This window comes from Pseudomonas sp. ICBG1301 (assembly GCF_016918385.1).
Classification (GTDB): Bacteria; Pseudomonadota; Gammaproteobacteria; order Pseudomonadales; family Pseudomonadaceae; genus Aquipseudomonas; species Aquipseudomonas palleroniana.
Genome location: NZ_JAEKGB010000008.1, coordinates 1 through 57,671, shown reverse-complemented (window position 1 = coordinate 57,671; position 57,671 = coordinate 1). Strand labels below are relative to the sequence as shown.

Annotated in this window: 52 protein-coding genes and 2 tRNA genes (1 of these 54 running past the window's edge); 27 read left to right on the top strand and 27 right to left on the bottom strand. The window is 56.6% G+C overall.

The window, feature by feature from the left end; genetic code table 11:
• From tpiA to JBE38_RS19590, 12 genes are all read left to right on the top strand, one after another.
• Positions 1-459, top strand: the 3' portion of a protein-coding gene (tpiA, locus tag JBE38_RS19645; protein WP_060752263.1) for a triose-phosphate isomerase. It extends 297 nt beyond the left edge of the window; the window shows 459 of its 756 coding nt (coding positions 298-756); its start codon lies beyond the left edge, outside the window; the stop codon is at positions 457-459.
• Between the two features lie 4 nt (positions 460-463).
• The gene (secG, locus tag JBE38_RS19640; RefSeq protein ID WP_010206600.1) at positions 464-847 is read left to right on the top strand and encodes a preprotein translocase subunit SecG; all 384 of its coding nucleotides are present in this window, start codon (positions 464-466) and stop codon (positions 845-847) included.
• 22 nt (positions 848-869) lie between these two features.
• Positions 870-955: transfer RNA gene (locus JBE38_RS19635), tRNA-Leu, on the top strand.
• A gap of 96 nt (positions 956-1,051) precedes the next feature.
• Positions 1,052-1,128, top strand: a tRNA-Met gene (locus JBE38_RS19630).
• 140 nt (positions 1,129-1,268) lie between these two features.
• Entirely contained in the window at positions 1,269-1,727 is a 459-nt protein-coding gene (gene rimP, locus JBE38_RS19625; protein WP_060752349.1) for a ribosome maturation factor RimP, read from the top strand.
• Positions 1,728-1,774: 47 nt separating this feature from the next.
• A complete protein-coding gene (nusA, locus tag JBE38_RS19620) occupies positions 1,775-3,256 on the top strand; it encodes a transcription termination factor NusA (protein ID WP_056854968.1) in 1,482 nt (493 codons plus the stop codon).
• Between the two features lie 26 nt (positions 3,257-3,282).
• Positions 3,283-5,802: a translation initiation factor IF-2 gene (gene infB, locus JBE38_RS19615; RefSeq protein ID WP_090365789.1), complete on the top strand. Its 2,520-nt coding sequence runs from the start codon at positions 3,283-3,285 to the stop codon at positions 5,800-5,802.
• A gap of 159 nt (positions 5,803-5,961) precedes the next feature.
• Positions 5,962-6,357 carry a 30S ribosome-binding factor RbfA gene (gene rbfA / locus JBE38_RS19610; RefSeq protein ID WP_060752261.1) on the top strand — a complete coding sequence of 132 codons (396 nt, stop codon included), beginning with the start codon at positions 5,962-5,964 and terminating at the stop codon, positions 6,355-6,357.
• A 4-nt stretch (positions 6,358-6,361) separates the two neighbouring features.
• Positions 6,362-7,279, top strand: a complete 918-nt coding sequence (gene truB, locus JBE38_RS19605) for a tRNA pseudouridine(55) synthase TruB (RefSeq protein WP_060752260.1) — start codon at positions 6,362-6,364, stop codon at positions 7,277-7,279.
• Positions 7,280-7,394: 115 nt separating this feature from the next.
• Positions 7,395-7,664, top strand: coding sequence for a 30S ribosomal protein S15 (rpsO, locus tag JBE38_RS19600; protein ID WP_003177875.1), 270 nt, complete (start codon positions 7,395-7,397; stop codon positions 7,662-7,664).
• 195 nt (positions 7,665-7,859) lie between these two features.
• Positions 7,860-9,965 (top strand): polyribonucleotide nucleotidyltransferase, encoded by a 2,106-nt coding sequence (gene pnp / locus JBE38_RS19595; protein WP_060752259.1) that lies wholly within the window; start codon positions 7,860-7,862, stop codon positions 9,963-9,965.
• 298 nt (positions 9,966-10,263) lie between these two features.
• Positions 10,264-10,863, top strand: coding sequence for a BON domain-containing protein (locus JBE38_RS19590; RefSeq protein ID WP_060752258.1), 600 nt, complete (start codon positions 10,264-10,266; stop codon positions 10,861-10,863).
• A gap of 147 nt (positions 10,864-11,010) precedes the next feature.
• Here the strand turns inward: JBE38_RS19590 and JBE38_RS19585 are convergent, their stop codons facing one another.
• The 14 genes from JBE38_RS19585 to dksA form a co-directional block, all read right to left on the bottom strand.
• Positions 11,011-13,944, bottom strand: coding sequence for a DUF748 domain-containing protein (locus JBE38_RS19585; protein WP_205344938.1), 2,934 nt, complete (start codon positions 13,942-13,944; stop codon positions 11,011-11,013).
• 87 nt (positions 13,945-14,031) lie between these two features.
• Complete coding sequence (locus tag JBE38_RS19580) at positions 14,032-15,048, bottom strand: class I SAM-dependent rRNA methyltransferase (protein WP_205344937.1); 1,017 nt, start codon at positions 15,046-15,048, stop codon at positions 14,032-14,034.
• 71 nt (positions 15,049-15,119) lie between these two features.
• Positions 15,120-15,989: an oxygenase MpaB family protein gene (locus tag JBE38_RS19575; RefSeq protein WP_205344936.1), complete on the bottom strand. Its 870-nt coding sequence runs from the start codon at positions 15,987-15,989 to the stop codon at positions 15,120-15,122.
• A gap of 16 nt (positions 15,990-16,005) precedes the next feature.
• Entirely contained in the window at positions 16,006-17,943 is a 1,938-nt protein-coding gene (acs, locus tag JBE38_RS19570; protein WP_205344935.1) for an acetate--CoA ligase, read from the bottom strand.
• 104 nt (positions 17,944-18,047) lie between these two features.
• Positions 18,048-19,712 (bottom strand): glucose-6-phosphate isomerase, encoded by a 1,665-nt coding sequence (pgi, locus tag JBE38_RS19565; protein ID WP_060752253.1) that lies wholly within the window; start codon positions 19,710-19,712, stop codon positions 18,048-18,050.
• Between the two features lie 214 nt (positions 19,713-19,926).
• A complete protein-coding gene (gene panC, locus JBE38_RS19560) occupies positions 19,927-20,778 on the bottom strand; it encodes a pantoate--beta-alanine ligase (protein ID WP_205344934.1) in 852 nt (283 codons plus the stop codon).
• Entirely contained in the window at positions 20,775-21,575 is an 801-nt protein-coding gene (panB, locus tag JBE38_RS19555) for a 3-methyl-2-oxobutanoate hydroxymethyltransferase (protein ID WP_205344933.1), read from the bottom strand. The genes panC and panB overlap by 4 nt, the downstream gene beginning before the upstream one ends.
• Before the next feature lie 214 nt (positions 21,576-21,789).
• Positions 21,790-22,287: a 2-amino-4-hydroxy-6-hydroxymethyldihydropteridine diphosphokinase gene (gene folK, locus JBE38_RS19550; protein ID WP_205344932.1), complete on the bottom strand. Its 498-nt coding sequence runs from the start codon at positions 22,285-22,287 to the stop codon at positions 21,790-21,792.
• 2 nt (positions 22,288-22,289) lie between these two features.
• Positions 22,290-23,678, bottom strand: a complete 1,389-nt coding sequence (locus JBE38_RS19545) for a polynucleotide adenylyltransferase PcnB (protein ID WP_205344931.1) — start codon at positions 23,676-23,678, stop codon at positions 22,290-22,292.
• Between the two features lie 711 nt (positions 23,679-24,389).
• Complete coding sequence (locus JBE38_RS19540; RefSeq protein WP_161548369.1) at positions 24,390-25,829, bottom strand: sigma-54-dependent transcriptional regulator; 1,440 nt, start codon at positions 25,827-25,829, stop codon at positions 24,390-24,392.
• Between the two features lie 22 nt (positions 25,830-25,851).
• Positions 25,852-28,806, bottom strand: coding sequence for a sensor histidine kinase (locus tag JBE38_RS19535; RefSeq protein WP_161548368.1), 2,955 nt, complete (start codon positions 28,804-28,806; stop codon positions 25,852-25,854).
• Entirely contained in the window at positions 28,790-28,966 is a 177-nt protein-coding gene (locus JBE38_RS19530) for a hypothetical protein (RefSeq protein WP_003176118.1), read from the bottom strand. The genes JBE38_RS19535 and JBE38_RS19530 overlap by 17 nt, the downstream gene beginning before the upstream one ends.
• A gap of 62 nt (positions 28,967-29,028) precedes the next feature.
• Positions 29,029-29,916: a tRNA glutamyl-Q(34) synthetase GluQRS gene (gluQRS, locus tag JBE38_RS19525; RefSeq protein ID WP_205344930.1), complete on the bottom strand. Its 888-nt coding sequence runs from the start codon at positions 29,914-29,916 to the stop codon at positions 29,029-29,031.
• An 83-nt stretch (positions 29,917-29,999) separates the two neighbouring features.
• Positions 30,000-30,443: an RNA polymerase-binding protein DksA gene (gene dksA / locus JBE38_RS19520; protein ID WP_060752245.1), complete on the bottom strand. Its 444-nt coding sequence runs from the start codon at positions 30,441-30,443 to the stop codon at positions 30,000-30,002.
• Between the two features lie 318 nt (positions 30,444-30,761).
• Between dksA and JBE38_RS19515 the strand changes: the two genes are divergently transcribed.
• Both JBE38_RS19515 and sfsA read left to right on the top strand, forming a co-directional pair.
• Positions 30,762-31,934 carry a pyridoxal phosphate-dependent aminotransferase gene (locus JBE38_RS19515; protein WP_205344929.1) on the top strand — a complete coding sequence of 391 codons (1,173 nt, stop codon included), beginning with the start codon at positions 30,762-30,764 and terminating at the stop codon, positions 31,932-31,934.
• Positions 31,934-32,647: a DNA/RNA nuclease SfsA gene (gene sfsA, locus JBE38_RS19510; protein WP_205344928.1), complete on the top strand. Its 714-nt coding sequence runs from the start codon at positions 31,934-31,936 to the stop codon at positions 32,645-32,647. Before JBE38_RS19515 ends, sfsA begins: the two co-directional genes overlap by 1 nt.
• 83 nt (positions 32,648-32,730) lie before the next feature.
• Here the strand turns inward: sfsA and galE are convergent, their stop codons facing one another.
• The 9 genes from galE to JBE38_RS19465 all read right to left on the bottom strand — a co-directional run bounded on the left by galE (position 32,731) and on the right by JBE38_RS19465 (position 40,823).
• Positions 32,731-33,720 (bottom strand): UDP-glucose 4-epimerase GalE, encoded by a 990-nt coding sequence (gene galE, locus JBE38_RS19505; protein WP_161548365.1) that lies wholly within the window; start codon positions 33,718-33,720, stop codon positions 32,731-32,733.
• Entirely contained in the window at positions 33,717-34,829 is a 1,113-nt protein-coding gene (locus tag JBE38_RS19500; protein WP_090365809.1) for a MalY/PatB family protein, read from the bottom strand. Before JBE38_RS19500 ends, galE begins: the two co-directional genes overlap by 4 nt.
• A complete protein-coding gene (locus JBE38_RS19495; protein WP_205344927.1) occupies positions 34,826-35,647 on the bottom strand; it encodes an NAD(P)-binding domain-containing protein in 822 nt (273 codons plus the stop codon). The genes JBE38_RS19500 and JBE38_RS19495 overlap by 4 nt, the downstream gene beginning before the upstream one ends.
• Complete coding sequence (locus tag JBE38_RS19490) at positions 35,640-36,290, bottom strand: hypothetical protein (RefSeq protein WP_090365812.1); 651 nt, start codon at positions 36,288-36,290, stop codon at positions 35,640-35,642. The genes JBE38_RS19495 and JBE38_RS19490 overlap by 8 nt, the downstream gene beginning before the upstream one ends.
• Positions 36,291-36,338: 48 nt before the next feature.
• On the bottom strand, positions 36,339-37,490 hold the full coding sequence (locus JBE38_RS19485; protein ID WP_342592923.1) for an MFS transporter: 1,152 nt from the start codon (positions 37,488-37,490) through the stop codon (positions 36,339-36,341).
• Between the two features lie 94 nt (positions 37,491-37,584).
• Entirely contained in the window at positions 37,585-38,106 is a 522-nt protein-coding gene (locus JBE38_RS19480; RefSeq protein ID WP_143038177.1) for a hypothetical protein, read from the bottom strand.
• The gene (locus JBE38_RS19475; RefSeq protein WP_090365813.1) at positions 38,107-38,889 is read right to left on the bottom strand and encodes a hypothetical protein; all 783 of its coding nucleotides are present in this window, start codon (positions 38,887-38,889) and stop codon (positions 38,107-38,109) included.
• A 55-nt stretch (positions 38,890-38,944) separates the two neighbouring features.
• On the bottom strand, positions 38,945-40,243 hold the full coding sequence (locus JBE38_RS19470; RefSeq protein ID WP_090365815.1) for an FAD-dependent oxidoreductase: 1,299 nt from the start codon (positions 40,241-40,243) through the stop codon (positions 38,945-38,947).
• A gap of 142 nt (positions 40,244-40,385) precedes the next feature.
• A complete protein-coding gene (locus tag JBE38_RS19465; RefSeq protein ID WP_161548360.1) occupies positions 40,386-40,823 on the bottom strand; it encodes a hypothetical protein in 438 nt (145 codons plus the stop codon).
• A 492-nt stretch (positions 40,824-41,315) separates the two neighbouring features.
• Here JBE38_RS19465 and JBE38_RS19460 point away from each other — a divergent pair, with 492 nt between their 5' ends.
• A complete protein-coding gene (locus JBE38_RS19460; protein ID WP_143038179.1) occupies positions 41,316-41,621 on the top strand; it encodes a c-type cytochrome in 306 nt (101 codons plus the stop codon).
• Between the two features lie 45 nt (positions 41,622-41,666).
• On the opposite strand, the gene JBE38_RS19455 is transcribed toward JBE38_RS19460, so the two are convergent.
• The gene (locus tag JBE38_RS19455; RefSeq protein ID WP_090365820.1) at positions 41,667-41,984 is read right to left on the bottom strand and encodes a Rieske (2Fe-2S) protein; all 318 of its coding nucleotides are present in this window, start codon (positions 41,982-41,984) and stop codon (positions 41,667-41,669) included.
• A 195-nt stretch (positions 41,985-42,179) separates the two neighbouring features.
• Between JBE38_RS19455 and JBE38_RS19450 the strand changes: the two genes are divergently transcribed.
• From JBE38_RS19450 to JBE38_RS19440, 3 genes are read left to right on the top strand one after another with little or no spacing between them, the layout of a single operon-like run.
• Complete coding sequence (locus tag JBE38_RS19450) at positions 42,180-43,058, top strand: heme/hemin ABC transporter substrate-binding protein (RefSeq protein ID WP_205344925.1); 879 nt, start codon at positions 42,180-42,182, stop codon at positions 43,056-43,058.
• A complete protein-coding gene (locus JBE38_RS19445) occupies positions 43,055-44,092 on the top strand; it encodes a FecCD family ABC transporter permease (protein ID WP_205344924.1) in 1,038 nt (345 codons plus the stop codon). Before JBE38_RS19450 ends, JBE38_RS19445 begins: the two co-directional genes overlap by 4 nt.
• Positions 44,093-44,100: 8 nt before the next feature.
• On the top strand, positions 44,101-44,859 hold the full coding sequence (locus tag JBE38_RS19440; protein WP_446731250.1) for a heme ABC transporter ATP-binding protein: 759 nt from the start codon (positions 44,101-44,103) through the stop codon (positions 44,857-44,859).
• 256 nt (positions 44,860-45,115) lie between these two features.
• Here the strand turns inward: JBE38_RS19440 and JBE38_RS19435 are convergent, their stop codons facing one another.
• The 3 genes from JBE38_RS19435 to JBE38_RS19425 form a co-directional block, all read right to left on the bottom strand.
• The gene (locus tag JBE38_RS19435; RefSeq protein ID WP_010562703.1) at positions 45,116-45,388 is read right to left on the bottom strand and encodes a TfoX/Sxy family protein; all 273 of its coding nucleotides are present in this window, start codon (positions 45,386-45,388) and stop codon (positions 45,116-45,118) included.
• A gap of 206 nt (positions 45,389-45,594) precedes the next feature.
• Positions 45,595-45,939 carry a pentapeptide repeat-containing protein gene (locus JBE38_RS19430; protein ID WP_104995986.1) on the bottom strand — a complete coding sequence of 115 codons (345 nt, stop codon included), beginning with the start codon at positions 45,937-45,939 and terminating at the stop codon, positions 45,595-45,597.
• Positions 45,940-46,032: 93 nt separating this feature from the next.
• Entirely contained in the window at positions 46,033-47,589 is a 1,557-nt protein-coding gene (locus JBE38_RS19425) for an AAA family ATPase (RefSeq protein ID WP_205344922.1), read from the bottom strand.
• 118 nt (positions 47,590-47,707) lie between these two features.
• Here JBE38_RS19425 and mrcB point away from each other — a divergent pair, with 118 nt between their 5' ends.
• From mrcB to msrQ, 9 genes are all read left to right on the top strand, one after another.
• The gene (gene mrcB / locus JBE38_RS19420) at positions 47,708-50,032 is read left to right on the top strand and encodes a penicillin-binding protein 1B (protein ID WP_104995984.1); all 2,325 of its coding nucleotides are present in this window, start codon (positions 47,708-47,710) and stop codon (positions 50,030-50,032) included.
• Positions 50,033-50,048: 16 nt separating this feature from the next.
• Positions 50,049-50,780 carry a hypothetical protein gene (locus JBE38_RS19415; RefSeq protein WP_205344921.1) on the top strand — a complete coding sequence of 244 codons (732 nt, stop codon included), beginning with the start codon at positions 50,049-50,051 and terminating at the stop codon, positions 50,778-50,780.
• Entirely contained in the window at positions 50,780-51,109 is a 330-nt protein-coding gene (locus tag JBE38_RS19410) for a YqcC family protein (protein WP_060752234.1), read from the top strand. The genes JBE38_RS19415 and JBE38_RS19410 overlap by 1 nt, the downstream gene beginning before the upstream one ends.
• Positions 51,110-51,540: 431 nt before the next feature.
• Positions 51,541-53,265, top strand: a complete 1,725-nt coding sequence (locus tag JBE38_RS19405; protein ID WP_090365838.1) for an acetolactate synthase 3 large subunit — start codon at positions 51,541-51,543, stop codon at positions 53,263-53,265.
• 2 nt (positions 53,266-53,267) lie between these two features.
• On the top strand, positions 53,268-53,759 hold the full coding sequence (ilvN, locus tag JBE38_RS19400) for an acetolactate synthase small subunit (protein WP_003176102.1): 492 nt from the start codon (positions 53,268-53,270) through the stop codon (positions 53,757-53,759).
• Positions 53,760-53,805: 46 nt separating this feature from the next.
• Complete coding sequence (gene ilvC / locus JBE38_RS19395; RefSeq protein ID WP_060752233.1) at positions 53,806-54,822, top strand: ketol-acid reductoisomerase; 1,017 nt, start codon at positions 53,806-53,808, stop codon at positions 54,820-54,822.
• Positions 54,823-54,968: 146 nt separating this feature from the next.
• Positions 54,969-55,826, top strand: a complete 858-nt coding sequence (gene pssA, locus JBE38_RS19390; protein ID WP_060752232.1) for a CDP-diacylglycerol--serine O-phosphatidyltransferase — start codon at positions 54,969-54,971, stop codon at positions 55,824-55,826.
• Between the two features lie 63 nt (positions 55,827-55,889).
• Complete coding sequence (gene msrP / locus JBE38_RS19385) at positions 55,890-56,903, top strand: protein-methionine-sulfoxide reductase catalytic subunit MsrP (protein WP_205344920.1); 1,014 nt, start codon at positions 55,890-55,892, stop codon at positions 56,901-56,903.
• Positions 56,903-57,523: a protein-methionine-sulfoxide reductase heme-binding subunit MsrQ gene (gene msrQ / locus JBE38_RS19380; protein WP_090365833.1), complete on the top strand. Its 621-nt coding sequence runs from the start codon at positions 56,903-56,905 to the stop codon at positions 57,521-57,523. Before msrP ends, msrQ begins: the two co-directional genes overlap by 1 nt.
• Positions 57,524-57,671: the final 148 nt, after the last annotated feature.

Sequence of the window (57,671 nt, the reverse complement as noted above, 5' to 3'; positions counted from 1 at the left end):
CAGATGATGGGCGAGCGTGATGGGACACTCAATCGCAAGTTCGCTGCCGCACAGGCTTGTGGCTTGGTTCCGGTGTTGTGCATAGGGGAGACCCTTGAGCAGCGTGAATCGGGCAAGACTCTTGAAGTTGTCTCGCGTCAGCTGGGCAGCATCATCGAGGAGCTGGGTGTTGGTGCATTTGCAAAGGCGGTAATTGCTTACGAGCCGGTCTGGGCCATTGGCACCGGGCTGACTGCTACGCCGCAACAAGCGCAGGATGTGCACGCAGCCATTCGCGCACAGTTGGCGGCAGAGAATTCTGAAGTTGCACAAGGTGTGCGTCTTCTATACGGCGGCAGCGTGAAGGCGGCCAATGCGGTCGAACTGTTCGGCATGCCGGATATCGATGGGGGGCTCATTGGTGGAGCTTCCCTGAATGCAGATGAGTTCGGTGCGATTTGTCGCGCCGCGGGAAACTGAAAAAATGCTGGAAACAGTCGTAGTCGTTTTTCATCTGTTGGCTGCCCTGGGCGTAGTTGCCCTGGTTTTGTTGCAACAGGGTAAAGGTGCGGATGCTGGTGCGTCTTTCGGTGCAGGTGCTTCAAATACTGTGTTCGGAAGCCAAGGTTCCTCTACCTTTCTTAGTAAGTTTACTGCTATACTTGCCGCAGGTTTCTTCATAACCAGCTTAGGGTTAGGTTACTTTGCTAAAGAGAAAGCTCATGTGCTGACTCAAGTAGGTCTCCCAAATCCGGCAGTGTTGGAAGTACCAAAAGCAAAACCGGCTTCTGATGATGTCCCGGTGCTTCAAGAGCAAAAGTCGGCTACTCCAGCGACTGACGTACCTCCAGCTCAAGAGCAGAAGTAAGAAGGGTTGTAAACGCTGTATTGCCGAGGTGGTGGAATTGGTAGACACGCAACCTTGAGGTGGTTGTGCCCATAGGGTGTAGGGGTTCGAGTCCCCTTCTCGGTACCAATTATCAGGAGAGCCCGCTGTTGCGGGCTTTCTTGTAGGTGGAAGGTTACATTGACCCTGTAAGGGATCGGTCGTATACTTCCGCCCCAGCTTTGTCGCGGGGTGGAGCAGTCTGGTAGCTCGTCGGGCTCATAACCCGAAGGTCGTCGGTTCAAATCCGGCCCCCGCAACCAGTTTTAGCGGAGCCCCTTTTAAGGGGCTTTTTGTTAGCTGGACACTTTCAACGCCGCTGTTCGACGGCGTTTCAAGGATGGGCGTTTCGCCCATTTTTTTATTTTGCACAGCATGCACATACATGCACGAGGGGGTTCAGGTGTCGAGCAAGCTAGAAGAGTTGCAGGCCTTGTTGGCCCCGGTGGTCGTGGCCCTAGGCTATGAATGCTGGGGTATTGAGTTTTCGGCTCAAGGTCGCCACTCAATGTTGCGCGTTTATATCGATAAAGAGGGCGGCGTGCTGGTGGACGATTGTGCCATTGTCAGCCGTCAGCTCAGCGGTGTGCTGGATGTTGAAGATCCGATCTCCGTTGAATACACCCTCGAAGTTTCCTCGCCAGGCATGGAACGCCCACTGTTCACTATTGAGCAGTTTGCAAAATTTGCCGGTGAACAAGTGAAGATCAGGCTGCGATCTCCCTTTGAAGGGCGACGCAACTTTCAGGGCCTTCTGCGCGGTGTAGAAGAGCAGGATGTCGTGGTGCAGGTAGAAGACCATGAGTTCCTGTTGCCGATCGATATGATCGACAAGGCCAACATTATTCCCAGTTTTGACTGAGACGCGGATCCCGCGGATCCAATGGCTTGCGAAAGGCGAGGCGTACGATGAGCAAAGAAGTACTGCTGGTTGTTGAGTCGGTATCCAATGAAAAGGGCGTACCGGCAAACGTGATTTTTGAAGCGCTGGAGCTGGCCCTGGCCACTGCGACCAAAAAGCGTTTTGAAGACGAAGTTGATCTGCGTGTGGAAATCAACCGCCACACCGGTGCCTATGAGACTTTCCGTCGCTGGACGGTCGTCGAAGAGGCCGATCTTGATGATCCGGCCATCGAAACCTGGCCAAGCAAGGTTGCTGAAACGCATCCTGGTGCCAAGGTCGGTGATGTCGTCGAAGAAAAGATCGAATCGATCGAATTCGGCCGTATTGCTGCACAGACCGCCAAGCAGGTCATCGTGCAGAAGGTTCGCGAAGCCGAGCGCGCTCAAGTCGTTGACGCTTATCGCGAGCGCCTGGGTGAAATCATCTCCGGCACCGTGAAAAAAGTGACTCGTGACAACGTGATCGTTGACCTGGGCAACAACGCCGAAGCGTTGCTGGCTCGCGAAGACATCATCTCTCGCGAAACCTTCCGTGTCGGCGTGCGTCTGCGTGCGCTGCTCAAGGAAATCCGCACCGAGAACCGCGGCCCTCAGTTGATCCTGTCGCGTACCGCGCCAGAAATGCTGATCGAGCTGTTCCGTATCGAAGTGCCGGAAATTGCCGAAGGCCTGATCGAAGTCATGGCTGCGTCCCGAGACCCGGGTTCGCGCGCCAAGATCGCGGTCCGTTCCAAGGACAAACGCATCGATCCGCAAGGCGCTTGCATTGGTATGCGCGGTTCGCGTGTCCAGGCAGTGTCGGGCGAATTGGGCGGTGAGCGTGTGGATATCGTTCTGTGGGACGATAACCCGGCGCAGTTCGTGATCAATGCCATGTCGCCGGCTGAAGTGGCGGCAATTATCGTTGACGAAGATGCCCATGCAATGGACATCGCTGTTGGCGCAGACAATCTGGCTCAGGCCATTGGTCGTGGTGGTCAGAACGTGCGTCTGGCGAGCCAACTGACCGGTTGGACCCTGAACGTGATGACCGAATCGGACATCCAGGCTAAGCAGCAAGCTGAAACCGGTGACATCCTGCGCAACTTCATCGAAGAGCTTGAAGTCGATGAAGAACTGGCTCAGGTGCTGGTAGATGAAGGTTTCACCAGCCTGGAAGAGATTGCCTACGTACCGTTGGAAGAAATGCTCAACATCGACGGCTTTGACGAGGACATCGTCAACGAGCTTCGCGCTCGGGCCAAGGATCGTTTGTTGACTAAAGCCATCGCTACTGAGGAAAAGCTGGCAGACGCCCATCCGGCCGAAGACCTGCTCTCGCTTGAGGGTATGGACAAGGATTTGGCGATGGAACTGGCGGTGCGCGGCGTAATTACCCGCGAAGACCTGGCCGAGCAGTCTATTGACGATCTGCTCGACATCGACGGCATTGACGATGATCGTGCCGGCAAGTTGATCATGGCCGCCCGAGCCCATTGGTTCGAGTAATAGGCGCGGCCTGAGGAGAGAAGTGCATGACGCAAGTCACGGTGAAACAACTGGCCGATGAGGTCAAAACACCGGTAGAGCGCCTGTTGCAGCAGATGCGTGAGGCAGGTCTGCCGCACACCGCCGCCGATGAAGGTGTGAGCGACAGTGAGAAGCAGTCTTTGCTGACTCACTTGAAGAGCAGCCACAAGGCGAAAGTGGAAGAACCGCGCAAGATTACATTGCAGCGCAAAACCACCAGCACCTTGCGTGTTGCTGGTAGCAAAAGCATCAGCGTTGAAGTACGCAAGAAGAAAGTCTTCGTACAGCGCAGCCCGGAAGAAATCGAAGCCGAGCGCAAACGCGAGCTGGAAGAACGTCGCGCAGTAGAAAATGCTGCTCGCCAGAAGGCTGAAGAAGAAGCCAAGCGTCGCGCCGAAGAAGAAGCGCGTCGCCAGCCTGCGGCTGTGCAACCTGCTGCCGAAGCGGTTGCCGCACCTAGCGCGCCTGTTGAGGCTGTACGTGAGACCGCTCCGGTTGCCGCTGCACCTGCGCCTGCAGCAGAGCGCAAGCGTGACGAACCTCGTCGTCCGGACAAGCCACGTGCCGACGATAACAATCGTCGCGGTGGCGGCGGCGATGGTGAGCGTAAAAATGCTCCACATCGCGCTTCGGTCAAAGAGAAAGCACCTGCTCCACGCGTTGCCCCGCGCACCACTGACGAAGAAAGCGATGGCTTCCGTCGTGGTGGCCGCGGCAAGGCCAAGCTGAAGAAACGCAACGCCCACGGTTTCCAGAGCCCAACCGGTCCTGTCGTGCGTGAAGTGAAGATCGGCGAGACCATCACTGTGGGCGATCTCGCCCAGCAGATGTCGGTCAAGGCTGCTGAAATCATCAAGTTCATGTTCAAGCTGGGTACTCCGGCCACCATCAACCAGGTACTGGATCAGGAAACTGCCCAGCTGGTTGCTGAAGAGCTGGGCCACAAAGTGACCCTGGTCAGCGACACTGCCCTGGAAGATTCCCTGGCCGAGTCCCTGAAGTTTGAAGGTGAGGCGGTTTCCCGTGCGCCGGTTGTGACCGTAATGGGCCACGTTGACCACGGTAAGACTTCCCTGCTCGACTACATCCGTCGTGCCAAGGTGGCTGCTGGCGAAGCCGGCGGTATCACCCAGCACATCGGTGCGTACCACGTTGAAACCGACCGTGGCATGGTGACCTTCCTCGACACCCCTGGTCACGCCGCGTTTACCGCGATGCGTGCCCGTGGTGCCAAGGCGACCGACATCGTGATCCTGGTGGTTGCAGCCGATGACGGCGTGATGCCACAAACCATCGAGGCTGTTCAGCACGCTCAGGCGGCTGGCGTGCCACTGGTGGTTGCCGTGAACAAAATCGACAAGCCGGGCGCTGATCTCGATCGCATCCGTAGCGAACTGTCGGTTCACGGCGTGACGTCCGAAGAGTGGGGTGGCGACACTCCATTCGTACCAGTCTCCGCGAAGATGGGTACTGGCGTTGACGAACTGCTCGAGGCCGTTCTGTTGCAAGCCGAGGTTCTGGAACTGACCGCTACGCCTTCGGCCCCGGGCCGTGGTGTGGTGGTTGAATCGCGCCTCGACAAGGGCCGTGGCCCGGTTGCCACCGTTCTGGTTCAAGACGGTACCCTGCGCCAAGGCGACATGGTGCTGGTCGGTTCGAACTACGGCCGTGTACGTGCCATGCTCGACGAGAACGGCAAGCCAATCAAGGAAGCCGGCCCGGCTATCCCGGTCGAGATTCTCGGCTTGGACGGTACTCCGGACGCCGGCGACGAGATGAGCGTGGTTGCCGACGAGAAGAAAGCCCGTGAAGTGGCTCTGTTCCGTCAAGGCAAGTTCCGCGAAGTCAAACTGGCTCGCGCTCACGCCGGCAAGCTCGAAAACATCTTCGAGAACATGGGCCAGGAAGAGAAGAAGACGCTTAACATCGTCCTCAAGTCTGACGTACGTGGTTCCCTCGAAGCGTTGAACGGCGCCTTGAACGGCCTGGGTAACGACGAAGTGCAAGTGCGTGTCGTCGGTGGCGGTGTCGGTGGTATCACCGAGTCCGACGCCAACCTGGCACTGGCTTCCAACGCTGTACTGTTCGGCTTCAACGTGCGTGCCGATGCCGGCGCTCGCAAGATCGTCGAGCAGGAAGGCCTGGACATGCGTTACTACAACGTCATCTACGACATCATCGAAGACGTCAAGAAAGCCCTCACCGGCATGCTTGGCAGTGACGTCCGGGAGAACATCCTGGGTATCGCCGAAGTGCGTGATGTGTTCCGCTCGCCTAAATTCGGCGCGGTCGCTGGCTGCATGGTTGTCGAAGGCACCGTGTACCGTAACCGTCCGATCCGTGTACTGCGTGAAGACATCGTTATCTTCGAAGGCGAGCTGGAATCCCTCCGCCGCTTCAAGGATGACGCTTCCGAAGTACGTGCCGGCATGGAGTGCGGTATCGGCGTCAAGAGCTACAACGACGTCAAGGTTGGCGACAAGATCGAAGTCTTCGAGAAGGTTCAGGTTGCTCGCAGCCTCTAACTCGCGCACTTCAGGAGCCACGCAGCGTGTGGGCATGCAGATGCCCAACACCGCGTACGGACTCTAAACGCAACGCCCGGTCTGGCTTTTGTCAGGCCGGGCGTTTGCCGCTTTCAGACCCCACGGGTTTCACCGTGTGGCAGTAACAGGTAACAAGACATGGCAAAAGAATACAGCCGTACCCAGCGTATCGGCGATCAGATGCAGCGCGAGCTGGCCCAACTGATCCGTCGCGAAGTCAAAGACCCACGCGTTGGCCTGGTTACCATCACCGCAGTTGAAGTGAGCCGTGACGTCGGGCACGCCAAGATCTTCATCACCGTGATGGGCCAGGACAGCAGCGAAGAAATTGCGCAAAGCATCAAAGTGCTCAACTCCGCCGCAGGGTTCCTGCGCATGCAGTTGGCCCGTGAAATGAAGCTGCGCAGCGTTCCTCAGTTGCACTTCCACTACGACGAAAGCGTCGTGCGTGGTGCGCACCTGTCGGCCCTGATCGAGCGTGCCGTGGCTGAAGACAGCCAGCATTCGTCCACACCTGAAGACGCCAAGGAGTAAGCGGGTGGCTCAGGTCAAACGTATCCGTCGCAACGTCAGCGGCATCATTCTGCTCGACAAGCCCATTGGCTTTACTTCCAATGCCGCGTTGCAGAAGGTCCGCTGGCTGCTCAACGCCGAGAAGGCCGGGCACACCGGCAGCCTCGATCCCCTGGCCACCGGCGTGCTGCCGTTGTGCTTTGGCGAGGCCACCAAGTTCTCGCAATACTTGCTCGACTCCGACAAGGGTTACGAAACCCTGATGCAACTGGGCAAGACCACCACCACGGCCGATGCCGAAGGTGATGTCTTGCAGGTTCGTGACGTGACCGTTGGTCGTGCTGATATCGAGGCCGCTTTACCCGCTTTTCGTGGGGAAATCAGTCAGATACCGCCGATGTACTCGGCGCTCAAGCGTGATGGGCAGCCTCTTTACAAGTTGGCACGTGCCGGTGAAGTAGTGGAGCGCGAACCGCGTTCTGTTACTATTAGCCGCTTGGAATTGCTCGCCTGTGAAGGCGATACCGCTCGTTTGGCGGTGGACTGCAGCAAAGGCACCTATATCCGTACCCTGGTGGAAGATATTGGTGAAAAGCTCGGTTGCGGCGCGTACGTTGCAGAACTGCGACGCACGCAGGCCGGACCTTTCAGCCTGGCGCAGACCGTAACGCTGGAAGAGTTGGAAGCCGTACACGCCGAAGGCGGCAACGAAGCGGTTGATCGCTTCCTCATGCCATCGGACAGCGGTTTGCAGGATTGGCCATTGCTGCACTTTTCGGAGCACAGCGCGTTCTACTGGCTCAACGGCCAGCCGGTACGTGCCCCGGACGCTCCGAAGTTCGGTATGGTGCGGGTACAGGATCATAACGGTCGCTTTATCGGTATCGGTGAAGTGAGCGAAGACGGGCGCATCGCGCCACGTCGACTGATTCGGTCAGAATGACCGGACGAGTGTGGCTGTTAACAGGCACGGTCAACACTCATTTTTAGATACAGGGATTTGTCCCTGGCCTGTTGAGATCACCCTTGGGTGGTTTCCTGAAAAAAAGGATTGCCTCATGGCTCTCGACGTTCAAGAAAAAGCACAAATCGTAGCTGACTATCAGCAAGCTGTTGGTGACACTGGTTCGCCAGAAGTGCAAGTTGCACTGCTGACCCACAACATCAACAAGCTGCAAGGTCACTTCAAGGCCAACGGTAAAGATCACCACTCCCGTCGTGGTCTGATCCGCATGGTAAACCAGCGCCGTAAGCTGCTGGACTACCTGAAAGGCAAGGATCTGGGTCGTTATCAGACTCTGATCGGTCGCCTGGGTCTGCGTCGCTAATAAGCGATTGCGCTAGAGGTTGGTTGTCTGCCGTGTGTCAGTGGGATTCCCGCTGGCCCATGGCAGGCTCCCAGCCTCAAGTTTTATCTGGATACACGTTTTACCCTGGACTAGAGTCGGGCCGATTCCCGGCATTGCCCAAGAATTTCGCAAGAAGACACGTTCCCCCAAGAGCCACAAAGAAGGTAGGACACCGTGAACCCGGTTATCAAAAAATTCCAGTTCGGTCAGTCGACCGTTACCCTCGAGACAGGCCGTATCGCCCGTCAAGCCTCCGGCGCAGTGCTGGTTACCGTTGACGACGACGTCACCGTATTGGTGACCGTTGTAGGTGCCAAGACCGCTGACCCGAGCAAAGGCTTTTTCCCTCTGTCCGTTCACTACCAGGAAAAGACTTACGCTGCCGGTAAGATTCCTGGCGGTTTCTTCAAGCGTGAAGGCCGTCCTTCCGAGAAAGAAACCCTGACTTCCCGACTGATCGACCGTCCGATCCGTCCGCTGTTCCCAGAAGGCTTCATGAACGAAGTGCAGGTTGTCTGCACCGTCGTTTCCACCAGCAAGAAGACCGATCCGGACATCGCTGCGATGATCGGTACCTCGGCGGCCCTGGCCATCTCCGGCATTCCTTTCGATGGTCCGATCGGCGCTGCCCGCGTTGCATTCCACGAAAGCACCGGCTACCTGCTGAACCCGACTTACGAACAACTGAAAGCTTCGAGCCTGGACATGGTCGTTGCCGGTACTTCGGAAGCCGTGTTGATGGTTGAATCGGAAGCCAAAGAGCTGACCGAAGACCAGATGCTGGGCGCTGTACTGTTTGCCCACGACGAGTTCCAGGCTGTCATCAAGGCCGTCACCGAGCTGGCTGCCGAAGCTGCCAAGCCAACCTGGACCTGGGCTCCACAAGCTGAAGCGACTGAACTGCTGAGCGCTATCCGCTCCGAGTTCGGTGCTGCGATCTCCGATGCCTACACCATCACCGTCAAGGCCGACCGTTACGCTCGCCTGGGCGAACTGAAGGACCAGGTTGTGGCCAAGCTGTCCGGTGAAGAAGGCCAGCCTTCCGCCAGCGACGTCAAAGCTGCATTCGGTGAAATCGAATACCGTACCGTTCGCGAAAACATCGTTAACGGCAAGCCACGTATCGACGGCCGTGACACTCGCACCGTACGTCCGCTGAACATCGAAGTCGGCGTTCTGCCTAAAACCCACGGTTCGGCTCTGTTCACCCGTGGTGAAACCCAGGCCCTGGTAGTCGCGACTCTGGGTACTGCCCGTGACGCACAGCTGCTGGACACCCTGGAAGGCGAGAAAAAAGACCCGTTCATGCTGCACTACAACTTCCCTCCGTTCTCGGTGGGCGAGTGCGGTCGCATGGGTGGTGCTGGTCGTCGCGAAATCGGTCACGGCCGCCTGGCGCGCCGTTCGGTTCAGGCCATGCTGCCTGCCGCTGACGTGTTCCCGTACACCATCCGTGTTGTGTCGGAAATCACTGAATCCAACGGTTCCAGCTCGATGGCTTCCGTTTGCGGTGCTTCCCTGGCATTGATGGACGCTGGTGTGCCGATGAAGGCGCCGGTTGCCGGTATCGCCATGGGCCTGGTTAAAGAAGGCGAGAAGTTCGCCATCCTGACCGACATCCTGGGTGACGAAGACCACCTGGGCGACATGGACTTCAAAGTAGCCGGTACCGCCAAAGGCGTGACCGCGTTGCAGATGGACATCAAGATCAAAGGCATCACCGAAGAGATCATGGAAATCGCCCTGGGCCAAGCCCTGGAAGCGCGCCTGAATATCCTCGGCCAGATGAACCAGATCATTGGTCAGTCGCGTACCGAACTGTCGGAAAACGCTCCGACCATGATCGCGATGAAAATCGACACCGACAAAATCCGTGATGTCATCGGTAAAGGCGGCGCGACTATTCGTGCGATTTGTGAAGAAACCAAGGCTTCGATCGACATCGAAGACGACGGCTCGATCAAGATCTTCGGCGAAACCAAGGAAGCGGCTGAAGCTGCACGTCAGCGCGTTCTGGGCATCACCGCCGAGGCCGAGATCGGCAAGATCTACGTCGGTAAAGTTGAGCGCATCGTCGACTTCGGCGCATTCGTCAACATCCTGCCGGGCAAAGACGGTCTGGTACACATCTCCATGCTGAGCGATGCTCGTGTCGAGAAAGTGACCGACATTCTGAAAGAAGGCCAGGAAGTGGAAGTGCTGGTACTGGACGTGGACAACCGCGGCCGTATCAAGCTGTCCATCAAGGACGTAGCAGCAGCCAAGGCGTCGGGCGTTTAACCACCCAGCCTTAGCGCTAAGCTGAAAAAAGGACTCTCAGGAGTCCTTTTTTTATGCGCGTGGGAAAAGGTCAGGAAATCAGGCGCTTAGTAAATCCTGAAACCCGCAACTTGCATGCAGGCGTGAGTGACTTCATGCAAGTTGCACGATTTCGAAAAAAGCCTGATTTCATAAGTTATTGTTTTATAAAGAATTAATCTGGCATCAAGAATTGGCATACTGCCTGCAATAACTCTTTTAACACTGCAGCATCAAGGTCTATGCGCTGCAGACTTTCAATAAAACAGGAGTTACTCGTATGAAGAAGTTCGCTCTCGCTACTGCTACCGCTCTGACCCTGGCCATGGGTGCTAACGTAGCCTTTGCTCAGACTTCCCAAGCCCCTATGACTTTGGCGGCCGGTGAAATGACCAAGGCTAAAGAGTCTACTTCGGACACCTGGATCACCACCAAAGTGAAAGCTGATCTGCTGACCGAGAAAGGTATTCCTGGTTCGGATATCAAGGTTGAAACCAACAAAGGCGTGGTTTCCCTGTCCTCCGAAGTCGCTATCTCGGACTCGCAGAAAGCGACCGCTGTAGCCATTACCAAGAAAATCAAAGGTGTAACCGCTGTTTCTGCTGATGGCCTGCTGGCAGGCGGCGCAGTTAAAGCTGACAACATCGACAAAGCCAAGACCAGCACCTCGGATACCTGGATTACTACCAAAGTTAAATCCGACCTGGTTACCGAAAAAGGTATTCCTGGTACCGACATCAAAGTCGAAACCAACCACGGCGTAGTATCGCTGTCGTCCACTGCCGCTCTGACCCAAGCGCAGAAAGAGACTGCAGTAGCGATTACCAAGAAAATCAAAGGCGTTAAATCTGTATCGGCTGATGGTCTTACCGTTCAGTAACGCTTGAGGAATCGTCTGAACTAGGCGGCGGCGGCGCGTGAGTTAGATATCCACTCAATGCACCTCCGAGGTTCATGCGACCGACCACACGGATGTGGTCATTACAGGCCCCGGCACTTGTGTCGGGGCCTGTTCTATTTGGGAAGATTATTCGGCATCCAGATGCATCGGCGTCACTACGCGGCCGTCTTTCTCGGCCTGCCCCAGGTTGGCATCAATGAAATACACCCGGTCATCTTCCAGTTTCGCCTTATCCACCAGGTAGTCCTTGATGGTGCTGGCCCGGTCCTGCCCCAGTTGGCGCAGCAGCACGTCACTGGCGCTCCAGAACTTGATTACGCCGTCTTTGAGCTTGGCGGTACGCTCATCGCTGCTCAGGTCTTTCCATTCGGCTGGTGGTTGTTGTTTCAGGCGCGTGCGGTAGATGGCTTCCAGCAAAGGCGCTTTTTCCTTCTCCGGTACAACCAGCAACGAGGCTTGGGCCGGGACTTTGTCGCCACGGCGTTGCAGCATCTTGTAGTAGTTGTATTGGTATTCACGCTCCAGACGCTCGGCGGCAAGGAACGGGCCGTCGCTGCTGGCCGCTGCCGTGCCTTCGATTTCCAGGCGCAGGCTAGGGCGCTCTTTGAGGGCCTTGGCCAACGTGTTCAGGGCGCCTTCTGCGTCTTTGCTCAACTCGCTGGAACCGGCGGCGAAGGACACGCTGCCGAGGTCTTCCGAGCCGCTGCCGGTGATCAGCCCACCAATGAATTTGAATGGTGCTGTTGCCGCGCGCACCACCAGGTTGCGCAGGGTCTGCCACACAATCGGCATTACGCTGAATTGCGGGTTGTTCAAATCACCGCTCACCGGCAGTTCGATAGAGATTTTGCCGTCGCTGTCTTTGAGCAACGCGATCGCCAGGCGAATCGGCAAATCCACGGCGTCGGCACTGTCGACTTTCTCGCCCAGTTGCAGTTGTTCAACCACCACTTTGTTTTCGGCCTTCAATTTGCCTTTGGTAATCACATAGTGCAGGTCCAGGTTCAGGCGACCCTTACGGATGCGGAAACCGGCGAACTTGCCTGAGTAGGGCGTCAATGTCGTCAGTTCGACCCGTTTGAAGCTGGTGGCGATATCCAATGCCGCCATGGGATCAAACGGATTCACGCTGCCTTTGATGGTCACAGGCGCGTAGCGATCGACCTTGCCATTGATGTCGACACTGGCCGGTTTGGCCTGGCGACTGTCGATGGTGCCGATCTGCCCGTTGAGCTGTTGAATGGCCGTGGCGAAATTGGGTGTGAGGCTGAAGTCGGCAAAGTTGGCCGAGCCATCGTTGATCGCAATTTGCCCGATATGAATGCCCAACGGCTTCTCGTTGCTTGCTGCAGGTTTGGCACCAGACTTGGCGCCGCTGTCGGCCGGTTGTGGTATCAGCAGGTCGTCGATGTTGGTGGTACGGTCATCGTTGATCATGAAGCGTGCATACGGCTGCAGCAGGTTGACCTTGTCGATTGAAAGGCTCTCGCCGTGCTGATAGTTCACGCCTTCCAGTATCAGGCGCTGCCATTTGACGAAGTCGCGGGTCTTGAGGGTGTCCAGCGTATGCAACTGGTCGACTTGCGCGCGACCGGTGACTTGCAACGCCAGCGGTGCGGTGCTTTTGAGGTTTACATCCAGGTTGCTGCCCAGCATGCCGCTGCGCAGTTCCAGACGAATGAATGGGCTGATATAGGCCTGGGCGACCCGCAGGTCGATGTCCTGGGTATTCACTTTCAGCTTGGCGCTGACCGGGTTGAGGTTGACCTCGCCGGTTGCCTGGATCTTGCCTTGCTTGCCCAGGCCGCTGTCGACCTTCAGGGTAAAGGGACTCTGGTTGAGGCTGTCGAAGTTCTGCATGTCGACGTTCAACGGGCCCAACTCCAGCGCTACCGCAGGCTTGGCCGCGCGGTCAGCCAGGTGCACCTGGTAATTACGCAGTTGCACGTCCTTGAGCAGCACTTGCCAGGGTTTGCTTGGGGCTGCGGGTTCAGCTTTTGGCGAGTCGGCAGTGGCCGGCGCGGCTGCCGGCTCCGGGGTCTTGGCCGGTTTGCTCGGTTGGCTGGCGAACAGTTTCTGCCAGTCCAATTGCCCGTCAGCCTCGCGGGCCGCCCAGGTTTCCAGCTTGTTACTGCGGATCTTGCCAACCACCACTTGCTGCTTGGCCAGGTCTACCGTGGTCTCGCTGACGTCCAGGCGCTCCAGGCGTGCCAATGGGCGTTCGTCCGGGGCCTTGATTGCAAAGGGCGCAATGCTGGCCGCGGTATTGGTCAGTTTCAGTTCGGTTTCCTTGGCCAGGCTGAACGTGTACTCGGTGCTGAAGTTCAGCACGCCGTCTTCCAGCACCAGCGGCAAGGCGTCACGGACATAGGGCCACCAGGCTTTCATCTTGCCATCGGTGACTTTCAGCGTGCCCTCGGACGTGATCGGTACCAGGCTGAAATTACCTTTCCAGTCGATCTGCCCACCCTGAGGCCCTGCGGCCACCAAGGTCATGTCCGCGTTGTCTTCGGGCAAGGTGCTGAGGTTTTTCAGCTCGAAGTCGAGTTTGTCGTAGAGAAACTCGATGGCCTCGCTGGGGCGCAGGTCTTGGAAGTGCACATAACCGCTCGCCAGCTTGATGCTGTCGATGCGCAAAGGGAATGGTTTGGCGTTCGGGTCGGCTGGAGTGGGTTCGCTCGGCGGCAGTTTGAACAACTGCGCGAGGTTCAGTTGGCCGGACTTGTCGAACAGCAACTCGGTCTTGGGCTTGTCCAACTGGACATCGGCCAGGTGCAGGGCGCGAGTCCAGAGACTGTCGACCTGCAGGTTGGCGTAAAGGCGTTCGAAACCGACCTGTTCCTTGCCCGGTTCGCCGATCTGCAGGCCCCATGCCGTGACTTCCAGGCTGAACGGGTTGAGTTCGAGACGCTCGAGGCGTGCCGGCACCGTGGCGTAATTGGCCAGCTGTTGATTGGCGATCCGAAGGGCGATGCCCGGCAAAATCAGGAAGCCCAGCAAGCTGTACAGAGCAAGAGCAGTCAACACGGCGCCGATGGCGCGAATCAATCCTTTGGGCATGGGTGGCAGCATCTATATCGAACGAGAGTGCCTTGGAGTATGGCACGGGATTTCGGTTCCGAAGAACCGGGGCTATTGGGATAAGGCCTACAGTTGCAGGATCAGGGTCTTCAGCGGTGGCTGTTGGTCCTGTGAGGGAAAATCCGCCCCCGGTGTCATGATCTGCCAGTCGCGTACCGGGCGGCCGGTTTTTTCGGCGCAGCGCAGCACCTGCTCGCGCCAATCGTCCATGCTGACTTTTGCCAGGTTATTGCAGCAGATCAGCACGCCGTTGTCGGCGGTGGCCAGCAGTGCAGGCTTGAGCAGGCTTTGATAGTCGCGCAACAGGTCGACGGTGCCGAAGGCGCTCTTGGCCCAGGCCGGTGGGTCGAGCAATACCAGGTCATATTGGCGCGGCTCAAGGCGTGGATAACTCGGCAGTTTTTGCCCACGCCGCTGGGTAATCGGCAAACCCGCCAGTTGGCGGATGGCCGGGAAGTAATCGGACTGCACGAACTGCATGCTCGGCAGCTGCGGGTTCAGCAGGCCGTTTTCACGACCGACTGCCAGGTTGCCCTCGGCGAAGTCCAGGTTGCACACCTCGCGTGCGCCACCGGCGGCTGCGCTCAAGCCCACGCCGCAGGTGTAGGCGAACAGGTTCAGCACGCTCTTGCCGGCGCTGTGGTCCTTGACCCAGCCGCGGGTATTGCGCAAGTCGAGGAACAGCAGCGGGTCTTGCCCGGCATGGCGCCCGCGCACGCGGTAGTTGAGGCCCCACTCATGGCCGACCAAGTCTTCCAGTGCCGCAGGTTCGGCGCGATACACCGTGTCTTCGCGGTCGATCCGTGAATTGCCCCGGGAGCGGTCGTTGTACACCAGCAGCAATTCCAACCCCATGAACTGATTGATCAGTTGATGCATGTCCAGCAACTCGGCCGTTTCCAACGGCTGGTGAAAACTCTGCACCAGCAATTGCGGGCCATAGCGGTCGATGGTCAGGCCGCCGGCGCCTTCCTGGCTGCCGTGGAACAACCGGTAGCAGTCAGTGCCTTGGGCGTGCAGCTCATGGATCAGGTCTTGGCGTTGATCGAGGGCGGCGCGCAGCGCCTGATTCAGGGAATACATGGAACGCGCCTTGCGTGCTGGGTCAATGGGGGTAAAGGTGGGCGCGGAGTTTAACAGCTATAGGCGCCGGCCTACATCAGCCCCATCCGTCGATGGGCGCGTTGCACCGAACCATTGCGCATTGCCCAACGCAGCAGCGGCGCGCTGCGCTTGACCCCCGCGCGGATCATCTGACGCTGCAGCGGGCTCTGCTGTTGTTCAAGCAGGGTACTGGCCCAGTCCGGTAGCAGGTCGATCCCGGCTTGCATCATCAGGCTGCCGAAGGGTTTGGCTAGGGTGCTTGGGGCGGGAGCGTTGAGCAGCAGGCGCAGCACTTCACGGCTGCGTTCGTCGCACAGCAACTGCGGACGTATGCGTGCCAGATAATCTGAAACGTCCTGCCGTGAACGCGGCACATGCCTGGCGCCCAGCCGTTCGGCGACCAAGGCGATTTCGCTGTAATAACGATCCTGATCACGCCCCGACAGATGCGGGTTGCAATAACGCAGGTGCGCGGCCAGGAAGTTGCTGACCTCAGCCACATGCACCCAGGTCAACAGCTCCGGGTCGCTGGCCGCATAGGGCCGCCCGTCCGGGGCATGCCCGACCACTTGCAGGTGAATGGTGCGGACTTTTTCGATCAGCCATTCAGCATCTTTACGCGAGCCGAAGGTGGTGCCGGAAATAAACTGCGAGGTCCGGCGCAGGCGCCCGAGCATGTCCTGGCGGAAATTCGAGTGGTCCCACACGCCGGCCAGCGCCAGGGGATGCAAGGCTTGCAGCATCAATGCACTGATGCCGCCGATGAGCATGCTGCTGAAGTCGCCATGCACTTGCCAGCTCACCGAGTTCGGCCCGAACAGGCCCGGATCGCCCTTGGGGTTTTCCAGATCCAGCTGGCCTAGCGACAGGCCGGTCAGGCTCATCAGTTGGGTTTCGATGCGGCTGCGGATAAATTCCATGGCGACTCGGGATTTCCTATCGGTTCAGGCGTTTGTCGATCAGGCCGTCCACGACGCTGGGGTCGGCCAGGGTCGAGGTATCACCGAGGCTGTCCAGTTCGTTGCAGGCGATCTTGCGCAATATGCGTCGCATGATCTTTCCCGAGCGGGTTTTCGGCAAGGCCGGCGCCCATTGGATCAATTCCGGCTTGGCAAAGCTGCCGATTTCCTGGCTTACCAGGTCCAGCAGGTGTTGCTTCAAGGCGTCGCTGGGCTCGACGCCATTCATCGGCGTAACGAACGCGTAGATACCCTGGCCTTTGACATCATGGGGGTAGCCCACCACTGCGGCCTCGGCCACCTGGTCATGCAGCACCAGGGCGCTTTCCACTTCGGCGGTACCGATACGATGCCCGGAGACATTGATCACGTCATCGATGCGTCCAGTGATCCAATAGTCGCCATCTTCATCGCGACGTGCGCCGTCGCCGGTGAAGTAGTAGCCGGGGTAAGGTTTGAAATAGGTGTCGATCATGCGCTGCGGGTCGCCGTAGACGCTGCGGATCTGCCCCGGCCAGCTGGCTTTGATCGCGAGAATGCCGCTGCCGGCGCCGCTGAGTTCCTTGCCGTGCTCGTCCAGCAGCACGGGGTGTACGCCAAACATTGGCCGGGTCGCACAGCCGGGTTTGATGCGCTGAGCGCTGACCAGTGGGCTGAGCATGATGCCGCCGGTTTCTGTCTGCCACCAGGTATCCACAATCGGGCAGCGCTGCTCGCCCACCGCGTTGAAATACCAATCCCAGGCTTCCGGGTTGATCGGCTCGCCGACGCTGCCCAGCAGGCGCAGGCTGGCGCGTGAGGTGTGCTCCAGCGGGCCGTGGCCTTCACGCATCAGGGCGCGCAGCGCGGTGGGCGCGGTATAGAAGATATTGACCTGGTGTTTGTCGATCACCTGCCAGAAGCGCGAACTATCGGGGTAGCTCGGCACGCCTTCGAACATCAGCGAGGTGGCGCCGTTGGCCAGCGGACCATACACGATGTAACTGTGCCCGGTGACCCAACCCACGTCGGCCGTGCACCAGAACACTTCGCCGTCGCGGTAATCGAGCACGTATTTGAAGGTCATCGCCGCCTGCAGCAGGTAGCCTCCGGTGGTGTGCAGGACGCCCTTGGGTTTGCCGGTGCTGCCGGAGGTGTACAGGATGAACAATGGGTCTTCGGCATCCATCGGCTCGGGCGGGCAGTGCTCGCTGGCGGTATCCAGGGCTTGCTGGTACGCAAGGTCACGGCCCTCGCTCCAGTTCACGGCAGCGCCCGTGCGTTGTACCACCAGCACCGTGCTGACGTTCGGGCAACTGGCCAGGGCTTTGTCGACATTCTTCTTCAGTGCGATCGGCTTGCCGCCGCGTAAGCCTTCATCGGCGGTTATCACGGTGCGGCAGTCCGCGTCGAGAATGCGGTCGCGCAGGGCATCCGGCGAGAACCCGCCAAACACTACCGAGTGCACGGCCCCGATTCGCGTGCAGGCCAGCATGGCGTAGGCGGCCTCGGGAATCATCGGCATGTAGATGCACACCCGGTCGCCTTTCTTCACACCACGGCTTTTCAGTACGTTGGCCAGGCGGCTGACCTTCTGGTGGAGTTGGCGGTAGGTAATGCTGCAAGCATGGGCAGGATCATCGCCTTCCCAGATGAAGGCCGGTTGATCGGCACGTTGTGCCAGGTGACGGTCGATACAGTTGTAACTGACGTTCAGTTGGCCGCCGGCGAACCATTGGGCGGCGCCGCTGCGGATATCGGCGCTGTGCACGGTATGCCAGGGGGTGATCCAGTCGAGAAAGCCCTTGGCTTGTTCAGCCCAGAAGGTATCGGGTTGCTCGATGGATTGACGATAGAGGCGCTGGTAGTCCTCTTGACTGAGTTGCGCAGCCCGGCGGACGGCATCGGCGTGGGGATACTGGCTGATATCGAACATGAGCGCTCCTTATTCTTGTTTTGCGACAAGTCATAAAGATGCACCCTGTGGGGGGAGGGTTCAAGGCCAACGTCCAAGCGGACGTTGGCCCTGTATTACCGCTATCAGCCGCGGTGACGACCACGGAAGTAGTTGATCAGGCCCTGGGTCGAAGCGTCCTCGGCGGAGGTCTCTTCGGTGCCGGTCAGGCGGTTGTAGACGCCTTTGCCCAGCTCTTTACCCAGCTCCACGCCCCATTGGTCGAAGGCGTTGATGCCCCAGATCACGCTTTGCACGAACACTTTGTGTTCATACATCGCCACCAGGGCGCCCAGGCGGCGAGGGCTGATGCGTTCAACCACGAGGGTGTTGCTTGGGCGGTTGCCCGGGATCACCTTGTGCGGAGCCAGTTTCTGTACTTCGGCTTCCGGGAGGCCCTTGTCGCGCAGTTCGGCTTCGGCTTCGCTGCGGGTTTTGCCCAGCATCAATGCCTGGCTCTGGGACAGGCAGTTGGCGTACAGCCACTGATGGTGGTCGGACACCGGGTTGAAGCTGACGATCGGCACGATGAAGTCGGCCGGGATCAGTTGGGTCCCTTGGTGCAGCAACTGGTGGTAAGCGTGTTGACCGTTGCAGCCTACGCCACCCCAGATCACCGGGCCGGTATCGGTGGACACCGGTGTACCGTCCTGGCGCACGCTCTTGCCGTTGGATTCCATGTCCAGCTGTTGCAAGTGCTTGGTGATGTTACGCAGATAGTGGTCGTACGGCAGGATCGCATGGCTCTGCGCACCCCAGAAGTTGCCGTACCACACGCCCAGCAAGCCCAGCAGTACCGGCATGTTGGCTTCGAATGGCGCGTTCTGGAAGTGCTGGTCCATGGTGTACGCACCGGACAGCAGTTCCTTGAAGTTGGACATGCCGATGGCCAGGGCGATTGGCAAGCCGATGGCCGACCACAGCGAGTAACGGCCGCCGACCCAGTCCCACATCGGGAAGATGTTTTCTTCGCGGATACCGAAAGCTACCGCCGCTGCGTTGTTGCTCGACACGGCGATGAAGTGGCGGTACAGCTCCGCTTCCGAGCCACCCTGGGCCAGGTACCAGGCGCGGGCGGCCTGGGCGTTTTTCAGGGTTTCGAGGGTGTTGAAGGATTTCGACGAGACGATGAACAGCGTGGTTTCGGCGCGCAGTTTCATGGTCAGCTCGTGGAACTCGCTGCCGTCGATGTTCGCCAGGTAATGGCAGCGCACGCCTTTATGGGCGTAGGACAACAGCGCTTCGGAGACCAGCTCCGGGCCGAGGAACGAGCCACCGATGCCGATGTTCACCACGTCGGTGATCGGCTTCTCGGTGTAACCCCGCCACAGGCCGTCGTGGATGCGGCCGACCAGGTCCGTGATCTGGTTCAGCACCTTGTGCACGTCCGGCATGATGTTCACGCCGTTGACCGACAATTTGTCGCCCACCGGGCGGCGCAGGGCGGTGTGCAGGGCAGGTCGGCCTTCGGACGAGTTGACCGGCTCACCGGCGAACAACGAGTTGATCGCGTCCTTGAGGCCGACTTCGTTGGCCAGGCCCACCAGCAGGTCACGGGTTTCGCGAGTGATCAGGTTTTTCGAGTAATCGAGGAAAAGCCCGCAGCTGCTCAAGGTGAATTGGGAAAAGCGCTGGGGATCGGCATTGAATGCCTCGCGCATGCTGAAATCCTGCATGGCTTGGCGATGTTGATTGAGCGCTTGCCAGGCGGGCAGAGCGGTAACGTCATGAGGAGTGCGGTAGTACGCCATCGCTGCGGGTTTCCTTTTTATTACGGGGACTGCCTTTAGGACACTTCAAAGTCCGGAACGTCCTGTCTTTGATCAAGCGGCCGATGCCGGACAGCGCTAACCAAGAGCGCAGGGCGATTACATTAAACCTAGCGTGTCGATATGTCTTGGCTTTGTCTGCGCTGTAGCCGGTACTTTTTTATACCGGCCCAGCGAGGAGGGCAAATGAAGGTGTTCAGTTGAGGGTCAAATGCAGGTTGTCGATGAGGCGAGTGGCGCCCAGATAGGCGGCTACCAGAATCACCACATCGCGGTCCTCGGCCGTGGCTGGACGCAGATGCACGCCCTGGCGCACTTCGAGGTAGTCGACGCGCAGGCCGGCAGCTTCGATCTGCTGCACCTGTTCGGCACGCAACGTGGCGAAGTCTTTGTCACCGGCATTGATTGAGGCGGCAATCTGGCTGAGGCTGCGATAGAGCACCGGAGCAATAGCGCGCTGCTCCTCGGTGAGGTAGCCGTTGCGCGAAGACAGCGCGAGGCCGTCTTCGGCACGTACGGTGGGCTCGCCGATGATCTGGATCGGCATGTTCAGGTCATGGACCATGGCACGGATCACCGCCAACTGCTGGTAATCCTTCTGGCCAAATACGGCCATGTCCGGCTGGACCATGTTGAACAGCTTGCTGACCACCGTCGCCACGCCTTCGAAGTGCCCGGGGCGGCTGGCCCCGCACAGGCCTTCGGACAACTGCGGGACGCTGACGCGGGTCTGGCCCGTCATGCCGCCTGGGTACATTTCCTCGACGGTCGGTGCAAACAGCAGGTTGCAGCCGGCTTGCAGCAGCTTTTCCTGGTCGGCGGCGAGGGTGCGAGGGTATTTGTCCAAATCTTCGCCGGCGCCGAATTGCAGCGGGTTGACGAAGATACTCGCGACTACGAAGTCCGACTGCTGAGCCGCCTTGGTGACCAGGGTGGCATGGCCGCTGTGCAGGTTCCCCATGGTCGGCACGAAGCCGATGCGCTTGCCGGCGCTGCGCGCGTGGGTCACGGCGGCCCGCAGTTCACGTACGGTCTTGACAGTGTTCATGCAGAGAACCCGTGTTCGGCGCCTGGGAAAGTGACCGCTTTGACTTCACGAACGTATGCGCTTAGTGCTGCCTGGATGCTGTCCTGGCCGTCCATGAAGTTCTTTACGAACTTGGGCACATGGCCGCTTATGGACAGGCCGAGCATGTCGTGCACTACCAGTACCTGACCATCGGTCGCGGACCCGGCACCAATGCCGATCACCGGCACTTTGACGGCTTGGGTGATTTCAGCGGCGAGTTCGCTCGGTACGCACTCCAGCAGGATCATCGCGGCGCCGGCCTGTTCCAGGGCAATGGCATCGGCGCGCATCTGGCGTGCCTGGGCTTCATTGCGGCCTTGAACCTTGTAGCCGCCGAGGATGTTCACCGACTGCGGCGTCAGGCCCATGTGCACACACACCGGAACTCCGCGTTCAGCCAGCAGGCGAATCGAGTCGGCGAGCCATACGGCGCCCTCGATCTTGACCATGTGCGCGCCAGCTTGCATGAGTTTGCCGGCGTTCTGGAATGTCTGCTCGGGGGTGGCGTAAGCCATGAATGGCAGGTCGGCGATGATGAACGCGCCGTCGTTACCGCGCTTGACGCTGGCGGTGTGGTAGGCCAGTTCATCGGTGGTCACCGGCAGGGTGCTGTCATTCCCTTGAAGAACCATGCCCAGGGAGTCGCCCACCAGGAGCACCTCGACCCCGGCCTGGCAGCTGACGTGGGCGAAGGTGGCGTCGTAGCAGGTCAGCATGGTGATTTTTTCACCCTTGAGCTTGAGGCTCTGCAAGGTGGTCAGGGTAATGCTTGGCATGAAAAGGGTCCTCGTTCAGGCGCTTGGAAACAGCGAGTAACGCGCGTGAGTCTTCGTTTATACAGGCGCACTGTCTTGAAAGCAGTGCTTATATGGCCTGGATTGCGCCCTTCAGCGCCGGGTTGGCGGCGGCGGGACGCCTATAGTCGTGAGGAGGACACGGGAAGTCAATTGGATGTGTTACCGCATTGTTACGAGTGGAGTGTTACCCGTGTTACTGATGCGATTCAGCCGCAGGCAGGCGCTCCAGGCCGACAAACGGGCAAGCTTCAAGCAGCGCGCTGAGTCGCTGGCCATCCGGCAGTTGCAGATCGGCAGGGGCCAATTCCGCCAATGGGTACAGCACGAACGGTCGAACATGCATCTGGTAGTGCGGTACTTTCAGGCGGGGCTCGTCGATCAGGCGATCGCCAAACAGCACGATGTCCAGGTCCAGCGTGCGCGGCCCCCAGCGTTCCAGGCGTTCGCGGCCCTGGTTGTGCTCGATGGCTTGCAGCGCATCCAGCAGCTCCAGTGGCGCCAGGCTGCTGTCCAGCGCCGCAACGGCATTGGTGTAGCGCGGCTGGCCTGGGAGCAGGGAGTCACTTTGATAGAACGCCGATACCCCTGCGAGGGTGGTACCAGGTAATAGCGCCAACGCCTGCAAGGCGTTGCGCAATTGCTGCTGCGGGGCAGCGAGGTTGCTGCCCATGCCGATGTAGATGCGTTCCACGGTTATTCGCCTGCGGCATCGGCGCCGCTGCGCTTGCGTTTGGCACCGCTGCGGCGACGTTTTTTCGGGCCTTCTGTGTCACCTTTGCTGCCGAGGTCGCGAATCATGTCGCGGCGCTGGCTGTCATTGGCGTCCTGATAGTCAGTCCACCATTCGCCCAGACCGTCGGTCTGTTCCCCAGCGCTTTCGCGCAGCAACAGGAAGTCGTAGCCGGCGCGGAAACGCGGGTTGTCCAGCAGCAGGTCGGCGCGTTTGCCGCTGCGGCGTGGCAGGCGTTCCTGCATGTCCCAGATCTCGCGGATCGGCATGGTGAAGCGTTTCGGGATGGCGATGCGCTGGCACTGCTCGGCGATCAGCTCGTGAGCGGCTTCCTGCATGGCAGGAATCGGCGGCATGCCGCGCTCTTGCAGGCGCAGTACACGCTTGGGCAGGGCAGGCCACAACAGGGCGGCAAACAGGAACGCCGGGGTTACCGGCTTGTTCTGCTTGATGCGCAGGTCGGTGTTGATCAGCGCTTCGCTGATCAACGTATGGGTGTAGGTCGGGTTGTATTCCAGGGCCTCGGCGCTGGCCGGGAACAGAGGGTCGAACAACTGCAGGTCGACCAGCATTTCGAACGTGTCGGCGGCGTAGCCCGAGAGGAACAGCTTGAGTACTTCTTCGAACAGGCGCGCGGAAGGAATCTCGCGCAACATTGGCGCCAGTTCACGAATCGGCGCGGCCGTGTGCTTCTCGATACCGAAGTTCAGCTTGGCGGCAAAGCGCACCGCGCGCAGCATACGGACCGGGTCTTCCTGGTAGCGCTGGGCCGGATCGCCGATCAGGCGAATCAGGTTATTGCGAATGTCATGGACGCCATTGGCGTAATCGAGAATGCGCTCGCTGACCGGGTCGTAATACAGGGCGTTGATGGTGAAGTCGCGGCGTTGCGCGTCTTCTTCCAAGGTGCCATAGACGTTGTCCCGCAGAATGCGCCCGCTCTCGTTGCGGGAAGACTGGTTGGTGTCTTCCTCCTCATCGTTTTGCGGGTGATTGGCACGGAACGTCGCGACCTCGATGATCTCGCGACCAAAGTGGATGTGCACCAGCTTGAAGCGTCGGCCGATGATTCGCGCATTGCGAAACTCGGCGCGCACTTGCTCAGGCGTGGCGCTGGTGGCGACGTCGAAGTCCTTGGGCGTGATATTGAGCAGCATGTCGCGTACGCACCCGCCCACCAGATAAGCCTGGTAGCCGGCGTTCTGCAGCCGTTCGACGATATTCACCGCATAACGGCTGAATTGAGCGCGTTGCAGCGAATGCTGGCTGCTGTTGAGCACTTCAGGCGTGCTGCGTTTGTGTTGCGTACGACGCAAGGGAGAACGGAATGACTGGAACAACTTCTTCAGCATGGGATGCACTGTTTGAAGGAATGTTCGGCCATAACGAAGAATGACCGCATGATGGGCGGGGATTCTAGCATTTAGTCGGGGGATGGTGTAGGAACAAGCTGCGGCCTTGCGCCATAAGCCTTAAATCGTCAAAGCGCTCAAGCGAAACGCCGGAAACTACAAGGGGAGCCGAAGCTCCCCCAGAAGTAGTTGCGTGCTCTATTTTTATTATTGATTGCGGGCTTCTTGTTTTTGTTGATCGCCCTCGTCAGGAAGCTTTACCTTCATGACACTCCCAATCGGGAGTCAAGAGCAAACGGATTGCTTTGGTCGCTGTGTTGCTGATCTACGATCCAACCAGTTCAGGCTCTGCCTTAGGGCAGTTTTTTGTTGTTCTCGGCCTGGTTGCGGGGCAAGCCCCAAATGCAACGCCTCTCCAAAAGAATCAGTTAGCTGCGCCTCCGCCGTGTTGTTTTTGTTATGCGTGAGTCGATTCGTCTTATTTTTATTGTCTTGTACAAAGCTTGTTATTGTTTTTGTACTAAGCATATAGCAGGGTGCGTGCCAACTTTTGCACCGCCCAGCAAAAACGGGGGGTTGGTGGGTTTTCGAGGTTTTTTCGGACGAAAAAAAGCCGGGGCTTCGTTACCGTAAGCCCCGGCTTTTGTTACGTAAAAATTCTGCGGTAACAGTTTTTTCACATCTGAGGGTGTTACCCGCAGGCGCGCGCACTCAGCTTTCGCTGGCTACCCCGGTCTTGCGCCGTGGAATACCCAGGCGTTGGCGCCGTTCCCACAAGCACTTGCGGCTCACGCCAAGCTTGCGGGCCAGTTCGGTCTCGGTCATGTGGTCCTGATGCTCCAGGACGAAATGCTGGAAGTAGTCTTCCAGTGACAAATCTTCCGTCGGCTCATGGCTGGTATTGCTACCGCCGCCCGCCTGTGGAGCCAGGTCGAGGAAGTCATCATCTTCCAGATCGCTGAGTTCGATATCGATGCCCAGCAGTTCAGCGGAAATTTCCGGGCTTTCCGACAGGATCACCGCACGCTCGACAGCGTTTTCCAGCTCTCGCACGTTACCCGGCCACGAGTAATGCCGAATCGCCTGCTCGGCGTCCGCGGCGAATTTCAGGTCGGTGCGGTTGATGCGCGCACTTTGACGCAGCAGGAACGCGTTGGCGATTTCGTTGACGTCGGCACCACGCTCGCGCAGCGCCGGCAGCTTGAGGGCGATGACGTGCAGGCGGTAATACAAGTCTTCGCGGAACTGGCCGATCTTGGCCAGGCTCTTGAGGTCACGGTGGGTCGCGGCGATCAATCGCACGTCGACCTTCTGTGACTGCACCGAGCCGACGCGACGAATCTCACCTTCCTGCAGTACCCGCAGCAATCGCGCCTGGGCTTCCAGGGGCAGTTCGCCGATTTCGTCGAGGAACAAGGTGCCGCCGTCCGCCGCTTCCACCAGGCCCGCACGCCCGGCGCTGGCGCCAGTGAACGCGCCTTTCTCATGGCCGAACAGTTCGGACTCGATCAGCGACTCGGGGATCGCCGCGCAGTTCACCGAAATCATCGGTGCCTTGGCGCGCTTGGACAGGTTGTGCAGCGCACGGGCCACCAGTTCTTTACCGGTGCCCGATTCGCCCTGGATCAATACATTGGAGTCGGTCGGCGCGACCTTGCGGATCTTGCTGTAAAGGTCCTGCATCGGTGGGCACGAGCCGATGATGCCGATCTCGCCATTGCTGTTGTCGACCCCAGGCTTGTCCGCGCCGTTGGCGGCCTTGCCAGCGGGGCGCGGTTCGGCCTGTGCACTGCCGGCCGACTGCCGGTCGCGCAGGATGCGGGCCACGGCCTGGAGCATCTCGTCGTGGTCGAAGGGCTTGGCGATGTAGTCCACCGCGCCCATCTTCATGGAGTCCACCGCCGAGCGCAGGCTGGCATAGCTGGTCATGATCAGCACCGGGGTGCCCTGGCCCAGCTTGATCAGCTCGGTGCCCGGTGCGCCCGGCAGGCGCAGGTCACTGACAATCAGGTCGAACGTGGGGATGCTGAATCGCTCTTGGGCTTCCTGCACCGAGCCGGCTTCGCTGACCTGATACTGATTACGTTCAAGCAGGCGACGCAAGGCAGAGCGGATAATGGTTTCGTCTTCGACGATCAAAATGTGCGGCATTGATTCAATTCTCTCGACGGTCTCAGTTCACAGCGGACGTCGCTTCGACATGACGCGGCAAGGTCACCCGGATACGGGTGCCGCGTTGGCTTTCGGTGTCAGCCGGGCTGTCGATGGTGATTTGTCCATAATGCTCTTCAACGATGGAATAGACCAGTGCAAGGCCCAGACCGGTACCTTCACCTGGATCCTTGGTGGTGAAGAAAGGTTCGAACAATCGGTCCATGATGTTCTGTGGAATGCCGCTGCCCTCGTCTTCCACGATCAGGTCGATCGTGTGCTCGAAAGCCTCGCTCTTGACACGTACCGCGCTGCCGGCCGGTGATGCGTCACGGGCGTTGGACAGCAGGTTGATCAACACCTGCGCCAGACGTTGGGAGTCGCCGTCGACCCAGTGATCCGGGTCGCACAGATTGAAAAACTGTACTTCGAAATTGCGCCGGTTCAAGGCCAGCAGCCCAATGGCATCCTGCGCCACCTCGGCCAGGCACACGGCTTCATCCTGGTTCTGATGCGCCCCTGAGTGGGCGAAACTCATCAGCGATTGCACGATGCGCGAAACACGTTTGGTCTGCTCAAGGATTTGCCCGCTGATCTCGGTGATCTCGCCGTCTTCTTCGCGTTCTTCGCGCAGGTTCTGCGCCAGGCAGGCGATACCGGTGATCGGGTTGCCGATTTCGTGAGCGACACCCGCCGCCAGTCGGCCGATGCTGGCCAGGCGCTCGGAGTGCACCAGTTTGTCTTCGAGCATCTGGGTTTCGGTCAGGTCTTCCACCAGGAGCACCAGGCCGCTGTTGCCGGGGGCGAGGGGTTCGTCAATCGCCGCCTTGTGCAGGTTGAGCCAGCGGGTCTGGCCGTCGAGGGCCAGATGCTGCTTGTGCAAGTGTTCGTCGGGCAGGTTGATGAAGCCTTGCAGCAGTTCTTTCCACGGCTCGCCCAGGGTATTCAAGCGTGAACCTACTACCCGCTGGGCGGCGATGCCGGTGAGTTCTTCCATGGCTTTGTTCCACATCAGAATCTCTTGATCCTTGGCCAGGGAGCACACACCCATCGGCAGTTCCTGCAGAGTCTGGCGGTGGTAGCGACGTAGCGCATCGAGTTCGGCGGCGAGGCCGGTAAGGCGTGAGTGGTAGTCCTCCAGCCGGCTCTCGATGAAGTGGATGTCTTCGGTGACGTAGTTTTCACCGCCGGCCTTGTAGGGCAAGAACGTTTCGACCATGTCCTGGGACACGCTCGGCCCCATGAGGCCGGAAAGGTTGGCTTCGATACGATCACGCAGGCGGCGCAGCGCATAGGGGCGGCGCTCGTCGAACGGCAGGTAGAGATCGCGCAATGCCTGTTCGACTTCTTTCTGGGCCGCCTTGGCACCCAGTGGCTTGGCCAGTTGCGTGGCGAACTCCTGGGGTGAGGCGGCGTGCAGCTCGCGGCGTTGTGGGCGACGTACGTTATCCACCGCGCAGGCTTCAGCGGCGCTGGTTTCTTCGGGGCTGGCGTTGGTGAACAGCGAGATCAGGGTGAACATCAGCACGTTGGCGGCCAGGGACGCGATCGCCGCCATGTGCCAGCTGGTGTCATCCAGCACGTAAATCATATTCAGCAACGGGATGTAGAAACCCTGGAGGTTGCCGACCAACGGCAACAACATGGTGACGATCCACACCAGGATGCCGGCCAGCAGCCCGGCGACAAAACCACGGCGATTGGCGGTGGGCCAGTACAGTACCGACAACACGCCCGGCAGGAACTGCAAGGTGGCGACGAACGCGACGATCCCGAGGTTGGCCAGGTCTTGCCCGGCGCCCAGCAGCAGGTAGAAACCATAGCCGGCCATGATGATGGCGACGATCAGTGCGCGGCGCGTCCATTTCAGCCAGCGGTAGATATTGCCTTCGGCGGGCGGCTGGTAGAGCGGCAGGACCAGATGGTTGAGCGCCATCCCCGACAGGGCCAGGGTGGTCACGATAATCAAGCCGCTGGCCGCCGATAAACCGCCCACGTAGGCGAGTAGCGCCAGGGCCGGGTTATTCGCGGCGATACCGACGCCGAGGGTGAAGTATTCCGGGTTGGTGGTGGCCCCCAGCTTCAGGCCGGCCCACAGGATCAGCGGCACTGCCAGGCTCATCAGCAACAGGAACAGCGGCAAGCCCCAACTGGCGCTGACCAGTGAGCGCGGGTTGAGGTTCTCGGTGAAGGTCATGTGGTACATGTGCGGCATCACGATCGCCGAGGCGAAGAACACCAGCAGCAGCGTGCGCCACGGGCCCTCCTGCAAGGGGGTGTGCAGGGCGGCGAGGGCGGTCTGGTTTTGCAGCAACCACAGCTCCAACTGTTGCGGGCCGTCGAACACGCCATACAGCGCGTAGAGGCCGACGCCACCGATGGCGATCAGCTTGATGACCGACTCGAAGGCTATCGCGAATACCAGGCCTTCGTGTTTTTCACGGGCGGCAATATGGCGCGAGCCGAAGAAAATCGTGAACAGGGTGATCAACGCACAGAAGGCCAGGGCAACGCGATGCTGCACCGGCTCGCGGGTCAGGATGCTGATGGAGTCGGCCACCGCCTGGATCTGCAGGGCCAGCAAGGGCAGGACGCCAATCAGCATGAATACGGTGGTCAGTGCGCCGGCCCAGGTGCTGCGAAAGCGAAAGGCAAACAGGTCTGCCAGGGACGACAACTGATAGGTGCGGGTGATTTTCAGGATCGGATACAGCAACACGGGCGCCAGCAGGAATGCGCCGGAGACCCCGAGGTAGCTGGAGAGAAAGCCATAGCCGTATTGATAGGCCAGGCCCACGGTGCCGTAGAACGCCCAGGCACTGGCGTAGACGCCCAGGGACAAGGTGTAGGTCAGCGGATGGCGAATGATCGCCCGCGGAATCATTCCGCGCTCACTGATCCAGGCGACGCCGAACAACGCGGCCAGGTAGGCGGCGCTGATCAGCAGCATCTGGGTGAGGCTAAAGCTCATCGGCATCTTTTTGGCTCTGCAGGATGAAAGTCACGACGATCAGGATCAGCCACAGCAGATAAGGGCGGTACCAGGCGCCCGTGGCGTCGATCCACCAATCCATGATGGCGGGGGAAAACAGGTAGATCCCGACGACCAGCAGCAGGACCAATCGATAGATGTACATGTTGGCCTCTGTGTGAAAACGTGCGGCGATGGTAACGGATGGCTGGCAAGCTGCAAGCGCCTTCAGCTTAATTGCGCTTCCGCCAACGTGAGTGTGCGCGGGATCTTTGCGGCATCCCAGTGCGCAATGCCCCAATCGAGCAGCTCCCGTGGGCTGGCGTGGAGCAGTTCGTCGCCCGGTTGCTGGCCAAGGGCACGCAATGCTCTCAATAGCAACGGCGTGGCCTGGTCGGGTGCCAGCGGTGGGGAACGGTAGGATTTGCCCAGTTTGTTACCGTCCGGCTGGATGATCAGCGGCACATGCAGATAGCGCGGCTGGCGCAGCCCCAACAACTCTTGCAGATACAGTTGGCGCGGTGTGGAGTCGAGCAGGTCGGCCCCGCGCACGATATCGGTCACCCCTTGCCAGGCATCGTCGAGCACCACGGCCAATTGGTAGGCATACAGGCCGTCTCGACGCCGGATGATGAAGTCGCCCACGTCGCGGCCCAGGTGTTGTCGGAATTCGCCCTGTACACGATCGGTAAAGTGGTACTCCAACTCTGGAACACGCAAACGGATGGCGGCGTCCTGCTGATCATGACCGGCATTGCGGCACAGGCCCGGGTAAATCCCGTTGTAGGTTTCCAGCTGTTTGCGTGAGCAGGTGCAGGCGTATGCCAAGCCGTGGCTGAACAGGTCATTCAGCACTTTGGCGTAGGCATCATGCCGCTCGCTTTGTCGGACCAGTTCGCCATCCCATTCAAAGCCGTAGCTTTCCAGGGCATGCAGAATAGCCGCCTGGGCGCCGGGCTCTTCACGCGGAGGGTCGAGATCTTCCATGCGCATCAGCCAGCGGCCATGGTTGGCGCGAGCATCGAGGTGGGAGGCGAGGGCTGCAACCAGCGAGCCGAAATGCAGGTGGCCGCTGGGCGTGGGGGCGAAACGCCCGATATAGGTAGAGGCTGTCATGGGCCGGATACTACTGGAATTCGGTAAATCCCAGAAACCAAAATGGGGCGTTCGCACGCCCCATTCGTTCAGTTCGGCAGGAATTACTTGCCGACCTGTTTTTCCTTGATTTCAGCCAAGGTCTTGCAGTCTACGCAGAGGTCTGCGGTAGGACGAGCTTCCAGGCGGCGAATACCGATCTCGACGCCGCAGGATTCGCACCAGCCGTATTCCTCGTCTTCGATCAGTTGCAGGGTCTTGTCGATTTTCTTGATGAGCTTGCGTTCGCGATCACGGGCGCGCAGCTCGAGGGCGAATTCCTCTTCCTGGCTGGCACGGTCGGCCGGGTCCGGGAAGTTGGCGGCTTCGTCCTTCATGTGGTCAACCGTACGGTCGACTTCCTGCATCAAGTCCTGCTTCCACTTCTTCAGGATATTGGAGAAGTGTTTGCGCATGGGCTCACCCATGTACTCCTCACCTTTTGTCTCGACATAAGGTGTGAAGCCGCTGAGGGCTGAGGATTGTTGTTGCTTTGCTTGGGTGGACATGAATAGACCGCCTCTCACTCTTCTAATCCATTGCGCAGGATTGCAACGTCACCGACACCTGCCGGCCCTGCGGCTGCAAGCGGGCGAACTTACCAGATAGATTCGGGGTGCGCCACTCCCGGTTGTCGAGGCCCATCGCACGGGGGCGTAAATAGCAGCGGCCCGTCGTGGCTGGGTATGAATCGTCTCGAATACTGATTTTAGTCGTTTTGCGCGTGTGTGCCCGCACCGTTCAAGTGGCCGAGCAGGCAATAGAACATGTTTTACGGCGTGGGTTCGGTAGAATCTGGATTTTGTCCTCACGGTTAAGGAAGGCTAATGGCTCAGCCCTATAGTGCGCGCAGTCGCGCCATCGAACCTTTTCATGTCATGGCGTTGCTGGCGCGCGCCAATGAGCTGCAGGCGGCGGGTCATGATGTGATCCATCTGGAAATCGGTGAGCCGGACTTCACCACGGCCGAGCCGATCATTCAGGCGGGGCAGGCGGCCTTGGCCAACGGCAAGACCCGCTATACCGCGGCTCGTGGGTTGCCTGAGCTGCGTGAGGCCATCAGCGGGTTCTATCAGCAGCGCTACGGGCTGGATGTCGATCCTGAGCGCATTCTGATTACGCCCGGTGGCTCCGGCGCCTTGTTATTGGCGAGCAGCCTGTTGGTGGACCCCGGCAAGCACTGGCTGCTGGCGGACCCCGGCTACCCCTGTAACCGGCATTTCCTGCGGTTGGTGGAGGGGGCTGCGCAGCTGGTGCCGGTAGGTCCGGAGGTGCGTTACCAATTGAATGCCGATCTGGTTGAGCGGTATTGGGATCACGACAGCGTCGGCGCGCTGGTGGCTTCGCCTGCCAACCCGACCGGTACGATTCTTACGCGTGACGAATTGGCCGGGTTGTCGAGGGCAATCAAGGCGCGCAAGGGCCACGTGGTCGTAGACGAGATCTATCACGGCCTCACCTACGGCACTGAGGCTGCCAGCGTGCTGGAAGTCGACGATGATGCCTTTGTGCTCAATAGTTTTTCGAAGTATTTCGGTATGACCGGCTGGCGCCTGGGATGGCTGGTAGCGCCTCCCGCCGCTGTCGGGGAACTGGAGAAACTGGCGCAAAACCTCTATATCAGCGCGCCAAGTATGGCCCAGCATGCGGCGCTGGCCTGCTTTACCCCACAAACCCTGGAGATCCTGGAGGCGCGCCGCGCTGAATTCGGTCGCCGTCGGGACTTTCTGCTGCCGGCATTGCGCGACCTGGGCTTCGGTATTGCCGTAGAACCTGAGGGCGCTTTCTATTTGTATGCCAATATCAGCGCGTTCGGCGGGGATGCCTTCGCGTTCTGTCGCCACTTCCTCGAAACCGAACATGTCGCTTTTACACCGGGGCTGGATTTCGGCCGCCATCAAGCCGGTCACCATGTGCGTTTTGCCTACACGCAAAACCTTGAACGGCTAGAAGAGGCTGTGGAGCGCATTGCTCGCGGCTTGCAGAGTTGGCAAGGCTGATGCGCTTTCATCCTCCTCTGGAACAAGGGCGGCTGATTCGCCGTTACAAGCGTTTTCTCACCGATATCGAAACGGATGCCGGCGAGTTGCTGACTATTCACTGTCCGAACACCGGCTCGATGCTCAATTGCATGTTAGAGGGTGGGCAGGTCTGGTTCAGCCGTTCCGATGACCCCAAGCGCAAGCTGCCAGGTACCTGGGAAATCGCCGAAACGCCTCAGGGCCGATTGGCATGCATCAACACGGCGCGCGCCAATCAGCTGGTCGAAGAAGCGTTGCGTGCTGGGGTAATCACTGAGCTCAACGGCTTTACCGCGCTGAAGCGCGAGGTGCCTTACGGGCAGGAGAAAAGCCGTATCGACTTTCGCCTGGAATATCCCCAGGGCGCAGCTTATGTGGAGGTGAAAAGCGTGACGCTGGGGTTTGACGGCTCTTCCGTGGCGGCCTTTCCCGACGCGGTGACCCAGCGCGGTGCCAAGCATTTGCGTGAGCTGGCGCACTTGGCGCGTGAAGGTGTGCGGGCGGTGCAGTTGTACTGCGTGTGTCTATCGGGGGTTGATGCGGTGCGGCCGGCCAAGGAAATCGACGCAATCTATGCTGCCGCGTTGCTCGAAGCCAAAGCGGCCGGCGTTGAAATATTGGCGTATGGTGTACGAGTGACGTACGACGAAATCCGGATTGATCGGTCGGTCCAAATAGTTTTGGGTGATTGAAGGTCATTGCGGATTTCCTGATTATCACCACGATAGACGGCGATGCATTGATGCGCTCTGCAGAAGTGGCGTCCCACCTGTTTTCATAAGGTGGACGCCCAACGGATCGAATTAAGAATAGATGTCTGAAGTGAAGTTGAAGGTGCCCATCCCAATAGTTCACGGGCCAACCTACTGGAGGCATAGCCACCAACAATATCACCCGGACGGCGCTCAGCCCTGTTTACGACCAAATCAGATTTAGTGGCGCTCATGAACGCTGACACAAACTCCTGAACCGTAACGCCCCGCTGGGAGCCCAGATTGATGACCGGCATCTCAAACTGATTCAATGGCACCGCTAAGCTATTGTTGTCAAAGGCGAGTGCGGCCAGCACGTGGGCGGCTGCGAGGTCTGCGACGTCCACAAAGTCCCGAACAGTAGAGCCATCTCGGGTATTCCAGTCAGTTCCGTTGATTTGAAACGGCTGCCTCAATGTGGCGCATTGGATCAGAGAATTTAATAGGCTGCTTTTGTTGCTGCCTCTGAAGCCCGTTCTGAATGTGTGATCACTGCCAATGGGGTTGAAATATCGGAAGATGAGAAACTGAAAGTCCTTGGTGTTAGAGATATCTTTGAGCGCCAGTTCAAGAAAGTACTTGGATCTGGCATATGGGCTCATCGGGGTAGGGGGGGCATGCTCATCGAAACTATGCGCATTGTCTGCACTATAAAGCGCTGCTGTTCCGCTTAGAATTAACTTTTTTACGCCAAGGTCAAGCAGGTGGCTAACCATGCTTATCGACTTTGAAAAATTGTTTTCATAATAAATACTTGGGTGTGAAATCGACTCTGCTACGTCAATTTTGGCAGCGCAATGAATGACCAAGGATAGGTCAGGGTGGGCGCCGATGATTTGTGTCAAAAGATGTTTGTCAGCAATGTCCCCTTGATAGTATGAGAATTTATTATAGGTTTCATTAGCAGGGAGGGCTTGCTCATCAAGAATAACCGGCTGATGCCCGGCATCGGCGAGTGCCAAGCAAATAGTGCTACCAATGTAGCCGGCGCCACCAGTAATGAGAATTTTCATTTGATATTCCTGAATAAATCTAAAAAGGTGCATGTCGCAGTTGTCAGCTGATCTTGCGGGCATGCAAAATTAAACCTGATCCAACCGGGAGAACCGAACTCTTCACCGTTGGATACTGCAATTCCTGCTTGCAGAAGCTTGTCGAAAACATCGCCGTCGGTCTCGCGGGTATCAATCCAGGCGAGGTAGGTCGCTTCTGAAGGCTTATACTTAAGGGACGTATGGCGTAATGTAGTGTGGAGGACTTTTTGGTTGCTCTTGAGCTGTTGCAGAAGTGCTTGGAGCCAATCTGAACAATTGAAGTAAGCACTTTCAAGCGCCACAAGCCCCAATGCGTTTATGCCCGAGGCATAAAATGTCTGGGTTTCTTTAAACTTATCGCGAATTTTTGGGCATGGGATAACAGCGTAGGCGATGGATATACCGGCTAAGTTAAAGGTTTTGCTTGGGGATAAAAGGGTAATGGATTTATTCTCCAATCCTTTTATCGAGCCCGCTGGTAGATGGCGGCGCTGCCCCAGAATTATATCTGCGTGAGCTTCATCGGAGATGACGATTGTGTCAAGGTTTTTAATGCTCAACGCTAGGCTTTCAAGCTCCTCTTGAATTGAAACAATGCCAGTCGGGTTAGTAGGGTTGCATAGAACAATTGCAGACGGATTGGTCTGTTTTATATGACGTAGATCGCTAAGGGTAAAAGGCCTGCCGTTATCGGTCAACTCAATTGTGTAAGGTGTTAAATGAAAACCCTTGCTTAAATTAAGCAGTTTGTTGTAATTGGGTGACTGTAGCATGACAGTTCCCTGAGGACACGTGCTTTTGATAGCTGTCCTGACACCCGATATCGTATTCGGAACTATAACTATCCATTCTTTCTGTATGCTCCAATCATACTGATTTTTGCACCAGTGCTGGATAGACTCGTAAACGGAATACGGGATGTTAGGATAAGAGAAGTGTCCCTCTTCAATCCTTTTTCTGACAGCGGAAATTATGGCGTCTGGCGTTGCAAAAGCCATATCCGCTACCCAGTGAGGTTGTGCTTCAGGATACTTGGCTAGTGCTAGTGTGTTTTCCGCTTGGCGAGTGATCGGGCGTAATTCCGTCACTGGAAAAACTCACTCATTGCGGTGAAGTCTAGATCGTCATAACACCTACCTTGATCCGCCTCTAAAATAGAAAGTAGGCATCGAGATAAATCCAACCTATAACCGCTAAATTCATCTAGGGCGTACTCTATATCTTTTTTTGCATACTTTAACTTGCAATGAATGTCCTGATGGTTTCGTGCCAGGCTTTGGTTGAGCTTTTGTCGGACGATTGAATTCATCCAGAAGTCATCATGTGAGGTTATTATTTTTACGGCCAATTCGCTTTGGGGCAGTGTCTCCATCAGGTGTAGCATTTGGCCAAGAAGTCCAAGCGTAGTCAGTCCCCAAAGGTTATAGAATAATTTGAATTGTGTTGCTGTGCTGATAAAGTCGAACGTGTAAATTTTCGAAGAAGTAGCTTTGAGGAATGGGTCATGTTGAGTGTCTGCGCTTTCCGAGTGCACGAAATAGATCAGGCTACCTTTCAATGCTCCCGTTTTGCTGCCTGTAAAAGGAGCTTCAATAAAAGTCAACTGCTCATCATTAAAGGAGTTGCCTATTTGCGCGATGGCGCTGCAGGTGAGTGTTGAAAGTTCAATGAATATTGTCTGGAAGGCCTGGTTGGTCAGAGCAGCTGATAAGATATTGTTCCAGACTTTTGTGGCAATTTCTGCGCTGGGAAGGCAAGAAACTACATAGTCATATTCTGAGAAATCAATTAAGTTCAATCTTGTCATTGTCCGAGAGAAGTAGTCAATTTTCCACTCGGTTTTGCTGAGATGTTCGGCCAAAGACGTAGTAATCAAACCTTTTCCAATAAAAAGGATATTATACATAGGTGCACCCATTGAGCGTAAATGAGTCTGATAACATGCCGAGCTTGTACGTCGTGATGGGTGATATTCCCAGAGTTTTCAGAACGGGAAGTTCAGCGGCTATCGAGGTGCATCGTAGAGTCGGCGTACATGTGTAGTCACTGATATCCAGTGTTGACAGGCCTTTTACCTCTACATCAGGTGTGCGATAGTTTCGAAAGGTGAGGTGCGGAAGCAGTAAGATATCTTCAATCTCGTCATGTGTGGACTTTAAGCTTATAAAGTTTTTAGTATTTTTCCACTCAAATTGACTAAAATTGTTTTTGGTTTCTACGGTGCCAATGTCTTTCAAATAGCCCAGTAAGGCTCCGCGTGCAATGGAGTGCGGTGCGTCGACAACAGCAAGTACCGGGAAGTAATAGCGAACGGAGTTTAATGTAATCGCGATTTTTAAAATGGCTTCATGGCTTGTAATAAAATCATCTTCGGTAAAGCAAGTTGACCGCATTCTGGAAATGGTCAGAAGTACAGTGTTTCCAATTACAGCATCATTCGGCAAGAACTGTAGCGCTTGCGCGAGTGCAGGCTTTGGAACCCTCGAAGAAAATTCCGCTTCAAACTGAATGTGGAGGTTTTCACATTGAAACTTCCAAGGCGCTATCATTATTTATCTCTCCACTTGGCTATTAGTCGAGCTGACATTGATCTGTCCCTAGCGGTCACCGGCGGAAGCGTGTGAATTAGAGGGGGTTAGATGATTGAGTACGCAGAAAAAAAGCAACGCCACGGCGCAGCATGTCGTGAAAACCAAAGGGGCTCCGCCATATTTATATAGTAGAGGGCCTGCGAAGTAACCGATGGTGATTCCGATGAAAGTGTACAGTCCACGGGTACCATTTGCTTTAGCTGTCAAGCCATGTGGGATTGTGCGCTGAAATTGGTTGTGGGATCTCAGAAACATAATTTGAAAAGACACGCCAACGACAAAGGCAAGGGCAATTATCACGACATCTGACGTAGCGTAAATAAAAGCCAGTTCAGCGATAGCTATGGTAATTATTAAAAGGCCATATCGGTTGAATTGGCCGGCGAAGAAACGCTCGAAAATACTATTGGCAATAATTAGGCCTATAACTTGTGAGAGTAAAATGTTTGAGTAAAGTTGTATTGGGTTTGCCGATATGCTTTGACAGTATTTGAGCAAGGTGCTGAGAAAAAGGCCGGACAATAACATGCCTATAAATATAAAATGATGGGCTGATGTAAGCATTTGAGAAGCGATGCGGTCTGACTTTATTGATGTTAAGTCTTTGGGGCGGGGCGGGATCGATGACGTGCAACTGCTTAAAATTATGGAACTTACAAGTAGGCCAAAAGCGAGGTGCAAATAGTTGTCAGTAGCCGTTACTGCGAGGAGTATGGGCGCCAGAGCCATCGCTAAAGTTATCGATAGCTGCATGCGAGTGTGGGCTTGGGAAAGTTTGGATTTATCTACTTCGTGGTTTATGGCTGAAAGTCGGCGAAAATTTATTATACGCAGTATGGCGCCGATATTGAATGTCAGAAGGCAGCCCCACAAAAGTGCTTGGTTTTGATTGAATAGAAAAAATGATAAAGATGCAACTATCGTAAATAAGCCTATCAGGCAGAGAAAACGTCTTTGGTCATAGTTGTCAATTGATGGTGCTATGGCCAAACCTACAAAAACAGTAGAGGCGGACATGGCGCTTAAAAATAAAGACATTTCAAATTCCGACAGACTCAAATGGTTTACAATGAGCGGTATCGATGCCTGTGTGAATCGTTCTGTGAGCGATATAACAAAGCATAGAAGTATGATGATTTGGTTTTTAGTACGCCTCACTGCCTTTCCTTTTAATTGTGTCCGGAGCTGAAGTTTTCGCAGGGATTGCACCGTCCTCGAGTATGCAGAGAGTTGGCTGCCTGTTAAACAGTGCTCACGTCAAACAAGTCAGCGTTCTGTAAAGACACCAGACCATTGTTGGATTGAACCGGGATTTAATATAAGGTTGATCAAATATTTGATTAAACATCGAAGTGCTTGCCAACACCGAGGCAACCTCTCCTTGGCTGTAACGTTGGTAAGCATCAACTTTTGATCGGGTGTATTTGATTTCCTTGTAGGCGTCCAGGTCGGTTATCAGTGAGCACGTCGAAGGATGGAGTGCAATCGAATCATAAGATTTGTGCAGTAACCCCATGGGTAATGTTTTTTCAAACCATACACTTTGGAGTTCAAAAGAATCTAAATACTCAAAGTGAAAGTCCACCCATGAAAATTGTTTTCCGTCACGGTCTTCTCTAAAACCCGCAGGTACCAATAATCCAGTTCTAAATTTTTTCGCATGCTCAATTGCAGCATGAAAGGTAGAGTGAAGTGAGACAGTAGATCCAACGCGCGCAGCTTGGATGTGTGAGTCGGTTCCGACAGGGCCAAGGGTCGCTATTATATCTATCATTCAATTGGCCTTTAAAAATAAGCTTTCTGCTCTGCTCAGCTTGTTGTTTTCGACGAACACGGCTTCGATTATTTTGTCGGCATTCTGATTTTTATCTGAGAAGTAGAGAGCCGTTGAGTCAAGGGAAACTGCACTTTCAGTAATGAGCGAGCACTGTGAAACTAGGTTTTCTAAGTGCTGTGCGGCAGACTGCAATAGATCGTCTGGAAGTTCTCTGTTGATAATGTTCTTCACAAGCGTGGCATTTACTTTGGGGAAGTTGTAAAGTTTAAGTTCATGTTCGAATACGAAACTGCGTTTTTCTAAGTTTTCAGAAAGATAAAGTAGTTTTAAGCAGGTAATGCAAATTTTGCTATAAAGTCTACGCTCGATCTGTGTTTTTGAATTATTCAATTGGGCTTTATAATACGCCAAAGGCTGCGTCTGGTAGGCCAGGAACTCAGCTGTGCGGAATCCGGCAAAGTCAGGTCTGCTTAAAAAAAGACCATTTTTCCCAAGCCAATCAGGCTCCATGCAAAGAACCGCGTTCGAGGGGGATTTTAGAGCTTCACTGCTCATTAATATGAGCGAGCTTCCTTGCTCGCAGAGGCATTTGCAGAGCAGGGTTTGCTGTATATCTTTAGGGGCTACGAGGCAAAGTACATCAATGTCCGATACGTAGTCGTACCGAGAGGTATTCTTGCGTACCTCCCCTCTGGCTGTTGAGCCCGTTACTGCAAGTGTGTAAGCGATTCCCATACTTGTTAGGGTAGCTAAAAAGTCTGTTTCCTTGATAGAGACCATGAATTAATATCCGTATTTTTGAAAATCCATTTATCGTCACTTCACACTTCATGAATTAGCCAAAGGCGCCGATTACCATGCTGTTAAACATTGCATAGGCCGACTGTACTTCACTTATGTATTGAGTTTTCGGGGCGTCGAGTGGTGTGATATTTGTCGAGATGACATCGATTTTATTTGTTTGTGGATTTTGGCGATAGCTTACTGTCACCGAAATGGCGTAATGAGTGGCGCAGAGGCTGAAGCAAACATTCATGTATTCTGGTGTCATAGGAGGCAACTTATTGAATAGCGAGTACACCGCCAGGGCACAGACCCGTGCTTGACACGTGGCCGCAAATGCCGATTTTGGCAAGCTGTGAGCATCTGCGGCATCACCAATGACGTGAACGTTCGGGATCTTCAATGATTCAAATGTCTGCGTATTTACCGGGCACCAGCCGTTATCGCCAGTCAGGCCGTTTGCATCAGTGAAAAGATCGGCTTTTTGTCTGGGAATAATATTGATGACGTCTCCTTTGAATATGCCGGCTTGGCAAACAAGCTCTCGAGTGTCCGCCCTCAGTTCTGTAACCGTTCCACCTTGTTGTGCGCCAATCCAAGTAATAATACTTTTCGCGGTGCCATATCCATATAACTGCTTCCAGGCCAATTCGAACTGTGCTTGCTTGGGAAATCTCTCTTTGGAGTCAAGGAAGATAATTTTCGAGTTTGGTTTGTGCGCTTTCAGGTATTCCGCAATCTGACTCACCCGTTCATACGGGCCCGGCGGGCACCTGTACTCTGTGTTAGGGGAAGACATCAGAACCGTGCCGCCGTTTGGCATTTCATCCAGTTGGTTCTTTAGGTTACTCAACTGTTCTTTGCCTTTCCATGCATGTGGAAAGACATCGGCGAGCGCTTTGCTATAACCTTTTATATATTCAAAATCAAAGCTGATACCAGCAGCGACGATGCATCTGTCGTACCGGTAGGTGGACTGCTCTGTTTCTACTACTCGTTTAGCGGAATCAATTGTCAGCGCGCGCTCATGTACGACGTTTATTCCTTCGGATATAAGTTTTGTATAGTCAAACGTTAATGTCTCTTCACTACGTTTTCCTACTAGGTACTCTGCGCTGAGGGGGCCCGAGAAGTATTCCGGATACTCCTCAATCAACGTTATTGCAGTATTGGGCATTAGTCGTTTTAACGTGCGAGCGAATGTGGCACCTGCAAACCCACCACCTACTACGACAACGTTAAAAGTTTTTGTATGTGCAATCTTTGTCGAGGGGCCTGCCACCGCATCCAATGCAGCTATTCCGGCACCTGTGATCAGCCATTTAAGAAGGGTTCGTCGATCATCTATCATTGTATTTTCCGAATTCGCGCATTCTACATAGTGCGTGCTTGTCTAGGCCAAGCTTACATAACGCTAATCGGGTTAAAGGCCGGTTTAAGCATTCTTGATTGAACAAGGCAGCGAATCTTTATATGGGGAAAAGAAGAGGAGCTTATCTGACGACATCTGCAAAGTAAGATTGCGAGTTTTGCAAGTATACTTTAGGGATGTTCAGGTCGCCGTATTTTTCCGAATGCTTGCCCACATAAGCGCCCCTGTTTTCTTTTGGGCCAAATGCTTGGTAGGTTTTTTCGTAGGTCGCTTTATCTTTGAGGATTGTGATATGAATTAACGGCTCACCTAATTTTGTCGGAATGAGGTTGATGGACTCAGTCGTTTTCTTGTCGCGACTGCCGTGCGCTGAAAAATTCGCGGCTTGCTCTTTTGTAAAAGATTCAAGGAATTCTTTTTCCATGCCTGTAGGGGGAGTGAACACTATGACCACAGCTTTTTGAGGCGCTAAGTTTTCCAGACTATTTTCGGCGATGGTTTGAGTGGCACCGAGGCTGAGTGCGATTGATATTAAAGACAGCGTCATGCGTCGTTTCATGAAATTCCCTTTCCGCGTTCTTGCATTATTCGATGGTGATGTGCGGCCTAATTAAATTGCTTTGTCTTAATCATTGCAAAATTTTTAGGCTGGTCGCTAGTTAAAGCTAACGCGTTTATGGTCGGCAAGTTTTAAGGTGTTTCAGAATGTGTATCTGTGCAAATTCATTTTGTGTGTATAGATCTGGTGATCATTTGCGGTGACTATCAATGCGTATAATTCGCTATTGATACACTTCTGGCCGACGCTTCTGTGGTGGTTGCTGCCCTTGACGTTATGAGATTTGGCACGATAAATTAAACAGTGTTTATATGGAGCGCCTTGTTTTGGTCGTGCGCTGTTGTTTAGACTGCAGTTCGTGTTTTGGTTTTATAATCGGCTCGATTTTCTGGTTTTTGTTTTGTGCGATTGATATAGGGGGTTGTTCAGGCAGGTATGACGTTTGCTTGGTGAGGTCTTGATAGTTTAATCACTGTACAAGGATGTAATAGATTGATATTCAACAGCAGATTAATGATTTTGCCGTTTTTTCTTTGTGCCAATACAATAGTGGCAGATGAAAATTTCGCCGGTGTCATGACGAGTAATGGTTGCGTTAACTGTCATGGGTTTGAAGGGCGAGGCGGGGTGGCTGGTAATATTCCCCCATTGCAAGGGCGCTCGAAAGAGTTTCTTCGTACTACGATGCAAGGTTACAAGCAAAAGGTCTTGTCCGGTACGGTGATGAACCGAATCATGAAAGATATTGATGACGAGAAAATTGAAATGTTGGCAGAGTACTTCAGTGAAATAAAATAAATTATCAGCCTGGTTGAGTAGTTTGTTTAAGCTTATCCGATCAAGTTATATCTGCACCCATAAGCCCTTTTCGTCCTCCCTGCTGGGCAGGACGATTAGACTTTGACCAACACAAGGGCCGGAGACACATTCTCCGGTTTCTATCAGGAACAGCGCACCGTGGGTGGCGCACTGGATTAAACTGGTACTTTGGTCTAGAAAATGGTCGGGCTTCCATTCCAGTGGCACGCGGCGATGTGGGCAGCGATTGACGTAAAAGTAGGCGGTACCCTCCCGGCGCACCCCAAACAGCTTTTGGCCATCTATATCGAAGCCGAGGCTAGCGTTTTGCGCGAGCACATCGGATGGGCAAACGAACCTCATAGTTATCCTCTGGTACGACCGCTCGGCCTTTGCCTTAAAGCTGCTCGCCCCTAAGCGTGCCGCTTGACCTTAAATGCAAACAATTATCAAATGTATGCGTTGGCGTTAGTCATTCTACGTTTCACCGTGACGGGTATGACTCAATTGCCACGTTGTCGAGCGAATCATCCGCACTGCCATTAAGGAAACCCTGTTATGCGCCTAAGCGCCAGCGCTATTGCACTTGTCGTGGGATTGCTGCTCAACCCTTTGGCGCAGGCTGGGCAAGTGCCTCTACGCTTGGTGAGCGTGGGCGGCGCATTGTCCGAGTGGGTCGTAGCTCTGGGGGCTGAATCCAAATTAGTGGGTGTCGACACCACCAGCCAGCATCCGGAGTCGCTCAAGGCGTTGCCGAGTATCGGGTACCAGCGGCAGCTGTCGGCTGAAGGCATTCTCAGCCTGAGCCCGCAGATCCTCGTCGGTACCGAGGAGATGGGGCCGCCGCCCGTATTGGCGCAACTGCGTGGTGCTGGTGTGAGGGTGGAGTTGTTTTCCGCCGAGCCGGATCTCCTGGCTTTGCAGGCCAATTTGAAGCGCTTGGGCAACTTGTTAGGCAGCGAAGCCAAGGCTACGTTGCTGTTTGCAGATTTCCAACAGCAGTTGGATCGTCAGAAATCCTGGGTGGCCAAGGCGCAAACCGCAGTGAGTGCACCTGGGGTGCTGCTGCTGCTCGGACATTCGGGCGGTAAACTGCTTATCGCGGGCAAACATACAGCGGCCGATTGGATATTGCAGCATGCCGGTGGCAACAATTTGGCTACGCATACCGGCTACAAGCCATTTTCGGTGGAGTCCTTGGCAGGATTGAGCCCTGACGTCTTGGTGTTTGCCGACCGCGCATTGACCGGTGAGGAGGCGCAAGCAGCATTATTCAAAGAGAATCCAATCCTGAGATCGACCCCGGCGGCCATGCATGGACGAGTGATCGAACTGGATCCGACATTGTTGGTGGGCGGTTTGGGGCCGCGTTTGCCGCATAGTCTGATGTTGCTATCCGCAGGATTCTATCCTGCCCAGGCCGAACCAGCTCCATGACTGTATTAGTCAAGCCCCGTGCTTTATTTATCCTTCTTGGTTTGCTGTGTGTAGTGGCGTTCTGGTTGTCTTTGGCGCTTGGGCCGGTCAGCTTGCCTTTGATGGATACGTTGAGGGCGGCATTGCGTCTGCTCGGCTTGCCCATCGATGGGCAAGGTCTGGAACAGGCTGAATTGATCCTCGGGCAAATTCGTTTGCCGCGTACGCTTCTTGGTCTCGCCGTGGGCGGCGTGTTGGCGCTGTCGGGTGTCGCCATGCAAGGGCTGTTTCGTAATCCGCTGGCCGATCCTGGCTTGGTCGGAGTCTCCAGTGGCGCTGCACTGGGCGCGGCGATCGCGATTGTCGGGAGTGCTTTTTTCGGCTCGTTGCCCGAGGCTCTCGGACCTTATTTACTGTCGCTTTTTTCGTTTCTTGGTGGTTTGGGAGTGACCGCTATTGTCTACCGCCTGGGGCGGCGCAACGGTCAAACAAACGTCGCAACAATGCTGTTGGCAGGTATCGCGTTGACTGCCTTGGCCACTGCGACAGTGGGGCTGTTTACCTACCTGGCGGATGACGCCACCTTGCGCACCTTGACGTTCTGGAACTTGGGCAGTCTCAATGGCGCGAGCTATTCACGGTTGTGGCCGGTGCTGTTGGTGAGTGTCGGTGTCGCGCTGTGGTTGCCGCGCCGGGCGAAAGCATTGAATGCATTATTGCTGGGTGAGTCAGAGGCCAGTCACCTTGGGGTTGATGTTGAAAGGCTCAAGCGCGAATTGGTGTTCTGCACCGCGCTGGGTGTGGGCTCTGCGGTAGCGGCGGCGGGGATGATTGGTTTTGTCGGCCTGGTAGTGCCGCATCTGGTGCGATTGCTGGCGGGCCCGGACCATCGGGTGTTGTTGCCGGCCTCGGTACTGGCAGGCGCAAGTTTGCTGTTGTTTGCGGACTTGGTGGCGCGCCTGGCCTTGGCACCCGCAGAGCTGCCGATCGGTATCGTGACCGCGTTCATTGGCGCACCGTTCTTTTTATATCTGTTGTTGCGGGGGCGCGCCTGATGCTGCGTGTGGAAGGGCTGCAGATTCGGCGCGGGCGCAAGGTGGTGCTGACGGATATCACGCTGGATCTGTTGCCGGGTGAACTGCTCGGTGTGCTGGGGCCCAACGGCGCCGGTAAAAGTACCTTGCTCGGTGCGTTGTGCGGGGAGCTGCATCCGGACCAAGGCAGCGTCTGGCTGGCTGAGCAGGCGTTGACGCATTGGAGTGGCCCGCATCGTGCGCAGCGTTTGGCAGTGTTGCCGCAAACGTCGACCCTGGACTTCGCTTTTCGTGTCGAAGAGGTCGTGGGCATGGGCCGCTTGCCCCATCAGACCGGACGGGTGCGCGATGATGAAATCATCGCCGCAGCCTTGCACGCGGCGGATGTCGGGCATTTGAGTGGTCGCAGCTATTTGGCGTTGTCCGGCGGCGAACGTCAACGTGTACACCTGGCACGAGTGCTGGCGCAGTTATGGCCGGGGGAAGCGGGTCAAACCTTGCTGCTGGATGAGCCGACATCGATGCTGGACCCTCTGCATCAACACACGACGCTGCAGGCCATCCGCCGTTTTGCCGATCGAGGGGCGGCCGTACTGGTGATTCTGCACGATCTGAACCTGGCGGCTCGCTACTGCGATCGTATCCTGTTGCTGGAAAACGGCTGCCCACAGGCCTTGGACACACCATCAAACGTGTTGCGGCCGGAATTGCTCAAGGCCGTGTTTGGCTTGGATGTGCTGGTTCAGCCGCATCCGGAACTCGGGCATCCGTTGATTATTGCGCGTTGAAATCAGCCTTTCACTGGCGGCTTTCATCAGGCAAAAAAAGACCCGGCAAGAGCCGGGTCAAATAACCGTGATTAGCCTGATGAGGAGATAATCTGAGAGTCCGAACCAAGGGTCTTTCAGTTATCGGCTGATCTCGCGATCAGTTGTGATAATCATAACGATTCTCATTTGTGAGTCAACAGTTGTTTTGGCTGCCTATCGAATTTTCTCAAACAGCTGTTTGGAACGCTTGTAAACCTTGGGGTTTGTGGCCGATCTAATTCTTCTGGCGCGCTGAAATCGCATCCAACTGACGGTTCAGCGCCTCCTTGCGCTCCGCGGGGATGTCGTTCCAGTGCACATCCATCAATGCACCTTCGATTGCATACAGCAGTACTTTCGAGGCCCGGAAGCCACGAGTCCGCACGGCGCGGTAGGCATCAACCGCTCCCAGGCGGCGCAAATCCGACGCACTGTGGATACCCACTGCATGCAGCCATTGCGCGGAGGTCTTGCCGAGGTTTTTCAGGTGTTGCAGCTCATCGTTCATCAAGCCTCCTTGCGACGGCCGAATGGTGCGGTGGGTATCGTGACCAGGCAAGCCTGAAAGGAGTGTAGCGCTCAGTAGGAAAAGCGTAGTTCATTGGGCAGAAACGGCTGAAAAGCTATAAGAGTGACGAACACGCTTCAGCCACAAGCAGGCGAGGAATACCGGCGCGCTTGAGGGCGTGCCGGGGGGAGGGGGGGCAGGCGCTGTTACTTGGTGCGGTAGCGCAGCCGGGTGCCGAAGTTGACGGACATCAGGATTTCATCGGCGGTCAATTCGGCTGGAAAGTAGGTGCCGGAGATCTGCGCATGCGCCAGGCTGGCGCCTTCCAGCGAGCAGTCGCGTAGATCCAGGCCGCGCAGGTCGGCCGAGCGGAAATAGGCATCGGTGAAGTCCACGCCGGTGGCGTTCAGGTCGCGCAGGTCCAGCCCTCGGAAGTCGCCACCGCGCAGGTTGATGACACCCTCTTTGGGGCGCTCCTGGTTAAAGCCGCGGATATCGTCTTTATGCAGGAGAGCGAAGAGCGGAGTATCAAGAAGCTTGGGCTGACTCATGATGGCGACTCCGATTGGATTTATAATGCCATTATAGTGCCACTATTTCTTGGCCGTGCACCGTAGGTCGGTGACACGACCAAGAAATATTTCTTACAGGCCGGGCAGACGCTGGCGAATGTGCGCCACGAGTGCGTCGAGCGTTCCGCTCTCATTGGTTTCTACGCGTTTGCTCAGGAGCAGTTCTTCGGCAGTCAGCGGTTCGCGGTGGGCTTGCTGTTCTTCAATAACGTTGAGTGTTGCGTCAGACGGGTCGTTTTTATCTGCCTGACGTTGCGCCAACCAGTTGGCGATAACGGCTTGTGGTGCATTGCAGTCCAGAATCAGGAAAGGCGCGCCCGTGGCTTCGGCTATCTTGGCGGCTGCGTCACGCTGTTCTCGCTTCAGGAAAGTGGCATCGAGCACCACCGGGAAGCCCGCGCGCAATATAGTGTTGGCGATTTCGTTCAGGCGCGCGTAAGTCGCAGCACTGGCGTCCTGGCTATAGATTCCGGCCTGCGGCGTGTTTTCAATCTGCTGCTCACCAAACAGGCGCTTGCGCTCGACGTCCGAACGCAGGCGCACGGCACCCAGGGCTTCAACAAGACGCATGGCGACGTGACTTTTGCCGACGGCCGAAACGCCATGGGTAATTGCCAGGAAGCGCGACGGAATGGTGCTGTAGCTTTCCGCCAGGTTGGCGTAGTTACGGTACTGGCGCAGAGTGGTAGCGCGATGCACCGGGTCGGCTTCGCTCGGCATGCTGAACAGCGCAACCTTGGCGCGTACCAGGGCCCGGTAGGCTTTGTAGAAGTTCAGGACTTCAAGGCCCTGATAATCGCCGGTCAATTCCAGATACTGGCTGATAAAACGTCGGGCCAGGGATTTGAGACCGCGGTCTTCCAGGTCCATGGCCAGGAAGCCGGTGTCGGCGTACACATCGGTGAAGCGGAACGGTTCATTGAATTCGATGCAGTCGAAGATCACCACGTTGCCATCGATCAAGGTGGCGTTACCCAGGTGGATGTCACCGTGGCATTCGCGGGTGAAGCCATCGAGCTTGCGTTGTGCCAGCAGTGGTTTGAGGCGTTCGAAGCTGCTTTCGGCCCAGGCTTGCAGCGCTTGCAGTTGAACCAGGTCGGCCTTGTCACTGAGGAACGGGCGGATCTGTTCGAAGTTTTGGCGTACCGGTGCCATCACCTCATCCGGGGTGCCGGCAGGGTGGTCTTGCGGTACTTTCGGCGCGTTGAGGTGGAAGTGCGCGATTTGCCTGGCCATTTCATCGATGTGCGCGCTGGTCAGCTCGCCGTTCGCCTGCAACGTGCTGAGCATCTGGCTTTGCGGGAACTGGCGCATTTTCAGCGCGTATTCGATCACCGGGCCGTCGCCGCCGATTTTCGGGGCGTCAGCGGTACCGGTGATAGGCAACACTTCAAGATACAAATCTTTGGTCAGACGCTGGTTGAGGCGCAGTTCTTCACGACAGAAGTGGCCGCGATCAGCCAGGTTGGTGAAATCCAGAAAGCCGAAGTTCATTGGTTTCTTCAGCTTATAAGCATAAGCGCCGGTCAGTATCACCCAGGAAATATGGGTCTCGATGACTTGAAACGCTTCAACCGGGTGAGGGTATAAAGCCGGGTTTTGCAGGGCAGCGATCAGGGACTGGCTCACGGGCGATCCTTCAAAGTCTGGGAGAAATCATGGCAGGCATTATGGCGGCTACAGCCGGTCGTGCAAACCGCTGTCCGGCTCATGTTGATCATCAATAAAGTGCGTATAATCCGCCGCCATGACTCGAACCCGATCTCCCCGTTCCCGTAAAAAACCTCCTTCCCGCGGCCTGCGTCCCTGGTTGGGCTGGGCGCTCAAGCTCAGCCTGGTGGGCCTTGTGGTGCTTGCCGGCTTCGCGGTGTACCTCGACGCTGTGGTTCAGGAGAAGTTCTCCGGCAAGCGCTGGACCATCCCGGCCAAGGTATACGCTCGCCCGCTGGAGCTGTTCACCGGCCAGAAGCTGAGCAAGGATGACTTCCTCACTGAGCTCGATGCGCTGGGCTATCGTCGCGAACCCGTAAGCAACGGCCCGGGTGCGGCTGCCGTCAGTGGCAATACCGTCGACTTGAACACCCGTGGCTTCCAGTTCTATGAGGGTCTGGAAAAAGCCCAGCCGGTGCGCGTACGCTTCTCCGGCGATTATGTGGCCGAGCTTTCGTCGCTCAATGGCTCGAAACTGCCTGTAGTCCGCCTGGAACCGCTGTTGATCGGCGGTATTTACCCGAAAAACCTTGAAGATCGCATCCTGATCAAGCTCGATCAGGTGCCACCGTATCTGCTGGAAACCCTGGTTGCGGTAGAAGACCGCGACTTCTACAGCCACTGGGGCGTGTCGCCCAAGTCGATTGCCCGTGCCATCTGGGTCAACACGTCCGGCGGCAAGATGACTCAGGGCGGCAGTACGCTCACGCAACAATTGGTCAAGAACTTCTACCTGACCAACGAGCGCAGCCTGACCCGCAAACTCACCGAAGCCATGATGGCGATGTTGCTGGAGCTGCACTACAGCAAGCAGGAAATCCTTGAGGCGTACCTCAACGAAGTATTCGTCGGCCAGGATGGCCAGCGTGCTGTGCACGGGTTTGGCTTGGCCAGCCAGTTCTTCTTTGGCCAGCCGTTGTCCGAATTGAAGCTGCATCAAGTCGCGTTGCTGGTGGGGATGGTCAAAGGGCCTTCCTATTACAACCCGCGTCGTAACCCGGAGCGCGCCCTTGAGCGCCGCAACCTGGTGCTCGATGTGTTGGAACAGCAGGGCGTCGCTACCGCCGAGCAGGTGGCTGCGGCGAAGAAAATGCCACTGGGTGTGACTACTCGCGGCAAGCTTGCCGACAGTTCCTTCCCAGGCTTTATCGACCTGGTCAAACGCCAATTGCGTGAAGACTACCGCGACGAAGACTTGACCGAAGAAGGCTTGCGGATTTTCACCAGTTTCGACCCGATTCTGCAGATGAAGGCCGAAGCGTCCGTCAACGACACCTTCAAGCGCCTGACCGGTCGCAAGGGCTCGGATGAAGTGGAAGCGGCCATGGTTGTGACCAACCCGGAAACCGGTGAAGTCCAGGCCATGATCGGCAGTCGCCAAGCCAGTTTCGCCGGTTTCAACCGTGCGCTGGATGCCGTGCGGCCGATCGGTTCGCTGGTCAAGCCTGCGGTCTACCTGACGGCCTTGGAGAAACCAAGCAAATACACCCTGACCAGTTGGCTGTCGGATGAACCGCTGTCGGTCAAGGGTGCCGATGGCCAGGTATGGACGCCGCAGAACTTCGATCGCCGCTCCCACGGCACGGTGTTCCTGTATCAAGGCCTGGCGCATTCCTACAACATTTCCACCTCGCGCCTCGGGCTTGAAGTGGGCGTGCCGAACGTGCTGAAAACCTTGGGGCGCCTGGGCATCAACCGTGAGTTCCCGGCGTTCCCATCGATGCTGCTGGGCGCCGGTGCGATGACCCCGATGGAAGTGGCCACGATGTACCAGACCCTCGCCAACGGGGGGTTCAATACGCCGATGCGCGGCATTCGCAGCGTACTGACCGCCGACGGTGAGCCGCTCAAACGTTATCCGTTCCAGATCCAGCAGCGTTTCGACGCGGGCTCCATCTATCTGATTCAGAACGCCATGCAGCGCGTAATGCGTGAAGGTACGGGGCGCTCGGTCTATAGCGTATTGCCGTCCAACCTGACGCTGGCGGGCAAGACCGGCACCAGTAACGACTCTCGCGACAGCTGGTTCGCCGGCTTCGGCCAGGATGTGCTGGCGGTGGTGTGGCTGGGCCGAGATGACAACGGCAAAACGCCGTTCACCGGTGCCACTGGTGCATTGCAGGTCTGGACCAGTTTCATGCGCAAGGCCGACCCGCTGCCGTTGAACATGCCGCAGCCGGACAATATCGTGCAGGCATGGATTGATCCGCACACCGGCCAGGGTTCCGATGCCAACTGTCCGGGTGCGGTACAGATGCCGTATATTCGCGGCAGCGAGCCACCACCTGGCGCCGCGTGCGGTGGCAGTGCGCCTGCTGATGCGGAGTCGGTGATGGATTGGGTCAAGGGCTGGATGAATTAAGCAAAGAGGGTTTCAAGTGAACAAGTGGTGGATTCCAGCTATTACAGCTCTGGCTTTGCTCAACGGTTGCTCCAGTGTGCAACGTGGCTCCATTCCCGTAGTGGATTCGAGCACGACCGTTTCCAATAACGACCGGATTTCGGCCAACGGCGGTTTCCGCCAGACCGTCGTCAAGCGTCCCGCCCAGGCCCCTCAAGCGGTGCCGCAGGATTCGGGCGTGGTCGTCATGGTGCCGGGTGCGGGCGCTGCTACCTCGGCGCCGATCAGTGCCGAGCCGTGGACGCCAGGGCCGAGCACTTCGGGCCCAGTGGATTCGACGCCGATCCAGGCCGCACCGATCAACCAGGGCACCTACAACATGCCGCCTTCGGCGCCGAGCGGCATTCCATCGTCGAATGCCGGCGGCCTGTCGGCTGACGAGCAACTGGACGGGCCGGTATTGGCTTTGCTGACCACTGCCCAGCAACAGCAGGCCGGTGGTGACCTGAACGGCGCATCGTCGAGCCTTGAGCGTGCCCAACGTGTTGCACCTCGCGAGCCGCAAGTGCTGTATCGACTCGCCCAGGTGCGTTTGGCCCAGGGGGATGCACCGCAAGCCGAACAGTTCGCCCGTCGTGGCCTGACTCTGGCAAACGGTCGCCCTGACCTGCAGGCCAACTTGTGGGCGTTGATTGGTGATGCGCGTGCGGCGCAAGGTGATGCCGCCGGTGCCGCCCAAGCGCGGCAGAAAGCCAAGGTCAGCCTCTGATGGATGCACGTTTTCCCGCGATTGCCGAACAGTTGCTGTTGATTGAGCGCGAATTGCGTGTGCAGGGCTGGTGGGACGAAGTGCCACCCAGCGCCGAGGCGCTTGGCAGCACCGAGCCTTTTTCGGTCGATACCCTGGATTTCCATCAGTGGCTGCAATGGATCTTCCTGGTGCGCATGAAGCAGATTCTCGAGCAGGACCTGCCGCTGCCCAACGCGTCGGGAATCCTGGAGATGGCTGAGATGGTCTATGCCGATCGGCCGTCGGAGAGCCTTGGCTTGCGTGATGCGCTGAAAAAGTTCGACCAACTGATCGTCGACGCTCGTTAATTGCCTGACTGCCGGTTTTTCCGGCAGTCTTGCGCATATTTCTACCGCTTGACGACATTCAGGCGAGTTTTATCCCTCCTCAAACCCCTTTCTTCTACGTTCTCGTGCGCTTAGTTGGAAAAAAGCGCAATTATTGCTTGACTTGAAGGGGCTGAAACAGAAGAATCCAAAGTCCGCTGTATCGGGACTGCCAGAAGCAGGCCCGCTCGGCAGATCATGAGGCGCATATCCGCGCCGACCTGTAACACCCGCAACGCGTTACCTCGCGCTGGGTGGGAAAAGCCCGCAACACTTGGGACGATCCCAATACTTGCTCAGTCAGTGCTGACGTAGTCGGCGACCACCGTCGCTCATGCTCTGTTGAGAAGTAAACCTATTAAGACCCGTCGGTTTTCAACGGACGGTATTCTGGCGTTTTAGAGGTGAACAACGTGGAGCTTTTATCTGGTGGTGAGATGCTCGTCCGCTTTTTGCGTGACGAAGGCGTCGACTATATCTACGGGTACCCAGGTGGTGCTCTGCTGCATGTTTACGACGCACTGTTCAAGGAACCGGCTGTTACCCACATCCTGGTTCGCCACGAACAGGCCGCGACCCATATGGCTGACGGTTACGCCCGTGCCACCGGTAAAGCCGGCGTGGTACTGGTAACGTCCGGCCCAGGCGCAACCAATGCCATTACCGGCATCGCGACTGCCTATATGGACTCCATCCCGATGGTGATCATTTCCGGCCAGGTGCCAAGCACCATGGTGGGTACCGATGCATTCCAGGAAACCGACATGATCGGTATCTCCCGGCCGATCGTGAAACATAGCTTCATGATCAAGCATCCGTCGGAAATCCCGGAAGTCATGAAGAAGGCCTTCTACCTTGCACAGTCCGGTCGCCCGGGCCCTGTGGTGGTCGATGTCCCGAAAGACATGACCAACCCGGCGGAAAAATTCGAATACGTCTTCCCGAAGAAAGCCAAGCTGCGTTCCTACAGCCCGGCCGTTCGTGGGCATTCGGGTCAAATCCGCAAGGCGGCAGAAATGCTCCTGGCGGCCAAGCGCCCTGTGTTGTACTCGGGCGGTGGCGTGATTTTGGGGGGCGGTTCAGCACCGCTCACCGAACTGGCCAAACTGCTTAACCTGCCGGTCACCAATACCCTGATGGGCCTTGGCGCGTTTCCGGGAACGGACCGTCAGTTCGTCGGCATGCTCGGTATGCACGGCAGCTACACCGCCAACCTCACCATGCACCACGCCGATGTGATTCTGGCTGTAGGCGCACGGTTCGATGATCGAGTGATCAACGGCGCGAGCAAATTCTGCCCGAATGCCAAGATCATCCACATCGACATCGACCCGGCGTCCATTTCCAAGACCATCAAGGCCGATGTGCCGATCGTGGGGCCAGTGGAAAGCGTACTGACCGAAATGGTTGCCGCGCTCAAGGACATCGGACAGGCGCCGAACAAAGAGTCCGTTGCCAGTTGGTGGAAACAGATCGACGAATGGCGCGGTGACCGCGGCCTGTTCCCTTACGACAAGGGCGACGGCAGCATCATCAAGCCACAAACCGTGATCGAGACCCTGTGCGAAGTGACCAAGGGCGACGCCTTTGTGACCTCCGACGTGGGCCAGCACCAGATGTTCGCCGCGCAATACTACAAGTTCGACAAGCCTAACCGCTGGATCAACTCCGGTGGCCTGGGCACGATGGGCTTTGGTTTCCCTGCCGCCATGGGTGTGAAACTGAGCTTCCCTGACACCGACGTCGCGTGCGTCACCGGTGAGGGCAGTATTCAGATGAATATCCAGGAGCTGTCGACATGCCTGCAGTACGGGCTGCCGGTGAAGATCGTGTGCCTGAACAACGGCGTGCTGGGCATGGTTCGTCAGTGGCAGGACATGAGTTACAACAGCCGTCACTCCCATTCCTACATGGAGTCGCTGCCAGATTTCGTCAAGTTGGTTGAAGCCTATGGCCACGTCGGCATTCGCATCACGGATTTGAAAGATCTGAAGCCGAAGATGGAAGAGGCGTTCGCCATGAAGGACCGCCTGGTGTTCATCGATATTCAGGTGGATACCAGCGAGCACGTCTACCCGATGCAGATCAAAGACGGCTCTATGCGTGACATGTGGTTGAACAAGACGGAGCGTACTTAATCATGCGGCATATTATCTCCCTGCTTTTGGAGAACGAACCCGGCGCTCTGTCTCGTGTTGTCGGCCTGTTTTCGCAACGTAACTACAACATCGAAAGCCTGACTGTGGCGCCAACCGAAGACCCGACCCTGTCGCGCCTGACGTTGACCACCGTGGGTCACGATGAGGTCATCGAACAGATCACCAAGAACCTCAACAAGCTGATCGAAGTGGTCAAGCTGGTCGACCTGTCGGAAAGTGCCCACATCGAGCGCGAGCTGATGCTGGTTAAAGTCAAGGCCACGGGTGCTCAACGTGCCGAGATCAAACGCACCACCGACATTTATCGCGGGCAGATCGTCGATGTGAGTGCCAGCGTTTATACCGTTCAACTGACCGGTACGAGCGACAAGCTGGACAGCTTCATCCAATCGATCGGGACGGCCTCGATTCTGGAAACGGTACGCAGTGGTGTCACCGGGATTGCCCGTGGCGACAAAGTACTCAGCATCTAACCAAATTAGCGAATGGCCTTACGGCCTGGATATATAGAGGAACCTCATGAAAGTTTATTACGATAAAGATTGTGACCTGTCGATCATCCAGGGCAAGAAAGTCGCCATCATCGGCTACGGCTCCCAGGGTCATGCACAAGCCTGCAACCTGAAAGATTCCGGCGTTGACGTGACTGTCGGCCTGCGCAAAGGCTCGGCCACTGTTGCCAAGGCTGAAGCCCATGGCCTGAAAGTCACTGACGTGGCTTCCGCCGTAGCTGCTGCCGATGTGGTCATGATCCTGACCCCGGACGAGTTCCAGTCCACGCTGTACAAGAACGAAATCGAGCCGAACATCAAGAAGGGCGCCACCCTGGCCTTCTCCCACGGTTTTGCGATTCACTACAACCAGGTTGTGCCGCGCGCCGACCTCGACGTGATCATGATCGCGCCGAAGGCCCCGGGTCACACCGTACGTTCCGAGTTCGTCAAAGGCGGTGGTATTCCTGACCTGATCGCGATCTACCAGGACGCGTCGGGCAACGCCAAGAACGTTGCACTGTCTTACGCTTCCGGCGTGGGCGGCGGCCGTACCGGCATCATCGAAACCACCTTCAAGGACGAGACCGAAACTGACCTGTTCGGCGAACAAGCCGTTCTGTGCGGCGGTACCGTCGAGTTGGTAAAAGCCGGTTTCGAAACCCTGGTTGAAGCTGGCTACGCGCCGGAAATGGCCTACTTCGAGTGCCTGCACGAACTGAAGCTGATCGTTGACCTCATGTACGAAGGCGGTATCGCCAACATGAACTACTCGATCTCCAACAACGCCGAATACGGCGAGTACGTGACTGGCCCGGAAGTGATCAACGCCGAGTCCCGTCAGGCTATGCGCAACGCCCTGAAACGTATTCAGGACGGCGAATACGCCAAAATGTTCATCAGCGAAGGCGCAACCGGCTACCCTTCGATGACCGCCAAGCGTCGTAACAACGCCGCTCATGGTATCGAAGTCATCGGCGAGCAACTGCGCTCCATGATGCCGTGGATCGGTGCCAACAAGATCGTCGACAAAGCCAAAAACTAAGTCGTATGTATCAAGAGAAAACGCGGCCTAGGCCGCGTTTTTTCGTTTGGGAGGACGGGTTCTGGTATAAAGCTGCATCCTTTGCGTGCGAACACTCGCCGCAAGTACTTGTCGAATTTTTTTCACACCGTTGTAAGGTAAAGTCCATGAGCGAACGTCCCGAAGAGCCAAACCAGGCTTCTGACGCCGAAAGCCTGCTGCCGATCGATGAGCATGTCGAAGAAGGGCATGACGCGGAAGGCCGCAAGGTCCGGCATCGTGGTATCTATCTTCTGCCCAACCTGTTCACCACGGCGAACCTGTTTGCCGGGTTTTATTCCATCATCAATTCCATGAGTGCCCAAAGCGCCTTGGCGGCGGGTGATGCGGCGAGTGCCAGCAAGTATTTCGGCTTTGCTGCCATCGCGATTTTCGTCGCCATGGTGCTCGACGGCCTTGATGGTCGTGTGGCGCGCATGACCAATACTCAGAGCGCCTTCGGTGCAGAGTACGATTCACTATCGGACATGGTTGCCTTTGGCGTTGCTCCAGCGTTACTGGCATTTGCCTGGGCACTGGGTGATATGGGCAAGGTCGGCTGGATGGTTGCCTTCATCTATGTCGCGGGGGCTGCCTTGCGCCTGGCGCGTTTCAACACTCAGGTGGGAACGGCCGACAAGCGTTACTTCATTGGCTTGGCCAGCCCTGCTGCTGCGGGAGTGGTCGCGGGTATCGTGTGGGCATTCAGCGACTACGGCATCCAGGGTTCGAAAATGTCGTTCCTGGTGGCCTTGATGGTGGCTGCGGCCGGCATGCTGATGGTCAGCAACATCAAGTACAACAGCTTCAAGGAGTTCGACCTCAAGGGGCGAGTGCCTTTTGTGGCGATCCTGATAGTGGTATTGGTGTTCGCCGTAGTTTTCAGCGATCCACCGCGCATTCTGCTGCTGGCCTTCCTGGTTTACGCGGCTTCGGGGCCGATTCAGTATTTACTGCATCTGCGTCGGGACAAAACGTTGCCTTAATGTAATTTCCCCCATACTCCGCAGTCTATTGGTGCATCAGTCCTCCAACACTGCGGAGTAGCCATGTTAATCAAACTTCCCAAAGCCTCCGATTGTCACGAATCGGATGTCACGCCTGAATCCTTCTACCTTTCTCGTCGTAGCTTGCTCGGTGGTGCGCTGGCCGGCATCGCCGCCACTGTTCTGCCGCGTTGGGCCAGTGCTGGTGATGCTTCGCGTTATGCTGATGTTGAGCCGGGCAAGGCGCCGGCCTGGTTTGCCGAAAAGCTGTCGGGAGCCAAATGGCAGGCGGTTACGGTAAAGGACGAGGCTATTACGCCGTTCAAGGATGCCACCCACTACAACAACTTTTATGAATTCGGTACTGACAAGGGCGACCCGGCGGCGAACGCAGGCTCACTCAAGACCGAACCTTGGAGTGTGGTCATCGACGGCGAGGTGGCGAAGCCGGGGCGTTATGCCTTGGAAGATTTCATGAAACCTTATCAATTGGAGGAGCGGATCTACCGTTTGCGCTGCGTTGAAGCGTGGTCGATGGTTATTCCGTGGATCGGTTTTCCGATCTCTGCTTTGCTCAAGCAGGTTGAGCCGACATCAAATGCCAAATACATCCGTTTTGAAACGCTTCAGGACCCTAAGAGTATGCCGGGTCAGCGGTCGAGTTTCGGATTGATCGATTGGCCTTATGTAGAAGGGCTGCGCCTGGATGAGGCGATGAATCCCTTGGCGATCCTTGCTGTGGGCATGTATGGGCGGGAGTTGCCTAACCAGAATGGCGCGCCATTGCGTTTGGTGGTGCCGTGGAAGTATGGCTTCAAGAGTGTGAAGTCCATTGTGCGGATCAGCTTGGTGAGCGAACAGCCTAAGACTACCTGGCAGAGTATTGCGGCCAACGAATATGGGTTCTACGCAAACGTGAACCCTACAGTCGATCACCCTCGCTGGACCCAGGCGCGGGAGCGGCGCTTGCCGAGCGGTTTGTTCAGTCCGAATGTGCGCGAAACGCAAATGTTCAATGGCTATTCGGATGAGGTCGCTTCTCTCTATACAGGTCTCGATTTGCGGAAGAACTATTGATGCGTTATCCCATCTGGCGCATTGGCGTTTTTATAGCGGCGGCGATATGGCCGTTTTACTGGCTGTATGAAGCATGGCGTTCTGTGCTGGGGCCTGATCCTGGGAAAGTGCTGATGGATCGGTTGGGGCTTGGGACGCTGATCTTGCTATTGATCACCTTGAGCATGACACCGCTGCAGAAGCTTAGCGGGTGGGCCGGGTGGATTGCGGTGCGGCGACAGTTGGGACTCTGGTGTTTTGCGTATGTGGTTCTGCACCTGGCGGCTTACTGCGTGTTTATCCTTGGGCTTGATTGGTCGCAATTGGGAGTGGAGCTGCGTAAGCGGCCTTACATTATTGTCGGTGCGCTGGGGTTCATTTCCTTGTTGGTGCTTGCGGTGACCTCAAACCGCTATAGCCAGCGCCGGTTGGGTAGCCGTTGGAAGAAGCTGCACCGTCTGGTGTATGTCATTCTGGGGCTCGGTTTGCTGCATATGCTGTGGATCGTGCGGGCTGATCTGAAGGAATGGGCTATCTATGCATCTATAGGTGCTCTGCTTTTAATGTTGCGTTTGCCTCCAGTGATGCGCCGGATCCCTCGTCTTATTGCGAAAAAGGCCCCCTCTGCAACAAAAACGTAATTATTGCTTGACGGCAAATTGTATCTGTCTATAATTCGCCCCACTTCCGGTGCAGTCGAAACTTAAAACTCCTTGGTAAACAAGAGGTTACGAAGATTTAGGCAGCGAATGGCTTCAGTTCATCGAAGCCCAGAAGGAGTTGGTAGGG

Coding starts and splice junctions, on each gene's coding strand:
- secG (WP_010206600.1), top strand. CDS start 464: ATGCTGGAAACAGTCGTAGTCGTTTTTCATCTGTTGGCTGCCCTGGGC.
- nusA (WP_056854968.1), top strand. CDS start 1,775: ATGAGCAAAGAAGTACTGCTGGTTGTTGAGTCGGTATCCAATGAAAAG.
- infB (WP_090365789.1), top strand. CDS start 3,283: ATGACGCAAGTCACGGTGAAACAACTGGCCGATGAGGTCAAAACACCG.
- rbfA (WP_060752261.1), top strand. CDS start 5,962: ATGGCAAAAGAATACAGCCGTACCCAGCGTATCGGCGATCAGATGCAG.
- rpsO (WP_003177875.1), top strand. CDS start 7,395: ATGGCTCTCGACGTTCAAGAAAAAGCACAAATCGTAGCTGACTATCAG.
- JBE38_RS19590 (WP_060752258.1), top strand. CDS start 10,264: ATGAAGAAGTTCGCTCTCGCTACTGCTACCGCTCTGACCCTGGCCATG.
- JBE38_RS19585 (WP_205344938.1), bottom strand. CDS start 13,944: ATGCCCAAAGGATTGATTCGCGCCATCGGCGCCGTGTTGACTGCTCTT.
- JBE38_RS19580 (WP_205344937.1), bottom strand. CDS start 15,048: ATGTATTCCCTGAATCAGGCGCTGCGCGCCGCCCTCGATCAACGCCAA.
- JBE38_RS19575 (WP_205344936.1), bottom strand. CDS start 15,989: ATGGAATTTATCCGCAGCCGCATCGAAACCCAACTGATGAGCCTGACC.
- acs (WP_205344935.1), bottom strand. CDS start 17,943: ATGTTCGATATCAGCCAGTATCCCCACGCCGATGCCGTCCGCCGGGCT.
- pgi (WP_060752253.1), bottom strand. CDS start 19,712: ATGGCGTACTACCGCACTCCTCATGACGTTACCGCTCTGCCCGCCTGG.
- panC (WP_205344934.1), bottom strand. CDS start 20,778: ATGAACACTGTCAAGACCGTACGTGAACTGCGGGCCGCCGTGACCCAC.
- panB (WP_205344933.1), bottom strand. CDS start 21,575: ATGCCAAGCATTACCCTGACCACCTTGCAGAGCCTCAAGCTCAAGGGT.
- JBE38_RS19545 (WP_205344931.1), bottom strand. CDS start 23,678: ATGCTGAAGAAGTTGTTCCAGTCATTCCGTTCTCCCTTGCGTCGTACG.
- JBE38_RS19540 (WP_161548369.1), bottom strand. CDS start 25,829: ATGCCGCACATTTTGATCGTCGAAGACGAAACCATTATCCGCTCTGCC.
- JBE38_RS19535 (WP_161548368.1), bottom strand. CDS start 28,806: ATGCCGATGAGCTTTAGCCTCACCCAGATGCTGCTGATCAGCGCCGCC.
- JBE38_RS19530 (WP_003176118.1), bottom strand. CDS start 28,966: ATGTACATCTATCGATTGGTCCTGCTGCTGGTCGTCGGGATCTACCTG.
- gluQRS (WP_205344930.1), bottom strand. CDS start 29,916: ATGACAGCCTCTACCTATATCGGGCGTTTCGCCCCCACGCCCAGCGGC.
- dksA (WP_060752245.1), bottom strand. CDS start 30,443: ATGTCCACCCAAGCAAAGCAACAACAATCCTCAGCCCTCAGCGGCTTC.
- JBE38_RS19515 (WP_205344929.1), top strand. CDS start 30,762: ATGGCTCAGCCCTATAGTGCGCGCAGTCGCGCCATCGAACCTTTTCAT.
- sfsA (WP_205344928.1), top strand. CDS start 31,934: ATGCGCTTTCATCCTCCTCTGGAACAAGGGCGGCTGATTCGCCGTTAC.
- galE (WP_161548365.1), bottom strand. CDS start 33,720: ATGAAAATTCTCATTACTGGTGGCGCCGGCTACATTGGTAGCACTATT.
- JBE38_RS19495 (WP_205344927.1), bottom strand. CDS start 35,647: ATGTATAATATCCTTTTTATTGGAAAAGGTTTGATTACTACGTCTTTG.
- JBE38_RS19490 (WP_090365812.1), bottom strand. CDS start 36,290: ATGATAGCGCCTTGGAAGTTTCAATGTGAAAACCTCCACATTCAGTTT.
- JBE38_RS19480 (WP_143038177.1), bottom strand. CDS start 38,106: ATGATAGATATAATAGCGACCCTTGGCCCTGTCGGAACCGACTCACAC.
- JBE38_RS19475 (WP_090365813.1), bottom strand. CDS start 38,889: ATGGTCTCTATCAAGGAAACAGACTTTTTAGCTACCCTAACAAGTATG.
- JBE38_RS19470 (WP_090365815.1), bottom strand. CDS start 40,243: ATGATAGATGATCGACGAACCCTTCTTAAATGGCTGATCACAGGTGCC.
- JBE38_RS19465 (WP_161548360.1), bottom strand. CDS start 40,823: ATGAAACGACGCATGACGCTGTCTTTAATATCAATCGCACTCAGCCTC.
- JBE38_RS19455 (WP_090365820.1), bottom strand. CDS start 41,984: ATGAGGTTCGTTTGCCCATCCGATGTGCTCGCGCAAAACGCTAGCCTC.
- JBE38_RS19450 (WP_205344925.1), top strand. CDS start 42,180: ATGCGCCTAAGCGCCAGCGCTATTGCACTTGTCGTGGGATTGCTGCTC.
- JBE38_RS19445 (WP_205344924.1), top strand. CDS start 43,055: ATGACTGTATTAGTCAAGCCCCGTGCTTTATTTATCCTTCTTGGTTTG.
- JBE38_RS19435 (WP_010562703.1), bottom strand. CDS start 45,388: ATGAACGATGAGCTGCAACACCTGAAAAACCTCGGCAAGACCTCCGCG.
- JBE38_RS19430 (WP_104995986.1), bottom strand. CDS start 45,939: ATGAGTCAGCCCAAGCTTCTTGATACTCCGCTCTTCGCTCTCCTGCAT.
- mrcB (WP_104995984.1), top strand. CDS start 47,708: ATGACTCGAACCCGATCTCCCCGTTCCCGTAAAAAACCTCCTTCCCGC.
- JBE38_RS19410 (WP_060752234.1), top strand. CDS start 50,780: ATGGATGCACGTTTTCCCGCGATTGCCGAACAGTTGCTGTTGATTGAG.
- ilvN (WP_003176102.1), top strand. CDS start 53,268: ATGCGGCATATTATCTCCCTGCTTTTGGAGAACGAACCCGGCGCTCTG.
- ilvC (WP_060752233.1), top strand. CDS start 53,806: ATGAAAGTTTATTACGATAAAGATTGTGACCTGTCGATCATCCAGGGC.
- pssA (WP_060752232.1), top strand. CDS start 54,969: ATGAGCGAACGTCCCGAAGAGCCAAACCAGGCTTCTGACGCCGAAAGC.
- msrP (WP_205344920.1), top strand. CDS start 55,890: ATGTTAATCAAACTTCCCAAAGCCTCCGATTGTCACGAATCGGATGTC.
- msrQ (WP_090365833.1), top strand. CDS start 56,903: ATGCGTTATCCCATCTGGCGCATTGGCGTTTTTATAGCGGCGGCGATA.